This is a genomic window from Paenibacillus hexagrammi (assembly GCF_021513275.1).
Taxonomy (GTDB): domain Bacteria; phylum Bacillota; class Bacilli; order Paenibacillales; family NBRC-103111; genus Paenibacillus_E; species Paenibacillus_E hexagrammi.
In genome coordinates this window covers 3,287,274-3,344,686 of the sequence record NZ_CP090978.1, presented here as the reverse complement: position 1 = coordinate 3,344,686, position 57,413 = coordinate 3,287,274, and the positions used below count along the sequence as shown (strand labels likewise).

Annotated in this window: 55 protein-coding genes, 10 pseudogenes, 2 riboswitches and 1 other annotated feature (1 of these 68 only partly in view); of the genes and pseudogenes, 56 read left to right on the top strand and 9 right to left on the bottom strand. The window is 47.8% G+C overall.

Translation table 11 applies throughout. From position 1 onward, the window contains the following. Nucleotides 1–227 precede the first annotated feature (227 nt). Nucleotides 228–487: pseudogene (locus L0M14_RS15130) on the bottom strand (DUF2627 domain-containing protein). Between the two features lie 175 nt (nt 488–662). Between L0M14_RS15130 and lpdA the strand changes: the two are divergent. The 4 genes from lpdA to L0M14_RS15110 all read left to right on the top strand — a co-directional run bounded on the left by lpdA (nt 663) and on the right by L0M14_RS15110 (nt 5,685). Further along, complete coding sequence (gene lpdA / locus L0M14_RS15125) at nt 663–2,087, top strand: dihydrolipoyl dehydrogenase (protein WP_235117562.1); 1,425 nt, start codon at nt 663–665, stop codon at nt 2,085–2,087. Between the two features lie 133 nt (nt 2,088–2,220). Next, entirely contained in the window at nt 2,221–3,231 is a 1,011-nt protein-coding gene (locus L0M14_RS15120) for a thiamine pyrophosphate-dependent dehydrogenase E1 component subunit alpha (RefSeq protein WP_235117561.1), read from the top strand. 3 nt (nt 3,232–3,234) lie between these two features. Next, nucleotides 3,235–4,215: an alpha-ketoacid dehydrogenase subunit beta gene (locus L0M14_RS15115; protein ID WP_235117560.1), complete on the top strand. Its 981-nt coding sequence runs from the start codon at nt 3,235–3,237 to the stop codon at nt 4,213–4,215. An 18-nt stretch (nt 4,216–4,233) separates the two neighbouring features. Further along, nucleotides 4,234–5,685, top strand: coding sequence for a dihydrolipoamide acetyltransferase family protein (locus tag L0M14_RS15110; RefSeq protein ID WP_235117559.1), 1,452 nt, complete (start codon nt 4,234–4,236; stop codon nt 5,683–5,685). 14 nt (nt 5,686–5,699) lie between these two features. On the opposite strand, the gene prli42 is transcribed toward L0M14_RS15110, so the two are convergent. Further along, complete coding sequence (gene prli42, locus L0M14_RS15105) at nt 5,700–5,798, bottom strand: stressosome-associated protein Prli42 (RefSeq protein ID WP_235117558.1); 99 nt, start codon at nt 5,796–5,798, stop codon at nt 5,700–5,702. Nucleotides 5,799–5,898: 100 nt separating this feature from the next. Here prli42 and L0M14_RS15100 point away from each other — a divergent pair, with 100 nt between their 5' ends. Continuing rightward, the gene (locus tag L0M14_RS15100) at nt 5,899–7,029 is read left to right on the top strand and encodes a M20/M25/M40 family metallo-hydrolase (RefSeq protein WP_235117557.1); all 1,131 of its coding nucleotides are present in this window, start codon (nt 5,899–5,901) and stop codon (nt 7,027–7,029) included. 168 nt (nt 7,030–7,197) lie between these two features. Here L0M14_RS15100 and L0M14_RS31060 read toward each other — a convergent pair whose 3' ends face one another. After that, nucleotides 7,198–7,323: a hypothetical protein gene (locus tag L0M14_RS31060; protein WP_260115354.1), complete on the bottom strand. Its 126-nt coding sequence runs from the start codon at nt 7,321–7,323 to the stop codon at nt 7,198–7,200. 95 nt (nt 7,324–7,418) lie between these two features. Between L0M14_RS31060 and L0M14_RS15095 the strand changes: the two genes are divergently transcribed. The 10 genes and pseudogenes from L0M14_RS15095 (at nt 7,419) to L0M14_RS15050 (ending at nt 16,074) form a co-directional block, all read left to right on the top strand. After that, nucleotides 7,419–7,976, top strand: a complete 558-nt coding sequence (locus L0M14_RS15095; RefSeq protein WP_235117556.1) for an NUDIX hydrolase — start codon at nt 7,419–7,421, stop codon at nt 7,974–7,976. Further along, a complete protein-coding gene (locus L0M14_RS15090) occupies nt 7,977–9,158 on the top strand; it encodes an endonuclease Q family protein (RefSeq protein ID WP_235117555.1) in 1,182 nt (393 codons plus the stop codon). Between the two features lie 63 nt (nt 9,159–9,221). Beyond that, the gene (gene spoIIM, locus L0M14_RS15085) at nt 9,222–9,860 is read left to right on the top strand and encodes a stage II sporulation protein M (RefSeq protein ID WP_235117554.1); all 639 of its coding nucleotides are present in this window, start codon (nt 9,222–9,224) and stop codon (nt 9,858–9,860) included. 108 nt (nt 9,861–9,968) lie between these two features. Further along, nucleotides 9,969–10,435 (top strand): annotated as a pseudogene (gene fur / locus L0M14_RS15080) (ferric iron uptake transcriptional regulator). A 131-nt stretch (nt 10,436–10,566) separates the two neighbouring features. Then, nucleotides 10,567–11,698 (top strand): annotated as a pseudogene (gene ald, locus L0M14_RS15075) (alanine dehydrogenase). Nucleotides 11,699–11,759: 61 nt separating this feature from the next. Next, complete coding sequence (locus L0M14_RS15070) at nt 11,760–12,020, top strand: DUF4227 family protein (RefSeq protein ID WP_235117553.1); 261 nt, start codon at nt 11,760–11,762, stop codon at nt 12,018–12,020. Nucleotides 12,021–12,078: 58 nt separating this feature from the next. Next, nucleotides 12,079–12,972, top strand: a complete 894-nt coding sequence (gene xerD, locus L0M14_RS15065) for a site-specific tyrosine recombinase XerD (RefSeq protein WP_235122916.1) — start codon at nt 12,079–12,081, stop codon at nt 12,970–12,972. 202 nt (nt 12,973–13,174) lie between these two features. After that, nucleotides 13,175–14,349 (top strand): annotated as a pseudogene (gene deoB / locus L0M14_RS15060) (phosphopentomutase). A gap of 21 nt (nt 14,350–14,370) precedes the next feature. Further along, complete coding sequence (locus tag L0M14_RS15055; protein ID WP_235117552.1) at nt 14,371–15,198, top strand: purine-nucleoside phosphorylase; 828 nt, start codon at nt 14,371–14,373, stop codon at nt 15,196–15,198. 24 nt (nt 15,199–15,222) lie between these two features. Further along, nucleotides 15,223–16,074, top strand: coding sequence for a purine-nucleoside phosphorylase (locus L0M14_RS15050; protein ID WP_235117551.1), 852 nt, complete (start codon nt 15,223–15,225; stop codon nt 16,072–16,074). Nucleotides 16,075–16,147: 73 nt separating this feature from the next. Here L0M14_RS15050 and L0M14_RS15045 read toward each other — a convergent pair whose 3' ends face one another. Then, entirely contained in the window at nt 16,148–16,240 is a 93-nt protein-coding gene (locus L0M14_RS15045) for a YjcZ family sporulation protein (protein ID WP_235117550.1), read from the bottom strand. A 278-nt stretch (nt 16,241–16,518) separates the two neighbouring features. On the opposite strand from L0M14_RS15045, the gene L0M14_RS15040 reads away from it, so the two are divergent. The 7 genes and pseudogenes from L0M14_RS15040 to sigF all read left to right on the top strand — a co-directional run bounded on the left by L0M14_RS15040 (nt 16,519) and on the right by sigF (nt 21,927). Continuing rightward, on the top strand, nt 16,519–16,950 hold the full coding sequence (locus L0M14_RS15040) for a flagellar protein (protein WP_235117549.1): 432 nt from the start codon (nt 16,519–16,521) through the stop codon (nt 16,948–16,950). Between the two features lie 177 nt (nt 16,951–17,127). Then, the gene (locus tag L0M14_RS15035; protein WP_235117548.1) at nt 17,128–17,517 is read left to right on the top strand and encodes a cupredoxin domain-containing protein; all 390 of its coding nucleotides are present in this window, start codon (nt 17,128–17,130) and stop codon (nt 17,515–17,517) included. Between the two features lie 61 nt (nt 17,518–17,578). After that, nucleotides 17,579–18,879: pseudogene (locus tag L0M14_RS15030) on the top strand (pyrimidine-nucleoside phosphorylase). Between the two features lie 180 nt (nt 18,880–19,059). After that, nucleotides 19,060–20,253 (top strand): D-alanyl-D-alanine carboxypeptidase family protein, encoded by a 1,194-nt coding sequence (locus L0M14_RS15025; RefSeq protein WP_235117547.1) that lies wholly within the window; start codon nt 19,060–19,062, stop codon nt 20,251–20,253. A gap of 110 nt (nt 20,254–20,363) precedes the next feature. Further along, nucleotides 20,364–20,717, top strand: coding sequence for an anti-sigma F factor antagonist (gene spoIIAA, locus L0M14_RS15020; RefSeq protein ID WP_235117546.1), 354 nt, complete (start codon nt 20,364–20,366; stop codon nt 20,715–20,717). Beyond that, nucleotides 20,714–21,160, top strand: coding sequence for an anti-sigma F factor (spoIIAB, locus tag L0M14_RS15015; RefSeq protein ID WP_235117545.1), 447 nt, complete (start codon nt 20,714–20,716; stop codon nt 21,158–21,160). The genes spoIIAA and spoIIAB overlap by 4 nt, the downstream gene beginning before the upstream one ends. A gap of 11 nt (nt 21,161–21,171) precedes the next feature. After that, nucleotides 21,172–21,927: an RNA polymerase sporulation sigma factor SigF gene (gene sigF / locus L0M14_RS15010; protein WP_235117544.1), complete on the top strand. Its 756-nt coding sequence runs from the start codon at nt 21,172–21,174 to the stop codon at nt 21,925–21,927. Between the two features lie 99 nt (nt 21,928–22,026). On the opposite strand, the gene L0M14_RS15005 is transcribed toward sigF, so the two are convergent. After that, nucleotides 22,027–22,236 (bottom strand): DUF378 domain-containing protein, encoded by a 210-nt coding sequence (locus L0M14_RS15005; protein WP_235117543.1) that lies wholly within the window; start codon nt 22,234–22,236, stop codon nt 22,027–22,029. Nucleotides 22,237–22,409: 173 nt separating this feature from the next. Between L0M14_RS15005 and L0M14_RS15000 the strand changes: the two genes are divergently transcribed. From L0M14_RS15000 to L0M14_RS14980, 5 genes and pseudogenes are all read left to right on the top strand, one after another. Further along, nucleotides 22,410–23,045 (top strand): stage V sporulation protein AA, encoded by a 636-nt coding sequence (locus L0M14_RS15000; protein ID WP_235117542.1) that lies wholly within the window; start codon nt 22,410–22,412, stop codon nt 23,043–23,045. Continuing rightward, nucleotides 23,042–23,464, top strand: coding sequence for a stage V sporulation protein AB (locus L0M14_RS14995; RefSeq protein WP_405030785.1), 423 nt, complete (start codon nt 23,042–23,044; stop codon nt 23,462–23,464). Before L0M14_RS15000 ends, L0M14_RS14995 begins: the two co-directional genes overlap by 4 nt. 38 nt (nt 23,465–23,502) lie before the next feature. Further along, a pseudogene (locus tag L0M14_RS14990) lies at nt 23,503–25,103 on the top strand (spore germination protein). A 149-nt stretch (nt 25,104–25,252) separates the two neighbouring features. Beyond that, a complete protein-coding gene (gene lysA, locus L0M14_RS14985; RefSeq protein ID WP_235117541.1) occupies nt 25,253–26,590 on the top strand; it encodes a diaminopimelate decarboxylase in 1,338 nt (445 codons plus the stop codon). A 140-nt stretch (nt 26,591–26,730) separates the two neighbouring features. Continuing rightward, complete coding sequence (locus L0M14_RS14980; protein WP_235117540.1) at nt 26,731–26,913, top strand: hypothetical protein; 183 nt, start codon at nt 26,731–26,733, stop codon at nt 26,911–26,913. Between the two features lie 125 nt (nt 26,914–27,038). Here L0M14_RS14980 and L0M14_RS14975 read toward each other — a convergent pair whose 3' ends face one another. Next, nucleotides 27,039–27,200 (bottom strand): hypothetical protein, encoded by a 162-nt coding sequence (locus L0M14_RS14975; RefSeq protein WP_235117539.1) that lies wholly within the window; start codon nt 27,198–27,200, stop codon nt 27,039–27,041. Between the two features lie 41 nt (nt 27,201–27,241). After that, nucleotides 27,242–27,327, bottom strand: a riboswitch (cyclic di-GMP riboswitch). Between the two features lie 180 nt (nt 27,328–27,507). Here L0M14_RS14975 and L0M14_RS14970 point away from each other — a divergent pair. The 19 genes and pseudogenes from L0M14_RS14970 to L0M14_RS14880 all read left to right on the top strand — a co-directional run bounded on the left by L0M14_RS14970 (nt 27,508) and on the right by L0M14_RS14880 (nt 45,248). Then, a complete protein-coding gene (locus tag L0M14_RS14970; RefSeq protein WP_235117538.1) occupies nt 27,508–27,939 on the top strand; it encodes a peptidylprolyl isomerase in 432 nt (143 codons plus the stop codon). Nucleotides 27,940–27,996: 57 nt separating this feature from the next. Then, nucleotides 27,997–28,182: riboswitch (FMN riboswitch) on the top strand. A gap of 252 nt (nt 28,183–28,434) precedes the next feature. Next, nucleotides 28,435–29,524 (top strand): annotated as a pseudogene (ribD, locus tag L0M14_RS14965) (bifunctional diaminohydroxyphosphoribosylaminopyrimidine deaminase/5-amino-6-(5-phosphoribosylamino)uracil reductase RibD). A gap of 2 nt (nt 29,525–29,526) precedes the next feature. Continuing rightward, nucleotides 29,527–30,189 (top strand): riboflavin synthase, encoded by a 663-nt coding sequence (ribE, locus tag L0M14_RS14960; protein ID WP_235117537.1) that lies wholly within the window; start codon nt 29,527–29,529, stop codon nt 30,187–30,189. A 33-nt stretch (nt 30,190–30,222) separates the two neighbouring features. Next, on the top strand, nt 30,223–31,449 hold the full coding sequence (locus L0M14_RS14955) for a bifunctional 3,4-dihydroxy-2-butanone-4-phosphate synthase/GTP cyclohydrolase II (protein WP_235117536.1): 1,227 nt from the start codon (nt 30,223–30,225) through the stop codon (nt 31,447–31,449). 54 nt (nt 31,450–31,503) lie between these two features. Continuing rightward, entirely contained in the window at nt 31,504–31,974 is a 471-nt protein-coding gene (gene ribH, locus L0M14_RS14950) for a 6,7-dimethyl-8-ribityllumazine synthase (RefSeq protein ID WP_235117535.1), read from the top strand. Then, nucleotides 31,974–32,615, top strand: a complete 642-nt coding sequence (locus tag L0M14_RS14945; protein WP_235117534.1) for a site-2 protease family protein — start codon at nt 31,974–31,976, stop codon at nt 32,613–32,615. The genes ribH and L0M14_RS14945 overlap by 1 nt, the downstream gene beginning before the upstream one ends. Nucleotides 32,616–32,635: 20 nt before the next feature. Next, on the top strand, nt 32,636–33,430 hold the full coding sequence (locus tag L0M14_RS14940) for a segregation and condensation protein A (protein ID WP_235117533.1): 795 nt from the start codon (nt 32,636–32,638) through the stop codon (nt 33,428–33,430). Beyond that, complete coding sequence (gene scpB, locus L0M14_RS14935; protein ID WP_235117532.1) at nt 33,393–34,010, top strand: SMC-Scp complex subunit ScpB; 618 nt, start codon at nt 33,393–33,395, stop codon at nt 34,008–34,010. Before L0M14_RS14940 ends, scpB begins: the two co-directional genes overlap by 38 nt. A gap of 227 nt (nt 34,011–34,237) precedes the next feature. Further along, on the top strand, nt 34,238–34,933 hold the full coding sequence (locus tag L0M14_RS14930) for a DUF2953 domain-containing protein (protein ID WP_235117531.1): 696 nt from the start codon (nt 34,238–34,240) through the stop codon (nt 34,931–34,933). A 77-nt stretch (nt 34,934–35,010) separates the two neighbouring features. Continuing rightward, nucleotides 35,011–35,517, top strand: a complete 507-nt coding sequence (gene ytfJ / locus L0M14_RS14925; RefSeq protein WP_235117530.1) for a GerW family sporulation protein — start codon at nt 35,011–35,013, stop codon at nt 35,515–35,517. Nucleotides 35,518–35,824: 307 nt separating this feature from the next. Next, on the top strand, nt 35,825–37,003 hold the full coding sequence (locus tag L0M14_RS14920) for a D-alanyl-D-alanine carboxypeptidase family protein (RefSeq protein ID WP_235117529.1): 1,179 nt from the start codon (nt 35,825–35,827) through the stop codon (nt 37,001–37,003). A gap of 23 nt (nt 37,004–37,026) precedes the next feature. Then, the gene (locus L0M14_RS14915) at nt 37,027–37,617 is read left to right on the top strand and encodes a nucleoside recognition domain-containing protein (protein ID WP_235117528.1); all 591 of its coding nucleotides are present in this window, start codon (nt 37,027–37,029) and stop codon (nt 37,615–37,617) included. Between the two features lie 32 nt (nt 37,618–37,649). After that, nucleotides 37,650–38,183: a spore maturation protein gene (locus L0M14_RS14910; protein WP_311198711.1), complete on the top strand. Its 534-nt coding sequence runs from the start codon at nt 37,650–37,652 to the stop codon at nt 38,181–38,183. Nucleotides 38,184–38,247: 64 nt separating this feature from the next. Beyond that, the gene (locus L0M14_RS14905; protein ID WP_235117527.1) at nt 38,248–38,994 is read left to right on the top strand and encodes a pseudouridine synthase; all 747 of its coding nucleotides are present in this window, start codon (nt 38,248–38,250) and stop codon (nt 38,992–38,994) included. 83 nt (nt 38,995–39,077) lie between these two features. Continuing rightward, on the top strand, nt 39,078–39,611 hold the full coding sequence (locus L0M14_RS14900) for a redoxin domain-containing protein (RefSeq protein WP_235117526.1): 534 nt from the start codon (nt 39,078–39,080) through the stop codon (nt 39,609–39,611). Nucleotides 39,612–39,670: 59 nt separating this feature from the next. Beyond that, nucleotides 39,671–41,340 (top strand): annotated as a pseudogene (gene resB / locus L0M14_RS14895) (cytochrome c biogenesis protein ResB). Next, nucleotides 41,337–42,595 (top strand): annotated as a pseudogene (gene ccsA / locus L0M14_RS14890) (cytochrome c biogenesis protein CcsA). Before resB ends, ccsA begins: the two co-directional pseudogenes overlap by 4 nt. A gap of 48 nt (nt 42,596–42,643) precedes the next feature. Then, entirely contained in the window at nt 42,644–43,357 is a 714-nt protein-coding gene (locus tag L0M14_RS14885; RefSeq protein WP_235117525.1) for a response regulator transcription factor, read from the top strand. Between the two features lies 1 nt (nt 43,358). Further along, complete coding sequence (locus tag L0M14_RS14880; RefSeq protein ID WP_235117524.1) at nt 43,359–45,248, top strand: ATP-binding protein; 1,890 nt, start codon at nt 43,359–43,361, stop codon at nt 45,246–45,248. Between the two features lie 166 nt (nt 45,249–45,414). Here L0M14_RS14880 and serA read toward each other — a convergent pair whose 3' ends face one another. Next, nucleotides 45,415–46,995, bottom strand: a complete 1,581-nt coding sequence (gene serA, locus L0M14_RS14875; protein WP_235117523.1) for a phosphoglycerate dehydrogenase — start codon at nt 46,993–46,995, stop codon at nt 45,415–45,417. Nucleotides 46,996–47,083: 88 nt separating this feature from the next. After that, nucleotides 47,084–47,315 (bottom strand) — a binding site (T-box leader). A gap of 239 nt (nt 47,316–47,554) precedes the next feature. Between serA and L0M14_RS14870 the strand changes: the two genes are divergently transcribed. Continuing rightward, a complete protein-coding gene (locus L0M14_RS14870; protein ID WP_235117522.1) occupies nt 47,555–47,878 on the top strand; it encodes a rhodanese-like domain-containing protein in 324 nt (107 codons plus the stop codon). Between the two features lie 46 nt (nt 47,879–47,924). On the opposite strand, the gene L0M14_RS14865 is transcribed toward L0M14_RS14870, so the two are convergent. Then, on the bottom strand, nt 47,925–48,845 hold the full coding sequence (locus L0M14_RS14865) for a hypothetical protein (protein WP_235117521.1): 921 nt from the start codon (nt 48,843–48,845) through the stop codon (nt 47,925–47,927). A gap of 88 nt (nt 48,846–48,933) precedes the next feature. On the opposite strand from L0M14_RS14865, the gene L0M14_RS14860 reads away from it, so the two are divergent. The 3 genes from L0M14_RS14860 to L0M14_RS14850 all read left to right on the top strand — a co-directional run bounded on the left by L0M14_RS14860 (nt 48,934) and on the right by L0M14_RS14850 (nt 51,497). Further along, on the top strand, nt 48,934–49,542 hold the full coding sequence (locus L0M14_RS14860) for a CPBP family intramembrane glutamic endopeptidase (RefSeq protein WP_235117520.1): 609 nt from the start codon (nt 48,934–48,936) through the stop codon (nt 49,540–49,542). Further along, nucleotides 49,539–49,739, top strand: coding sequence for a hypothetical protein (locus L0M14_RS14855; protein WP_235117519.1), 201 nt, complete (start codon nt 49,539–49,541; stop codon nt 49,737–49,739). The genes L0M14_RS14860 and L0M14_RS14855 overlap by 4 nt, the downstream gene beginning before the upstream one ends. Before the next feature lie 108 nt (nt 49,740–49,847). Further along, nucleotides 49,848–51,497 carry a stalk domain-containing protein gene (locus tag L0M14_RS14850; protein WP_235117518.1) on the top strand — a complete coding sequence of 550 codons (1,650 nt, stop codon included), beginning with the start codon at nt 49,848–49,850 and terminating at the stop codon, nt 51,495–51,497. A 58-nt stretch (nt 51,498–51,555) separates the two neighbouring features. On the opposite strand, the gene L0M14_RS14845 is transcribed toward L0M14_RS14850, so the two are convergent. Beyond that, a complete protein-coding gene (locus tag L0M14_RS14845) occupies nt 51,556–52,386 on the bottom strand; it encodes a polysaccharide deacetylase family protein (protein WP_235117517.1) in 831 nt (276 codons plus the stop codon). A 157-nt stretch (nt 52,387–52,543) separates the two neighbouring features. Here L0M14_RS14845 and L0M14_RS14840 point away from each other — a divergent pair, with 157 nt between their 5' ends. From L0M14_RS14840 to L0M14_RS14815, 6 genes and pseudogenes are all read left to right on the top strand, one after another. Next, nucleotides 52,544–52,885: a hypothetical protein gene (locus L0M14_RS14840; protein ID WP_235117516.1), complete on the top strand. Its 342-nt coding sequence runs from the start codon at nt 52,544–52,546 to the stop codon at nt 52,883–52,885. A gap of 232 nt (nt 52,886–53,117) precedes the next feature. Next, nucleotides 53,118–53,723 (top strand): genetic competence negative regulator, encoded by a 606-nt coding sequence (locus tag L0M14_RS14835; protein WP_235117515.1) that lies wholly within the window; start codon nt 53,118–53,120, stop codon nt 53,721–53,723. A gap of 97 nt (nt 53,724–53,820) precedes the next feature. Beyond that, on the top strand, nt 53,821–55,323 hold the full coding sequence (locus L0M14_RS14830; protein WP_235117514.1) for a DnaB-like helicase C-terminal domain-containing protein: 1,503 nt from the start codon (nt 53,821–53,823) through the stop codon (nt 55,321–55,323). A 20-nt stretch (nt 55,324–55,343) separates the two neighbouring features. Continuing rightward, a pseudogene (locus L0M14_RS14825) lies at nt 55,344–56,593 on the top strand (Glu/Leu/Phe/Val family dehydrogenase). Between the two features lie 40 nt (nt 56,594–56,633). Further along, the gene (gene prsW, locus L0M14_RS14820) at nt 56,634–57,329 is read left to right on the top strand and encodes a glutamic-type intramembrane protease PrsW (protein WP_235117513.1); all 696 of its coding nucleotides are present in this window, start codon (nt 56,634–56,636) and stop codon (nt 57,327–57,329) included. Nucleotides 57,330–57,392: 63 nt separating this feature from the next. Then, a protein-coding gene (locus L0M14_RS14815) for a hypothetical protein (protein WP_235117512.1) crosses the window boundary here: on the top strand, nt 57,393–57,413 show its start. It continues 135 nt past the right edge of the window; the window shows 21 of its 156 coding nt (coding positions 1–21); it begins with the start codon at nt 57,393–57,395; the stop codon falls past the right edge of the window.

The window sequence follows — 57,413 nt, the reverse complement described above, 5'->3', positions numbered from 1 at the left end:
TCTCACTTTACCAAAGGAAGCGGTGTTTTTCTATTTTCAAGCAGGGTATCTTATCGATCACAAATCCAGTACGCACCTGGACTTACGCTGATTTATTAGGTGCGAAAGTTGAGTTAATACCTTCTAAGGTGATAACAAAACTGTCAAAGGCGCACGCACTCTTCTCCGAAAACTACTGAGATCTCCGTTTGCCTTTATCAACAGTAAGACCGGACGTGAGTCCGGTCTTATTTTTGCCTTTTTGCCTTAAATCGGGGGGCAACATAGTTGCGTTTGCGGTCTCTGAAGAACGTCCAGCCGCCAATAAAGGCGACACCGAGGGCAAAAAGAATAAATCCAAGTGAAAATTTCCCCCAAAGCATATGTCCGATCTCGCTGTTGAATTGTGCAAAAAAGCATCCTTCATGGCGAGAAAACCGTAAGTGGCTGCAATTCCTGGAATGACGAGTAAAAGAATCGCGATAAATCGATAAAATGGCGCTTTCATAGCTGCTCCTCACGTTGTTTTCTCCATCATACCCCGAATCTCATTTGCTGTCTAATTCACAAATAAGACTATGATTCTTATACCAAATAAGGGTAATATAATAGAGATAAGCGTCTCATATCATGCAATAAATCAAATTCATAAATGTATGTGCTGTTGAGGAGGAATCGTAAGAATGAGTGAATATAGATACGATATCGTCGTGCTTGGAGGCGGAATCGGGGGCTATACGGCTGCTATTCGTGCTGCGCAGCTTGGGAAGTCGGTTGCGATTGTTGAAAGGGACAAAATGGGGGGCACCTGCTTGCATCAAGGCTGCATCCCGAGCAAGGCGCTGCTGCGGAGCGCAGAAGTGTTGGCTACACTCAAGAACAGCGAGGAGTTCGGCATTGTGTCAGGACAATCGGAGTTGAATTTTGAGCAGGTTCAGCGCAGAAAGCAGGGCATTGTCGATCAGCTGCACCAAGGGCTGCAATTTCTGATGAAGAAGAACAAAATTACGATACATAACGGTAACGGTCGAATCATCGGCCCATCCATCTTTTCGCCCCGCAGCGGGGCCGTTTCTGTGGAGAAAGAAGACGGCGAAATCGATATGCTGCTTTCCCAGAACCTGATTATTGCGACGGGGTCCAGACCGCGGAGTCTGCCTGGACTTGAAATCGATGGGAAGCATATCCTCTCCAGTGAAGAAGCTCTTCAGATGGACGAGCTGCCTAAGTCGATCGTGATTATCGGCGGAGGCGTCATCGGAGTGGAATGGGCTTCCATGCTGAATGATTTTGGCGTAGAGGTGACGGTCGTCGAGCTGGACAAGCGCCTGGTGAGCCTGGAAGACGCTGATGTTTCCAAGGAACTGGAACGGCTGTTTAAAAAGCGCGGTATCCGACTTGTAACTGGAGCGAAAGTCATTGCGGATTCCATCGCCGTTACGGACGGCAAGGTGACTATGCGGGCCGACCAAGCAGGCGAGATCGTCGAGCTTTCCGCGGACAAAGTCCTTGTATCCGTAGGTCGAATTGCCAATACAGAAGGCATCGGGCTTGAAAATACCGATATCCAGATCGATAAAGGCTTCATCCGCGCTAATCGTTACATGCAAACGACAGAATCGCATATTTACGCAGTCGGGGACGCCATAGGCGGTCTCATGCTGGCGCATGTTGCCGGACACGAGGGCATCATAGCTGCGGAACATATCTGTGGCCACAATCCGGATGAACTGTCGGCTCATCTTGTGCCGAAATGCACCTATACTCGTCCCGAAATCGCGAGTGTGGGACTCACAGAAGAGCAAGCCCTGGAGAAGGGTCACAAAATTAAGACGGGCAAATTCAGCTTTAAAGCTATCGGTAAGGCGCTCGTATACGGAGCAGCAGACGGTTTTGTCAAAGTCATCGCTGATCAGGAATCCAACGATATATTAGGTGTTCATATGATCGGACCGCAAGTGACGAACAGCATTACGGAAGCCGCTCTCGCGCAGGTGCTCAACGCCACCCCATGGGAAGTGGGCCAAACCATTCATCCGCATCCGACCCTATCGGAAGCCCTTGGTGAAGCAATGCTCGCGGTTGATGGCGTGGCAATCAGCGGATAAAAACGCCAAATGGATTTGAAATTGTATTCATAAGCCAATCCGTTTATAATAAGATTATAGAGTCAAGTCTTAGGACCAGGTATTAAAAGTATTGTTAAAAAGATTCACTACCCATTTAAAGGAGGTTATCTCCATGTCAATCGGTCAGCTATTTAAGCACCGCAGCTTAGGAATATCGGATGAAGATGCCGTTCGGATGTATACCGTCATGAACATGGCTACTAAATATGATGAACGCGGCTTGATGCTGCAGCGCGCGGGTAAGGTGCCTTTTCACATCGGCGGCAGCGGCCAATATGCGGGTCAAGTTGCCATGGCCTTCGCCATGCAGCCGAAGAAGGACTATTTCTTGCCCTATTATCGGGATTTCGCCTTTGTTCTTTCGATCGGCATGACGGTCAAGGATTTGATGCTTTCGCTGTTTTGCAAAGCGGAGGATGTCAGCAGCGGAGGGCGCCAGATGCCGGGTCATTTTGGCGATAAGCGATACAATATTGTGACAGGCTCATCGCCAGTTACAACGCAGGTACCTCATGCAGTCGGTATTGCGCTAGCCGCGAAGATGAAGAAACAGGATTTCGCAACTTTTGTTTCCTTTGGCGAAGGCTCCAGCAATCAAGGTGATTTCCATGAAGGCTGTAACTTTGCGGGCGTACACAAGCTTCCGGTCATCTTTGTATGTGAAAATAATCAATATGCGATTTCTGTACCGCTGCATAAGCAGGTTTCCGGTAAAATTGCCGATCGCGCGATTGGCTACGGATTTCCGGGCTACCAAGTGGACGGTAGCGATGCTCTGGAAGTGTTCCGTATCATGAAGGAAGCGAGAGAAAGAGCGATCCAGGGTGAAGGTCCTACACTGATTGAAATGATCTCCTACCGGTTAATGCCTCATTCGACCTCGGATGACGACATGCTGTACCGGACTAAAGAAGAAGTGGAAGCGAACCGTCAGAAGGACGGCGTTGTGAAATTTAAAGAATATTTAATGGAATGCGGCTTATGGAGCGAGGAACAGGATCGGGAGCTTCAAGACAGGCAGAAGCAGGAGATTAACGAAGCGACCAAGTATGCAGATTTGGCTCCTTATCCGAAGCCGGAAGACACGCTTCTCCATGTGTATGCGGAAGGGGAGGGAGTATAGCTTATGGCAGTCATTACCTATTTGGAAGCCATTCGCTCTGCCATGCAGGAAGAAATGCAGCAGGACGATAACGTATTCGTGCTGGGTGAGGATGTCGGTAAGGGCGGTGTGCTCAACACAACAAAGGGACTTCGCGACATGTTCGGCGAAGACAGGGTGCTTGACACCCCTTTGGCGGAGTCCGCTATTGTCGGCGTGGCCATCGGTTCGGCGATGTACGGCATGAAGCCAATCGCGGAAATCCAGTTTGCCGATTTTATCTTCCCGGCAACGAATCAAATTATTAGCGAAGCGGCCAAAATCCGCTACCGCTCTAATAATGACTGGAGCTGTCCGATTGTCATCCGGGCCCCTTACGGTGCTACAGGAGCGAGCGCGCTGTATCATTCCCAATGCCCGGAATCGGTGTTCTTCGGTACACCTGGACTTAAGATTGTAGCGCCTTCGAATCCATACGACGCTAAGGGGCTGCTGAAGGCGGCAATTCGTGACGCAGACCCTGTACTTTACTTCGAGCACAAGAAGTGTTACTTGGCGCTTTCGGCTGATGTACCTGAGCAGGATTACATCGTACCGATCGGCAAGGCCGACGTGAAGCGTCAGGGCACGGACATTACGGTAATCGCATACGGGATTGCTGTGCATTACGCACTGATTGCAGCGGAAGAGCTGGCCAAGGAGGGCATTAGCGCACACGTGCTGGATTTGCGCACGCTTCAGCCTCTGGATAAAGAAGCGATCCTGGAAGCGACTGCCAAGACCGGCAAAGTCCTTATTGTCCATGAAGACAATAAGACAGGCGGTGTAGGCGCTGAGGTTTCGGCGATTATCGCCGAGGAGCTGCTGTTTGAGCTGGACGCTCCGATTGCGCGTCTGTGCGGTCCGGACGTTCCTGCGGTTGGCAACAACCCGCCGATGGAAAAGTTTTTCCTGCTAAGCCCGGATAAATTGAAAGAAGCGATGCGCAAGCTCGCTATGTTTTAGAAGACAGGAGGTCCCTTCATGAGTGGTACGAACGGCCGATTGATCGAGGTTACGGTTCCGCATCTTGCGGAAAGCCTCGTTTCTGCGACGATTGGTAAATGGTTAAAGCAGCCTGGCGATTACGTCGAGCAATATGATGTGATCTGTGAGCTGTTCACGGAAAAAGTAAATACTGAGATGCCTTCTCCCATTGAAGGCAAGCTCGTGAAAATCATAGTCGGCGAAGGGGAGACAGCTGCAGTAGGCGAAGCAATCTGCCTGCTGGAGCTTCCGGCGGAAGCTGGCCGCGAAGCTTCAGTTGGTAGCGGCGGACATCAAGAAGCCGCTGTACAAAGCGGCGCTGCCCTTGCTGTAAGCGGTGACCAGAGCATGCGTGGACGCTATTCGCCGGCGGTGCATCGTCTTGCCATGGACAACCGGGTTGATTTGTCCCGCGTAAATGGAACAGGGCTTGGCGGTCGAATCACCCGCAAGGATGTAGAGCAGTTCATTGCTTCTGGAGGAGCCTCTGCATCGGCATCCGCAGGTTTTGTTAGCAGCTCTGCGGCAGCAGCCCCTTCTTCGGCACCGGCAGCCCCTTCAGCTGCAGCTATGTCTGCACAGCAAGCAAATCAGCCCGCATCCCCGGCACAAGCCGCACCAGCGGTATCGGCACAGGAAGCAGCTGCAATGAAACAAGCGGCACATACACCTGTTAGAAGCTCGGGTCTCCATCTGTCGGCGAACCCGCCTACACCTCTTATTGAAGTGGAAGGACAGCCGTCCGATGCGCGCAACGAGTATTTCATCGATGTGACGCCGATCCGTAATGCCATCGCAACAAGGATGCGCCAAAGCGTAACGGAAATTCCTCATGCATGGACGATGATTGAAGTGGATGTCACCAATCTGGTCGTGCTTCGCAATAAGGTGAAGGATGAATTCATGCGACGTGAGGGCATTAACCTGACATATCTGGCATTCATGATGAAAGCTGTCGTCAACGCGATTAAAGACTACCCGATCATAAACTCGGTATGGGCAGTCGATAAAATCATCGTCAAGCGCGATATCAATATCTCTCTTTCGGTTGGTACGGAGGATTCGGTGTTAACGCCGGTCATCAAGAAGGCTGATCAGAAGAATATCGCTGGGCTTGCCAGAGAAATTGATGAATTAACGAAGAAGACAAGAGCGGGGAAATTGTCGCTGAACGATATGGTAGGAGGCACCTTTACGGTCAATAATACAGGCTCCTTCGGTTCGATTCTGTCGTATCCGATCATCAACTACCCGCAGGCAGCGATTGTAACGTTTGAATCGATTGTGAAGAAGCCTGTCGTGATCCATGATATGATTGCGGTTCGTTCCATGGTAAACCTGTGCCTGTCGCTTGACCATCGGATTCTCGATGGAGTTATCTGCGGAAGATTCCTGCAGAGAGTGAAGGAAAACCTTGAGGGATATAATTCGGAAACCCAAATATACTAAGCTTGAGTATTCGACTAGTAGAATAAGCTGACTGTGAACAGCACAGTGGATAGAAGCATCGTAATGAGCATGATGTAAATGACGACTTTAAACCAAAGTTTATTTCGAAACATGAAGAAACTCACTCCTTTTTTCCGCTTTCAACGTCATGAATTGAGGACGACAGCTAGTACTTACTTATTGTAACTCATTGTATGTAACGGAGGAAAGTCCATGATCGAGGAAAATCGTTTGGTTCAGGAGTTCATCTCGCTTGTTCAAGTGGACAGCGAGACCAGATTCGAACAAGAAATCAGCGCAGTGTTAAAAGAAAAGTTCAGCGCGTTGGGCCTTCATGTGATGGAAGATGACTCCATGGCCAAGAGTGGTCATGGATCGGGCAATTTGATTTGTACGTTGGAAGCAACGGATCCCAACAGCGCGATCCCAACAATTTTGTTTACATCGCATATGGATACGGTCGCTCCGGGCAAAGGCATCAAGCCGCAAATCGGGGATGACGGCTATATTCGGAGTGATGGAACAACCATTTTGGGCAGCGATGACAAGGCTGGTATTGCCGCTATGTTTGAAGGAATCCGAGTACTCAAGGAACAACATATTCCGCATGGCCGCATCCAATTCGTCATCACGGCAGGAGAAGAAAGCGGTCTTAAAGGATCCCGTGCGATGGAAGCTAGTCTGCTCGATGCCCAGTTCGGATTTGCGCTGGACTCTAACGGCAATATCGGTGAGATTGCTACAGCGGCCCCGGGCCGGGCCGAGATCGAAATCATATTTCACGGCAAGTCGGCGCACGCCGGCGTCAATCCTGAGGACGGCATCAGCGCCATTCAAGTGGCCAGCAAAGCGGTGGCACGGATGTCGTTAGGCCGCATCGACAGTGAAACGACGGCCAACATTGGAAGCTTTTCCGGTGTAGGACCGCTCAATGTTGTATGCGATCGGGTCAAAATGGAGGCTGAAGCGAGAAGTATTGTGCAGCACAAGCTGGAAGCGCAAGTCGCTTCCATGAAGGAAGCATGCGAATCCGCAGCGGCCGATGCAGGAACAAATTGTGAATTCAAGGCAGAAATTGTTTACGCATCGTATATGCATGGTGACGACGCGCCTGTTGTTCAGCTTGCATCGCGTGCACTGGCATCGATGGGGCTTGAAGCAAGCACGTTCCACTCCGGCGGCGGCAGTGACGCTAACGTATTTAACGGCTTCGGCATTCCAACCGTGAATCTGGCTGTCGGCTATCAAGAAATTCATACGACCAAAGAGCATATTGCAATCAAAGATCTGGTCAAGACAGCGGAGCTTGTCGTAGCGATTGTTAAAGAAACTGCAAAAGCATAAGCGGTCAAAAAATAAAGAGCCTGTACATGGATTCAGATCCTTGAACGGGCTCTTTGCTATTTAGAAAGAATGTGGACTTATAATGTTCATTATGATTGAACTGGAAAAGTGATAATTCGGCCATATTGTACATTATCTGTTCTTCTGTACTCCTGCGGAATCGTCCGACTATCCAGGTAATCGATCAGCTTGATATCGCCATCCGTGGCTTGCAGCATCAGCTGCAGCTGACGGCGAATTTCCCCAAACCTTGCCTACTAGGCGGATTTGACGTTCCTCGATATAGCTTTTCATTGACGATCCCTCGTTTTCTTGAAAGATTTGTTATAATGAACCTTATGCGGCAGTAGGACAAGCTATGCCAAGAATTTTGAAGGAGGAATGTTGAGATGACAGATGTACATAAAAAATTTGAGGAAAAAACGATTCGAACGGAGCCTATTTTTACAGGTAAAATCATTTCTTTGCAGGTGGATCATGTAGAGCTTCCGAATGGTGAAGTTGCGACTCGTGAGATCGTTAAACATCCTGGGGCTGTCGCTGTTCTGGCGCTTCTGGACGATAAAATGATCGTGGTGGAACAATACCGCAAGCCTTTAGAGAAGAGTCAGGTGGAAATCCCTGCGGGCAAGCTGGATGCAGGAGAGGATCCGCTGCATGCTGCACTGCGGGAGCTAGAAGAGGAGACCGGATACAAATCGGATCAAATTCGTCACATCAGCTCGTTTTACACATCGCCGGGCTTTGCGGATGAGCTGCTGCATTTGTATGTGGTTGAGAATCTGGTCAAAGGCGAAGCACGGCCGGATGAGGACGAGTTCCTCGAATGCGAAGCGATTACGCTGGAAGAAGCTCAGCAGTATATTCGCGAGCAGCGGATCAGCGATGCCAAGACGATCATGGCCGTCTACGCTTGGCAGCTGTACAAGCTTACTGGAAGCATCTAAATGAATTCCTATTACGTCGATCTTCACATTCATATTGGCCGGACAGAAAAAGGGAATGCAGTGAAGATCAGCGCTGCGAATGACCTAACCTTTTTTCATATCGCCCATGAAGCCTCCGAACGCAAGGGTATTCAGATGATCGGCATCATCGACTGTCATTCGCCGACTGTACAGGAGGAAATTGAGATCTATCTGGATCGGGGAGAGATGGCGGAGCTTCAAGGCGGAGGCATTCAATACAAGGATACGGTCATTATGCTGGGCAGCGAGATTGAAGTTCGAGATCCTGGCATGGGGCCTGCGCATTTACTTGCCTATATGCCAAACCTGCAGGTCATGCAGGATTTCACCTCATTCATGAAGCGGCATATGAAAAATGTAGAGCTTAGCTCACAGCGTATTTATGTGGACGCACGGACGCTGCAGGAGGAAGTGATAGGACGCGGTGGAATCCTTATACCCGCCCATATTTTCACTCCGCACAAGAGTGTCTACGGCAGCAGTTCCACGCGAATGGAGCACCTGCTGGACTTGAACAGGATTGCGGCGGTAGAGCTGGGTCTCAGTGCTGACTCGGAGATGGCGGGCCTGATCTCAGAACTGGACAGATATACATTTGTGACGAATTCCGATGCACATTCTTTAGGTAAAATCGGGCGTGAATACAATGAGATGAGGATGGCGGAGCCTAATTTCGAGGAGCTTGTAAAAGCGTTGGCTAGGCAGGAAGGCAGAGGCGTTGCCGCAAATTACGGCTTGAACCCGCGCCTTGGGAAATATCATCGGACCTATTGCGGCCAATGTGAGTCTATTCTTGATGAGAGTGTGACTGCGGTTGAGAGATGCTTATACTGCGGAAGCGGGAAAATTGTTCGGGGCGTTATGGACCGCATCTTGTCTTTAGCCGACCGCGAAGAACCTTCCATTCCGGATTATCGTCCGCCCTACAACTATCAGGTTCCGCTTGAATTTATACCGGGACTCGGCAAGAAGAAGATGAATCTATTGCTGTCTGAATTCGGAACAGAAATGAACGTCCTGCATAGGGCTTCCTTTCAGGAGCTTTCGGTTGTTGTCGGTGAGGAGCTGGCCGGGTATATCGTTATGGCGCGAGAAGGTCGGCTTCAGCTTGAGGTCGGCGGCGGAGGGCGTTACGGGAAAGTCGGAAAAAATCATTCATAGTTTGCCTGCTTGTCTCATAAGCTTGTTTTAGGTATAGCAAGTTGATGAGGAAGGGGCAGCATAATGAACAGAAACCTGTCGATGAAGCAATATTTGAATGAGAACTTGCCTCTATTTGTGTTTGTGTGTGTACTCTTTATCATCGGGGTTGTTTTCGGCACGGTCATGGTCAATGCGCTTTCTTTAGAGCAGAAGCAAGAAATGACGCGGCACCTCGGCAGTTTTTTTCACGAAATGACGGATGGGACTGAGTACAATGGAAAAGAATCCTTTGTACAAGCCTTTAGCTCGCATATGAAATGGATATTGCTAATTTGGTTGTTTGGACTTTCTGTAATCGGCTTGCCGCTCATCTTGATCCTGGACTTTCTCAAAGGCGTTCTGGTTGGCTTTACGGTCGGCTATTTGGTCGGGCAAATGTCTTGGAAAGGGATGCTGTTCGCCCTGGTGTCGGTAGCTCCACAGAATCTGATCGTCATTCCTGCTATCCTCTTTTGCAGTGTGGCGGCGATTTCATTCTCCATTCATGTCGTCAAAAACCGGTTTATGAGCAGGAAGGGCACGATCTATCAACCCTTTATGAGATATACGTCCATCACACTGATGATGGGAATCTGTCTGCTAGCAGCTTCATTATGGGAAGGCTATCTGTCCCAGACGGTTATGAAATGGGTTACACCGATGCTGAGCGGGCTATATTAAGCCCCTCAGCATTGTTTACGTCATGTTGACTTTGCCCGCAAGCTCCCCTATAATGAAGGAAAATGCTGACTACGGGCAAAATTGCCCGCCGGACTGAGGGGGCGGAGTATGGAAGCAAGAATCGAGAAGATCAAGCAGCAGCTGCAATCCCAAGGGTACAAGCTTACCCCCAACGGGAAGCGACCGTGCGGGTTTTGCTGGAGAATGAAGAAGATCACTTGAGCGCTGAAGAAGTGTTCATGCTGGTTAAGGATAAAGCCCCGGAGATTGGCTTGGCTACAGTCTACCGAACGTTGGAGCTGCTCAGTGACCTGCACGTTCTCGAGAAGATGAATTTCGGCGACGGGGTCGCCCGTTATGATCTCCGTAATGAAAGCAATCGTCATCATCATCATCATTTGATTTGCGTTCAATGCGGCGCTGTGGATGAAATTATGGAAGATTGGCTGGGGCCTCTCGAGGAACGGTTAGAACGCGAATTTCAGTTTCAGGTATTGGATCATCGCTTGGATTTTCAAGGAATATGCCATCGCTGCAGGGATCATACTCAATCGGAATCATCTGATCCATCTTAACGACATGCTTGTGCTTCGCTTGCTGCGGACACAGGCTTTTTTTGTCATGAAAGAACTTGAAATCACATAAACATGCCGCATGAAGGGGTACATTATGGGTATGAATTTGACTCCGGAAGAAGGTAGCGATGATGACAGGAAATCCATTCACAGTCGGTGTTCCTAAAGAGATCAAAAATAATGAAAATCGGGTTGCGCTTACTCCCGGAGGAGCAGGGATGCTTCGGGCAGCAGGACACCGCGTTCTTGTAGAGAGCGGAGCTGGCATCGGCAGCGGATTTCAGGATGAAGATTACCGGCAGGAAGGGGCAGACATCATAGCTGAAGCTTCCGAAGTATGGGCGCAAAGCGATATGGTGATGAAGGTCAAGGAGCCTCTGCCGGCGGAATACGGCTTCTTCCGCGAAGCCTTAATGCTGTTTACTTACTTGCATCTTGCGGCGGCCGGGGATTTGACAGAGCACTTGGTGCGTAAAGGCGTTACTGGGATCGCGTATGAAACCATTCAACTGCCTAGCGGCGGTCTGCCCTTGCTAACGCCTATGAGCGAGGTGGCCGGGCGGATGTCGGTTCAGATCGGAGCGCATTATCTGGAAAAAATTGTATGGAGGCCGAGGCGTTTTGCTCGGCGGCGTTCCAGGAGTACCTCCGGCGGATGTCATCATTCTGGGAGGCGGTATTGTTGGAACTAATGCCGCCAAAATGGCGCTCGGTCTGGGAGCTAATGTTGTGATCATTGAGCGCAGTGCCGACCGGATGAGAGCGCTGGATGATATCTTTAACGGACGGCTGCGCACGTTAATGTCCAATCCTTACAATATTGCGAATGCGGTACAAAAAGCGGATCTGTTGATCGGTGCCGTTCTGATTCCTGGTGCCAGAGCGCCGAGGCTGGTGACAGAAGCCATGGTCAAGCAGATGAAGCCAGGCTCGGTTATTGTCGATGTTGCGGTGGATCAAGGCGGCTCGATCGAAACGATTGACAGAGTGACGACGCACAGCGATCCGACCTACGAGAAGCACGGAGTTCTCCACTACGCGGTCGCCAATATGCCGGGAGCCGTGCCTAGAACCTCTACGCTCGCACTCACGAATGTCACGATTAGCTACGCGTTGGAGCTGGCCGCTAAAGGATTGAAACAGGCGATTACGGACAATTTGCCACTTCAGCTGGGAGTTAACACCCACAAGGGGCAAGTGACTCATCCTGCCGTTGCCCAGGCACTCCAGATGCCTTATATGAAGTTGTCCGAATTGACATAAACGAGCAGTCAAGATCATATCCTGTCCCTGCGAGGGTTAACTCTAGTAAGGAGGACCGGATATGATCGTTTCGTATCGCAAGATGATGGCGCGGCTGCGCTTCATGCTCATTTTCATGGCGCTTTCAATTGTGCTGTATCAGATAATGACCATGGTTACAGGTTGGATTGAGCCTGCTGAGAAGTACAAGCCTCCGACGGTAGAGCCGAGCGCGTGTTTAATCAAAAACACGTCTCGCTGTCCGATACAGGCTCTATGGGGGAACGCCTCCGTCTGTTCTATTGGTATGGGGAATAATCGAAAAAAGAGGAGTTTGGGATGATACCGTTGAAATCCTTCCTAGGCTACAAGGAAACTGGGCGAAGGGGCAAACCGTCATGATGATGAACGACCTAGAATCTTTCATCCGTTTTTTAGCGGCGGAACGCGGGTTATCCAAGAATACGCTTGAATCCTATACAAGGGATTTACAGCAGTTCGCCGCGTATGTTGAACAACAAGGAATAACAGCTTGGAAAGATTCGGGGAAAACCCACGTAGCCGGCTACCTGGCCAAGTTAAAGCTTATGGGAAGGGCTCCCACGACGCAATCTCGCAGCTTGGTATCAATTCGAGCATTTTTTCAGTATTTGGTACGGGAGCGTATCTTAGTTTCGGACCCTACGTTATATGTAGAAACACCTAAACTTGAGAAAAAACTGCCAAAGGTGCTTTCTATTCGTGAGGTCGAAACGATTTTGGATGCCCCCAATTTGGAATCTCAGACAGGTGCCCGCGATAAAGCTATGCTGGAGCTGCTCTATGCGACGGGTATCCGCGTGTCGGAATTGGTTGCGCTCAACCTTTCGGATGTGAACCTTCATATGGGCTTCATCCGCTGCTTAGGTAAGGGAAATAAGGAGCGCAATATTCCTATTGGCTCTATGGCAGTTCGATGCCTTCAGGCATACATAGGCGAGTCTCGTTCTAAGCTTGTCAAAGAAGAGGATGACGGCGCTCTGTTCATCGGTCACTTGGGGACGCGCATGACCCGTCAGGGCTTTTGGAAAATATTGAAGCGTTACGCGACGGAAGTGAACGTTACGAAGGACATCACCCCGCATACGCTGAGACATTCCTTTGCCGCTCATTTAATTGAGAATGGCGCGGATCTCAGATCCGTCCAGGAAATGCTCGGGCATGCCGATATATCGACAACGCAGATGTATGTGCAGGTTACGAAGCTTAAGATGAAAGAGGTTTACGATAGAGCGCATCCAAGAGCGAATATGTAAGAGAGCACAAGGAAGCTTTTTATGGAGCTCGATGGGGACCGAAGTTAACAGCGAGACAGGCAGCATCTTCCTCGGAAGATCGCTGCTTTTTTGCATTCATATTGGAGAAGTGAGATAATATAGGGTGGAAAATGTTACACATGTTCATGAATTTGAATGGTAATTGGAAACGCAAACTTTTGCTTCTTTTGGAGGTTTACTTATGCGCTTTGAACGAATAAGTGTAATTGTGCTCGATAGTGTCGGTATCGGAGAGCTGCCGGATGCGGCACAGTTTGGCGATGTAGGCTCGCATACGTTAGGGCATATCGCTGAGCGCGCCGCAGGCTTCGCGCTTCCTCACCTTCAGAAGCTGGGACTTGGCAACATCGCCGAGTTAAAAGGTGTGCCCGCCGCGGATTCGCCGCAGGGCTGCTTCGGGAAGATGGCCGAGGTTTCTGTCGGCAAAGATACGATGACCGGACATTGGGAGCTCATGGGTCTAAATGTGACGATACCGTTCAATGTGTATCCGGACGGTTTTCCTGAGGAGCTGATCCGTCAATTTGAGGAGCAGACAGGACGCAAGGTAATTGGCAATAAGCCCGCATCGGGCACAGAGATATTGGATGAGCTGGGCGAAGAGCAGATGAAGACGGGCGCATGGATCGTCTATACGTCTGCCGATAGTGTATTTCAATTGGCTGCGCACGAAGAAATTATTCCGCTTGATGAGCTATACGAAGCCTGTAAGATTGCCAGAAGGCTTACGATGCAGGATGAATTTGCTGTAGGTCGGTGATCGCTAGACCCTATGTAGGCACTCCGGGGGCTTTCAAGCGTACGCCGAATCGACATGATTATGCCGTTAAACCGCCTGCACCGACCGTGTTAAACAGACTGATGGAAGCGGGGTTCGATACAATCGCGATTGGTAAAATTAACGACATCTTTGATGGCGAGGGTATCTCGCAAACAACATCTACAAAGAGTAATCTGGACGGTATTCACAAGACGATCGAAACGATACGTAAGCCGTTTAAGGGTCTTGCCTTTACCAATTTGGTTGATTTCGACTCGTTGTACGGGCATAGACGGGATCCAGAAGGCTATGCGAAGGCGCTGGAGGAGTTCGATGCTCATCTGCCAGAACTGATGGCAGGGATTGGTCAGAACGATCTGCTGGTCCTTACAGCGGATCATGGCAATGATCCTATTCATGCAGGGACGGACCACACGCGAGAATACGTACCGATTTTGCTGTACAGTCCGAGCTTGCAGCAACCAAGCTCCATCGGTATACGAAGCACATTCGCCGATCTTGGAGCAACCATCGCCGAAAACTTTGGTGTAGACTCGACCGGTAACGGGGAAAGCTTTTTGTCATTATTACGGTAAGATACTTGGGAGGTAATCCGTATGTCAGAACAATCCATGGTACAGAAGATTCAAGAAGCTGCTTCATTTATCAGTAAAGAAACCGGCATTAAGCCGCAGATCGGGTTGATCTTGGGATCCGGCTTGGGGGTATTAGCAGATTTGATCGAACAGCCTACGGTTGTAGACTATTCCCGCATTCCCCATTTCCCTGTTTCTACAGTAGAAGGGCATGCAGGTGAGCTAGTTGTAGGTTCTATCCAAGGAAAGCAAGTGCTTATCATGAAAGGGCGCTTTCACGCATACGAAGGTTACGGAGCGGAGACCGTATCGTTCCCTGTTCGCGTGATGAAGGAGCTGGGCGTTGAAACGCTGATCGTTACCAATGCGGCAGGCGGAATTAATGAATCTTATCACGTAGGTGATCTCATGGTGATTAGCGACCACTTGAATCTGACCTACCGCAATCCGCTTATCGGACCTAATGATAACGCGCTTGGAGTGCGCTTCCCGGATATGTCCGAGGCCTATAGCAAGCGTCTGCGCAAGCTCGCTCATGAAGTGGCGGCTTCGCAGGATTTTTCCTTGCAGGAAGGTGTTTATGTGGGCTTGCTCGGGCCGAACTACGAGACCCCGGCGGAAATTCGCATGTTCCGGACCTTGGGCGGCGACGCAGTAGGAATGTCCACAGTACCTGAAGTCATTGTGGCTCGCCATGCGGGAATCGAAGTGCTTGGGTTCTCATGCATCTCTAACATGGCATCTGGAATTCTTGACCAACCTTTATCTCACGCAGAGGTCATGGAGACTACCGAAAAAGTGAAGCCGAAATTCCTCAAATTGGTTCTCGGCATTATCGAAGCTCTTTAATTTCAGCATCCGGGAGGATTATTTGTGGAAACTACATATATACAGCAAATTCAAGAAGCAGCAGCTTTTATATCAAGTAAATTAGGTCAAGTAAAGCCGGTTATTGGTCTTGTTTTGGGCTCAGGCCTGGGAGATTTGGCCCATCAGGTGGAAAATTCGATAGCGATTGATTACAGCGATGTTCCCCATTTTCCGGTATCCACGGTGGAAGGGCATGCCGGTCGCTTTGTAGCAGGAACCTTGGAAGGCAAGCAGGTAATCGTTATGCAGGGGCGCTTTCATTACTATGAGGGTTATCCAATGAAGAAGGTCGTCTTCCCCGTCTATGTCATGAAGGCATTAGGCGTTCAAACCGTCGTAATGACGAATGCAGCCGGAGGGATGAACCGCAGCTTCCAAGCCGGAGACCTGATGCTGATCAGCGATCATCTGAATATGACGGGAGATAACCCGCTTATCGGACCGAATCATGCGGAGCTTGGAGTCAGATTCCCGGACATGTCCGAAGCGTACAGTCGTGAATACCGCGCGTTAGCGCATCGTTTGGCTGAAGGTGTTGTCGGTGAGGATGGTAAGGCACTCAAGCTGCAGGAAGGGGTCTATGCCGGAATCAGCGGCCCGACGTACATGACACCATCCGAATTGACAATGCTCGCTAGAGTGGGCGGAGATGCGGTAGGGATGTCCACTGTCGGCGAAGTTATTGCTGCCCGTCATGCGGGGCTTAAGGTTCTAGGAATTTCTTGTATCACCGATATGGCAATTGGCGAGGAACTGGAGCCGCTTACACATGAGCAGGTGGTAGCCGTAGCCAATCGTACGAAGCCGAAATTCATCGCGCTTGTAAAAGCTTTCGTCAGAGAAGTCGCAATGTAAGTTATAAAGGTTAGAAGGGCTGTCTGCTAAGCAGACAGCCCTTCCTAGTAATCATTTGATTATGTCGATTTCATTACCAAGCAAACGCGCTAGTGATGATAACCAACAAAATGAAAAGCACCAGGATCGCAGCAGAAGAATTATAACCAACTGTTCCACAAGACATTCAAATCACCCTTCCATCTGATGGTTTTTGTTTGGTTGTTACACCCATAGTCTATGGGATTTCAAGGCAGATGGTTTGGGCAAAGGTGCATATCGGTGATAAATGTGCGATAGCCCTTCTGGTTCGAATTCCTTAGAGTTATGCTGTTAATTTGATGAAAAACTCTCACTTGAGACCTATGATTCTGGCGGAAAGCATGATACAATATAGTTACTTAGAACTATATGGGAGACCTTGCAGCTTCAAGGTCTGTCTCCAAAACAAGGACGTGATGGAGCATGTCAATTCCACAATTGAAGGTAGCGAACTGCCCGCGCTGCGGCAAAGTATATCAAAAAAACCTGCGTAATCAGTGTCAGGATTGCTCCAGAGAGATGGACATGGCGCTGAGCAGCAGCCTGCAATTTTTACAAAAGAACTACAAGGCAACTAGCGAGCAGGTCAGCATAGAGACGGGAGTTCAGCTTCAACAGGTTCACACATGGATGAAAGAAGGGAAATTATTGCTTTCGGATTATCCCAATCTCTCCTATCCATGTGAATTATGTACACAGCCGATACGAAAGCACAAGATGTGTGTAGATTGCTTAACCCTGCTAAACAAAGAAATTCGAGCATTGCAGGAGCAGGAGAAGCCGAGATCATTTCGAAGTGTTCCGGTTGCAGCGGCTGGTGCCTTTCAAATTCGAGATCGTATGGGCCGTGTCTAAATGACAACATATTTGGCTATCATATAGATGGACGTCCTCCGAGAGGAGGATATTTTTATGAAAACATGTTCACAAATATGTCACAAAATCTTCAATGTTTTGCCACCACATCCATATGGGATTGTAGGGAGTAGTTAGGTAAAATAGATGAAGTGAACACATTATGGGGGGATATGCATGCAAAAGTGGATTTTCTTTGTGTTATTTATACTTGCGGGCGTACTGGGGCTTGGAGTCCTCTTTCAAGATATTTCCGGACGCCAAGAGGCTCGGGAAGCTGAAGCGGCAGCTAGCAAAGGTCAACAACTGAAAATTATCGCTTCAAACTGGCAATTCGATCAAAAAGATTACACAATCAAATCAGGTGAACCAACTAAAGTTTCTTTGATGTTAAAAGAGGGTGTACACGCGGTTCACATTAAGGCCGGCGGTGTGGAAATCAAGTTGGACAAGGAAAATCCTTCCCAACAAGTAACATTTGATGCACCAGGGACTTACGATATCGAATGCGTGCTTCCTTGCGGTGAAGGTCATGCAAACATGAAGTCCAAATTAGTGGTACAATAAGATAAACAAGATGAGGGAGCTTATGATAAGCTCCCTTTTTTTAATGACAGGAGGAACCCTGATGAGAATGGTAGACTTGATACATAAAAAGAGATCAAACGAGTCGTTAAGTAAAGAAGAAATTAATTTTATCATACAAAGCTACACCAAGGGTGACATTCCAGATTACCAAATGTCCGCATTGTTAATGGCCATTTATTTTAACGGCATGTCGGGAGAAGAGACCTCCGCGCTTACGATGGCCATGGCTGGATCCGGTGATATGATTGATCTGTCAGCGATTTCAGGAATTAAAGTGGATAAACATTCGACCGGGGGGTAGGCGATAAAATTAGCCTGATTGTTGGTCCAATCGCAGCTTCCCTAGGAATACCAGTAGCCAAGATGTCAGGCCGCGGATTGGGGCATACCGGGGGGACCGTCGACAAACTCGAATCCATTCCCGGATTTCAAATTGAGCTTAAGAATGAAGATTTTATTCGAGCTGTTAATGAAAACAAGATAGCTATTGTAGGGCAGAGCGGGAATTTGGCGCCTGCTGACAAGAAAATTTATGCTCTTCGCGATGTGACAGCGACTGTCGACTCTATTCCGTTGATTGCAAGCTCTATTATGAGTAAGAAGATTGCGTCTGGCGCCGATGCGATCGTGTTGGACGTGAAAATTGGCTCCGGGGCGTTTATGAAAACGGTGGAAGATGCAAGGATACTAGCTCGTACAATGGTTGACATCGGGAAGAGTCTGAATCGCCATACTATTGCTATGATTACTGATATGGAGCAACCCCTAGGCCGTGAAATCGGTAATGCGAATGAAATCCGTGAGTCCATTGAGGTGCTTCGCGGTCAAGGTGAGAAGGACTTAACAGAAGTCGCCATTTCCGTTGCCGCTTACATGTCCTTACTCGGTAAAGTGTACAACTCGTATGAGGAAGCGCGCGAAGGTGTAAGGGAAGTTGTCATGAGCGGAAAAGCGATTGAAACGATGAAGAGGTTTATTGCCAGCCAAGGTGGTAATCCCGATGTGGTAGACCGGCCTGAATTGCTGCCTGAAGCTATGCATCACTTTGAGGTGGAGTCCCCTGTTTCGGGCTATGTTGGAAGCATTGATGCAGAGCAAATTGGCATTGCCGCGATGCTGCTTGGTGCAGGACGCGCAAAGAAAGAGGATGCGATTGACTACGCAGTCGGCCTCACTTTGAATAAGAAGATCGGAGATGCCGTTGCCGCAGGAGAATCTATCGTTACCATCCATGCGAATCGGGAAGATGTAGAAGAAGTACACCGCATGATTATGGATGCTTTCCGTATTCAAGAGCACAGCGCCGTTGCGCCGCAGCTTATTTATGATGTGATTATGTGATACTGGCCCTTTTTAGGGATCGGAGAAGCACTTCCTTAGCGGAGTGCTTTTTTTGTTTGTTCATTTAATTTGCTTCGTCTGGAATATTTTGCTCGCAAACCGTCAAAACTGATTACCAGTAATTCAAGCAGCTTTGTTGCGGTCTATGCTTCATACATTTACAGGAGGGGTAGAATTGCTATGCGAAAAAAAGGGATTCTAAGCTTTATTTGTTTGCAGCTTGTACTGATGCTGGTGCTGCCGGCGGCCTTCGCCGAAGAGAAGGCGGCTCAGTCGGTGGATTTAGCGCCTAATGCGCAGTCTGCAGTCCTGCTGGATGCAGATACCGGGACCGTGATTGTTGATAAAAATAAGGATGTCAAGCTTCCGCCTGCCAGCATTACAAAGATTATGACCATGCTTCTGATTATGGAAGCTATCGATCAAGGCAAGATCAAAATGGATGAAAAGGTCCGCGCTTCGGAATATGCAGCCTCGATGGGCGGTTCGCAGATCTTCCTAGAGCCGGGCGAGGAAATGACGGTTCAAGAAATGCTGAAAGGAATCGCTATGGCCTCAGGCAATGATGCTTCTGTGGCAATGGCCGAGAAAATTGCCGGCTCTGAAGAGAATTTTGTGCAAATGATGAATGAAAGAGCCCAGCAGCTAGGCATGAAGAATACACATTTTTCCAACTGTAACGGCCTGCCTGTCGATAATCATTACACAAGTGCGTATGATATTGCGATTATGTCCCGTGAGCTGTTAAAGCATGAGGAAATCACAAAGTTTACAGGTGTTTATCAGGATTACCTGCGCAAAGACTCTCCAAGCCCATTCTGGCTTGTCAATACGAATAAACTGGTCCGCTTCTACACCGGGGCTGACGGTTTGAAAACAGGCTACACAAGCGAAGCTAAGTTTTGCCTGTCCGCTACCGCTAAACGTGACAATCTGCGATTGATCGCAGTCGTTTTGGGTGAGCCCAATACGAAAACTCGGAATGCGGAGGTGACCAAGCTCTTTGACTTCGCTTTTGCCCAGTACACGAACCACCCAATCTTTAAGACGGGAGACAGCCTCGGGAGCTTTACAGTGAACAAAGGCGAAGTGTCGACTGTACCGCTTGTAGCGAAGCAAAATTACAGTATCTTGATGAAAAAAGGCGACGCCGCGCAAGATATTCGACATGAATTGCAAGTTGATCCGAACCTTAAGGCGCCTATTACTCTTGGACAGCCGATCGGTAAAATTGTCGTGTACAAAGGCGATACGGTGCTTAAGGAGTATCCATTAGAGTCGCCGGTTGCTGTGAATAAAGCTTCATGGTGGAAGCTGTTCAAGCGCACGACTTCGAATCTGTTTCGCACCGATGGAGTCGAATCTAACAAATAATCTCGTTTTTTACCTACTTTTAGCGCATTTCTTCTAGTTTTGTCGGGTGGCAGGAACTTCCTCTGGCTCTGTAGAATCCTTGATTCATGACAGGGAAGGAGTGAGCATGGTTGAGCCTGCAAATCGAATTTGAACAAGGCAGAAGAGCGCTGATCGTCAGATTGAAAGGCGAGCTGGATCACCATACCGCAGATATGGTGAAAGCAAGGATGGAGGAAGCAATCGCCAAGGAGGATACTCAGCACGTCATTCTGAGCTTGAAGGACCTGTCGTTCATGGACAGCTCGGGTCTGGGTGTCATCCTTGGCAGATATAAACAAATTACAGGCAAGGGCGGCAAAATGGTTGTATGTGATATGACACCTGCCGTATATCGTCTGTTTGAATTATCCGGTTTGTTTAAAATCGTATCGATACAGGATAATGAAAAATCGGCAGTCTCCAGTCTGGAGGTTGCATTATGAGCGATAAAAATTTTATGACTTTACAGTTTTCAAGCCGTTCCGAGAACGAAGCTTTTGCCCGTGTAGCTGTTGCGGCGTTCGTCTCCCAGCTGGATCCGACGCTGAATGAGCTGACGGATATTAAAACGGTCGTATCGGAAGCAGTGACCAACTCGATTATTCACGGATATAACAATCGTACCGATGGAGTTATCACCATATCTACGCAGATTGAAAACGACATGGTGCACATCACCGTCGAGGATAACGGGCTTGGCATTGAGGATCTGGAGCAGGCGAAGCAGCCGCTATATACCTCAAAGCCGGAGCTGGAGCGATCAGGGATGGGCTTTACGATTATGGAAAATTTCATGGATGAAGTTGACGTTGTGACGGCTGTCGGAGTCGGAACCAAAATTAAAATGATGAAGCGAATTGAATCTAAAAAAGCTTTATACAATTAGGGGTTTGATCTATGGATGTTGATTTGAAGCATGCCTCTCACAGTTATTTGGACGACAGTGAAGTCAAACGGTTAATCGCGCTCAGCCAATCCGGAGACAGTATTGCAAGAGAAACGCTCGTCAGCTGCAACATCCGACTCGTCTGGTCTGTAGTTCAACGCTTCTTGAATCGTGGCTACGAAGCTGAGGATTTGTTTCAAATCGGCTGTATCGGCCTTCTCAAGTCCGTTGACAAATTTGATTTGTCCTACGACGTCAAATTTTCTACCTATGCGGTCCCGATGATTATCGGTGAAATCCAACGGTTTCTTCGTGATGACGGAACGCTAAAGGTCAGCCGCTCACTAAAGGAGCTAGCCAATAAAATTCGGAAGACAAAGGATGAGCTATCCAAACGTCTAGGTAGGCTTCCAACAATTAAGGAAGTGGCTGAAGAGCTGATGATTACGGCGGAGGAGGTTGTTTTCGCACAGGAAGCGAATAAGCCTTTGACGTCCATTCATGAGACTGTCTTCGAAAACGATGGAGATCCGATTACCTTGATGGATCAAATTTCCGACGAGTCCGGCGAGAAGTGGTTTGAAAAGCTAGCTTTAAACGAAGCAATCGGCTCGCTTTCCGAGAGGGAGCGGCTTATCGTATTCCTTCGATACTTCCGCGATCAAACACAGTCGGAGGTGGCAAGCCGACTAGGCATTTCCCAAGTCCAGGTATCGCGGCTGGAGAAGAAAATATTGCAGTCCATTAAAGATCAAATTGCGCAGTAAATGATGACGTCCTCCTTTCGAAAGGAGGGCGTTTTTCGTCCAAAAAAAGTAGCCACCCCTTAGCAAATAAATAAGGCGGTGGCTTTTTCGTACCGGGATTTATCTTGCCGCGGCATTCTCTTCAAAGTAAAAACGCACACAATATAAGCCGGCAAGTCCTACAAGTGAATAAACAATTCGGCTGATTCCCGAGGATTCACGATGAGAGTCACCGCCGAGCAGTGCTGAGACCAAATCCCACTCAAAAAGCCCGACCAACAGCCAATTCAGCGCCCCGATGATAACGAGGGTTAACGCTAATTTTGCCATTTCTATCACCCTTCTCAATGAGGAATAGTTTCTTCTCTCTTACTATTGCCAAACAAATAGAATTTTTATTCATTAGAGGAAAGGTAGGAGCATTTACCAGTTATTTGAGGGATTATTGCCAATCAATATTTTGCATACTACTCCTATACATGGATGGTAAAAGGAGTGAGAAGATGAGACAGGTCGAAGTCTCTCCGTACCTTTACATCCGGCTGCGCCGGAGGGCCCAGATTCGTAAAGGCAGCTTCGTACGTCTAGGCGATATCGCTCAGATGATTGTGGAGCCCGAATATGAAGAAAGGCTGAACCAACTCAACATTTATAAGTCGCGGCATGAAGACGGGAATCGCGTATTAATTGATATGATGCTGATCGTGCGCAAAGTAAAAGAACAATTCCCGGAGCTCCAAATTGAACATTTCGGCGAACCGCATGTGCTGCTTGAAATTTACACGGATAACAAGAAGCCAAGTCCTATGTTAATCGGGGTAGTCTGGTTGCTTCTATTTATTGGTTCAGGCCTTGCCATCATGAATTTTCATGCGGACGTAAGCATGATGCAAGTGCATCAGAGAATTTATGAGCTGCTTACCGGTTCTAGAGTCGAGCATCCGCTCATACTTCAAATTCCGTATTCGATAGGCATCGGAGTAGGGATGGTCATATTTTTTAACCATCTGTTCAAAAAGAAGTTCAATGAGGAGCCCAGTCCGTTAGAAGTGGAAATGTTTATGTATCAAGAAAATGTGAATCACTACGTTATTACGGAAGAATACGGAAAGATACACGAAAGGAATGAAATGAAGTGATTACGCAGATCGGCGAAGCGGCTTTGGCAGCTTTCATCGGCCTTGCGGGAGGCATCGCGGTCGGAAGCGGCATGGTTGCTTTCCTTGTGGTCCTTGACATTATTCCGCGTCTTGTGCAAATCACACATACTCACAAACAAATTCATACGTATGAAGCTGCGGTAGTTGCGGGGTCACTAGCATTCACCTGGATTGATCTCAGTGAAGTGCATTTCCACCTATTTCCGTTAAGCGCTTCGTTATTCGGTATGTTTGCAGGTTGCTTTGTCGGCATGCTCGCCGCTGCCTTAACGGAGATTATCAATGTACTGCCTATTCTTGCTAAGAGGGTGGGCATGGGCTCCTATATGATCCTTTTGCTTATGGCCATGATTTTCGGCAAGGTGGCGGGCTCCATCTTTGAATGGCTATTCTATTAAGGGATTTTATGAAGCGAACAACGTAAGGAGGACAAGTGATGAAAGTGATCGTGAGAAAGGGAGAAATTAAAAAAGGCCAGCAAGGTGCTGAGCAGAAATATTCTGTTGATGAAAATGGAAATTTACAGCCCTATGAACCTGAAATCGATATGACTGAAGAAGAAAAAGCACTCAAGGTTCAGGAGAATATTCCGGATCGTCTTCAGGATGTTCAGAGAGTGCTGGAAGAGCGGGTTGGTTTAAACAAAAGCTTCGATCTAGTCATGAGAGAGATGGTGTTCGGCAATAAGCGCGTCGGGATGTTTTACTGCAACGGCTTTGCCAAGGATACGGTGCTAACGGATATCATTACAAGACTCTCTTACGCTCCTTCCGAAAGTATGGAGGAGAATACGGTACAAGCCTTAACCGATCTCTTGATTCCGCACATACAGGTGAAATCTTACGAAAAGATGTCCGAAATCGTCGGACAAGTGCTTATGGGCGGTACCGCCTTCTTTATTGAAGGGGAGACCCAAGCCATTGCTGTGGACGCGAAAAACTATCCGGTTCGGTCCATTGCAGAACCCGATCTGGAGCGGGTTGTAAGGGGATCGAGAGACGGCTTTGTAGAAACGCTGCTGACGAACGTGACCTTGATCCGTAGACGCTTGCGGGATGAAAGATTGAAGCTGGAAATCATGCAAGTGGGGAAAAGGACGAAGACGGATATCTGCGTCTGTTATATCAATGACATAGCCGACGCCAATCTCGTAGAATCTGTGAAAGATAAAATCAAGAAGGTCGAGATCGATGGTCTGCCCCTTGCTGAAAAGCAACTGGAAGAAGCATTTATCAACAAGGGCTGGAATCCTTATCCGATGGTTAGGTATTCAGAGAGACCTGATGTCGTGTCAGCGCATTTGCTGGAGGGGCACCTTGTCGTGCTAGTGGATACGTCGCCGAGTGCGATGATCATGCCGACGACCTTTTTCCATCATGTGCAGCATGCTGAAGAATATAGGCAAACCCCGTTTATCGGCACCTATCTCCGTTGGGTTCGCTTCACTGGAATTATGGCATCGTTATTCCTGCTTCCGCTTTGGTTTCTGATGGTGCAGGATCCATCACTCAAACCGGCAGGATTGGAATTTATCGGGCCGCAAAAGAAAGCCATTTGCCAGTGTTTTTACAATTCCTCCTGGCTGACATCGGGATAGACTTGATGAGGATGGCGGCGGTTCATACACCGACTCCACTGGCGACTGCAATGGGCCTCGTTGCTGCTATTCTCATTGGAGATATTGCGGTCAAGACAGGTTTGTTTATCAATGAAGTCATTTTGTATCTGGCCGTAGCATCCATCGGAATGTTCGCGACACCAAGCTATGAGCTTAGCTTGGCGAATCGGATATCAAGATTGATTCTGCTTATTGCTGTAGCGATCTTTAAAGTCCCAGGCTTGGTTGTAGGCTCTACGATATGGCTGCTGCTGCTGGCCACTAGAAGATCCTACAACACTCCTTATATGTGGCCGCTTATTCCTTTCAATGCAAAAGGCTTCTTTGCAATTTTGGTGCGGCGTCCTGTGCTGTCAGGAAAGACGCGCCTGAGCATCACAAAGCCGATCGACGGTACGCGCCAACCGAAAAAGAAGTAGGAAATATGAAATCAAGGATACGAACGAGTAGAAGAGATGGGGGCATAGCCGCCCATTTCTTTTTATTGCCTGCGCCTGTATTGTCAAAAGCATTTGCATTATGATACTTTTAATTGTAATGCACATAAGGAAGAGGGGAAACAGGAGCTATGTATTTACACGGTACTAGCAAAATAAACAATAAAGGCCACCTCGAAATCGGCGGTGTCGACGCAACAGCTCTTGTCAGCGAATACGGCACGCCGTTATATGTTTTTGACGAAGCGTTGGTCAGACAGCGCTGCCGTGAATTTGTGAGCGCTTTTCAAGCGTCGGGGCTTAAATACCAGGTTGCATACGCAAGTAAAGCATTCATGGTGATGGCGATGTGCCGCATTGTTGAGGAAGAGGGCATGTCACTGGATGTCGTATCCGATGGTGAATTATATACGGCACTGCAAGCAGGTTTTCCAGCCGAACGTATTCATTTCCACGGAAACAACAAAACACCGGAAGAGATTGAAATGGCAATCGACGCCAGAATCGGCTGCTTTGTTGTAGACAACTTCGACGAGCTGCAGCTGCTCAATGCCATTGCAGGTGAAAAACGCCAAAAAGTAAACATTCTGCTGCGCATCACGCCCGGTGTGGAGGCGCACACTCACGAATATATTTCAACGGGACAAACTGACTCTAAATTCGGCTTCGATTTGGGGAACGGATCGGCGTTTCGTGCCATTAAAGAAGCTTCTGAGCAAGCACATCTGCAGCTTCTGGGAGTTCATTCCCACATTGGCTCCCAGATCTTTGAGGTGGAAGGATTCCGTATGGCGGCTGAGAAAGTAGCTGCATTTGCCGTTGAGGTGCGCAAGGAGCTAAGTGTGATCTTCCCTGTAATCAATCTGGGCGGAGGCTTCGGCATCCGTTATATGGAAGGAGATACACCACTTCCGGTTGCTGTATATGTAAAGGCAATAACTGACGCGATTAAAGAAAACTTCGGAGCGAACGATTATCCGCTTCCAGAGATTTGGGTCGAGCCGGGCCGCAGCATTGTAGGCGATGCCGGCACAACGCTTTACACGATCGGTACTACAAAGGACATTCCAGGTGTTCGTAAATATATAGCGGTGAACGGAGGCATGACCGATAACCCGCGGCCTGCCCTCTACGAATCGGAGTATGAGGCGATGCTGGCGAACCGGGCAACCGAACAACCGGAGGAGGTTGTCTCCATTGCAGGCAAATGCTGCGAAAGCGGAGATATGCTGATTTGGGACATCCAATTACCAAAAGTTCACGTTGGCGATGTGCTCGCGGTATCCTGCACAGGAGCTTATAACTATGCTATGGCAAGTAATTATAACCGCATACGTCGACCGGCTGTCGTCTTTGTTAAAGACGGTCAGAGTGATTTGGTTGTCAAACGTGAAACGTACAATGATATCGTTGGAAATGATGTCATTCCAGAACGAATGAAGCAAGTAAGCAAATCGGTTAGCTCATAAGGAATGAGGCTTTATCTACAAATTGGAGACTGCGCCAAAAGCAGTCTCTTTGCCTTTTTATGTGATGATTCAGCAGGCATAAACCCCTCTATGATCGAGCATAGTAACAATCGATTCGATAGATCAAAGGAGGAATGGACATGACATCGAGCAGAAATCATCAAGGCGCCCATGGGATTGGTCAAATCGAAAAACAGCTGAATCAACAGGCACAAGCGGCAGAGCTTATTCAGGGAGCTTGTGAAGCAGACCAGCATATACTTGCAGCTGCCAATCAGCAGGGATCATCGTTAGATGACATTATCGAGGTGCAAAACACGTAGCGAATAAATTATGGCATGCTGCCGGCTTAGCTCTATAGGACCGGCAGCTTTCATACATAAAGAAAAGGCGAGACATCTTCAGTGGGGAAGATGTACTCGCACAAATGAGGAGTTACATGGAGGAATTATGAAATCGTAGATAAGACAAGACGGGAGTGGAAGACTTTGGACGGAGGCTGTTGCTCATTAGTGTCCAATTGCTCCTGAAGCTGTTTTTTCCAAGCTTCAAGCGTGTCTGAGGAAATGCCTAATTGAAAGGCAATACGTTCACATTCGAGAATCTGCATGAAAGTTTCCTCCAGAAAAATCAAAAAGACCATCTTAGAAACAGAAGATGGCCGGTTGCACTACTAAGCTCCAACGTTTCCAAAGTGCCCAGATAAAAGAAACGTTTTCATCGCTTTCCATATATTAGCATCAGTTACATCATCAGTATAACAAAACGATCCATTCATTTCTGTGTGATATTTCACAAAAATTAGGGTAAGTGGCAGAAATGCTAACATCGTAGAGTGAACGGCAAACCGGTAAATTTGTGAAACGGATGCTTTCATAGTACAATAGGTTATTATTGTCTAAAGGAGTGGACCTTACATGGCCAAACAAGCAAAAATTACACTCGCCGGTGGCGAACAAGTCGTGATCGATCTATTTGAAAAGGATGCTCCGAACACAGTTGCGAACTTCGAGAAGCTTGCAAATGACGGTTTCTATAACGGTCTTGTGTTTCATCGCGTAATTCCTGGCTTCGTTGCACAAGGCGGTTGCCCGACTGGAACAGGAACAGGCGGTCCTGGCTACCAAATCAATTGCGAAATTAACCCTAACAAGCATGAGCGCGGCACATTGGCTATGGCTCACGCCGGCCGTAACACAGGCGGAAGCCAGTTCTACATTTGCTACCAACCCCAGCCACACCTCGACGGCCAACATACCGTATTTGGTAAAGTGGTCAAAGGTATGGAATATGTCGATGCATTTAAGGGCAGAGACAAAATGGAAAAAGTAGAAATCGTAGAAGTGTAAAAATAAAAATTACAGTATAGACAGGAAACACCTTCCTTTGTATACTGAACATATTGTGTATACCTTCGGGGCGGGGTGAAATTCCCCACCGGCGGTGATATGTCCTATACGGCGCAAGCAGTTAGGGCATTCAGTCCGTGACCCGTATTGAAGCGTTTAGCGTTATTTTTGCGACAGCTTCTCTGCGGCTGACCCGGTGTAATTCCGGGACCGACAGTATAGTCTGGATGGGAGAAGGGTGAACCACGATTATAGGTTCGATACACGTGTATGTTTTTTCCGTATGTAATCATCCGGGCAGTTCGTCTTTAGTGACGAAGTGGTTCCCGTTTTTTTAGCTTACCGGAAAAACGCTTGCACGTTTCATCGCAGCTTATTTCGTGCTGATCTGATCTTATAATGGCCCCTATCCAACTCTGGACGGGGCTTTTTGTTTTGTTTTGAAAGCGAAGGGGTGAGAAATGTTCCGTGAAGCTGTTAGATGATGAATCTTACATGCGTTTGGCACTTCAAATGGCAGAAAGCGCCTTAGGTCAGACCGGCATTAATCCGGTGGTTGGCTGCATCCTGGTTAAGGATGGACGCATTATCGGCATGGGCGCGCACTTGAAGCGCGGCCAAGGGCATGCCGAAGTCCTCGCTCTGCAGATGGCCGGCGAGGAGGCCAAGGGCTGCACGGCTTACGTCACACTGGAGCCGTGCAGCCACTACGGACGGACGCCGCCCTGCAGCGATCGGCTCATTGAAGCCGGCGTCGCCCGCGTCGTCGTCGCCGGGATGGACCCGAACCCGCAGGTAGCCGAGTTCGGGAATCGAGAAGCTGCGCGCTCACGGTATTGAGGTGAGCGTTGGGCTTCTCGAGCAGGAAGCCGCCTCGATCAACGAGGCGTTCCGTAAGTATATCGTCACGAAGCAGCCCTTCGTGACGCTCAAGACGGCGAGCACGCTGGACGGCAAGGTCGCCTCGCGCATCGGCGACAGCAAGTGGATCACGGGCGAAGCGTCCCGCGCTGTCGTGCATGCCCTGCGCCACCGGCATCAGGGCATCATGGTCGGCGTGCAGACCGTCATCGCCGACGACCCGCTGCTCAGCGCGCGCGGCGACGTACCGGCTGTGCAGCCGGTACGGATCGTCGCAGACTCGCTGCTGCGCACCCCTCTCGGCGCCCGTGTGCTGCAGGAGCAGGATCGTCAGCCGACGATCCTGCTCGCCAGCGCACAGGCGCCGGCGGAACGCCGCGCCGCGCTGGAAGCGCGCGGCGTGACGGTGCTCACCTGCGGCAGCGGCCCGCAGGTGGATTTGACACTCGCCATGCGGCTGCTGGGCGAGCGGGAGATCGGCTCCATCCTCCTCGAGGGTGGAGGTGTCCTGAACGGCGCCATGATTGAACGGCGCCTGGTCGATAAGCTGGTGCTGTTCTTTGCACCGAAGATTATCGGAGGCGGCGCAGCCGCACCGGACAATATCAGCTTCGAAGGCTTCGAGCTGATGAGAGACGCATTGACGCTTGACCGCGTGAAGGTCGAGCAGTTCGGTCAAGATGTATGCTTGACCGGATATCCGGTCTATGAAAGTGGGGAGTAATCGTGTTTACCGGAATCATTGAGGAAATCGGCAGCATGCGCCGTATCCATAGTCAAGGTCAAGCTATGGTACTAACGATTGGGGCTAATAAAGTGCTCAAGGATGTGAAATTGGGTGACAGCATAGCCGTGAATGGCGTATGCTTAACGGTGGTTTCATTTGACTCTGACTCCTTCTCTGTCGATGTCATGCCCGAAACGTACCGCAAGACAAATTTGCGCACGCTGCAATCCGGAGCACGGGTTAATCTGGAACGCGCCATGGCGGCAAATGGCCGATTCGGAGGTCATATCGTGCAAGGACATGTCGATACGACTGCAGTAATCGTGTCCCGTAAGCCGGAAGAGAATGCGGTGGTGTACCGGTTCGAGCCGGAGGATAAGGACTTCTTTAAATACATGCTGCCAAGTGGTTCAATCACCATTGACGGTATTAGCTTGACAATTGTGGAGGTAACGGATGCCTATGCTTCCGTGTCGATTATACCCCATACGTTGTCACAAACGGTGCTGGAGGATAAACATCCCGGTGATACCGTCAACATCGAGTGTGATGTGCTTGGTAAATATATGGAACGGCTGTTGTTCTTCGGTCAGTCCGATAAAACGGGAAAGAAAAAATCCGCATTAACCGCTGATTTTTTAGCTGAACACGGCTTTATGTGATTGATGAAAACCAAACAAGGAGGAGGGGGACCTATGACAGATATTCAGTTCGATAAAATTGAAGAAGCGATCTACGACCTCATGATGGGCAAAGTTATTATCGTTGTCGATGACGAAGACCGTGAGAATGAAGGAGACTTCATTGCACTAGCTGATAAAGCCACACCTGAAGTCATTAATTTCATGATCAAGGAAGGACGGGGGCTCGTATGTGTGCCGATCACCGAAGAACGTGCACAAGAGCTGGATTTGCCTCCCATGGTGTCACGCAATACGGATTATCATGGGACGGCTTTTACCGTCTCGGTAGATCATGTTGAAACCAGTACGGGGATTTCCGCTCACGAGCGTTCTAGAACCGTTCAGGCTTTGATTGATCCAAAAACAAAGCCGCATGAGTTTCGTCGCCCCGGACACATTTTTCCGCTGATCGCCAAAAAAGGCGGTGTTCTGCGCAGAGCAGGCCACACGGAAGCGGCTGTGGATCTCGCCAGAATGTGCGGGTCTTATCCGGCTGCTGTGATTTGCGAGGTGATTAAGGAAGACGGTTCGATGGCGCGTGTTCCTGATCTGATGGAAGTAGCCGCTCAGCACCAGATGCGGATCATTACAATCCAGGATTTGATTCATTACCGCAATCAGAAAGAGAAGCTGGTAGAGAGAGAGGTTGAGATTAAGCTCCCTACCGACTTTGGAACTTTTAAAGCGATCGCATACACCAATCAGCTGGATAACAAGGAGCATATCGCTCTTGTCAAAGGAACGATCGATTCATCGCGTCCCACATTAGTAAGGGTTCACTCAGAATGCTTGACGGGCGATATTTTCCATTCTCACCGCTGCGATTGCGGTCCCCAGCTCGAAGCAGCATTAAAACAGATTGATGAAGAGGGCTGTGGTGTATTATTATATATGCGACAGGAAGGCCGTGGAATCGGACTCATCAACAAATTGAAGGCTTATGCGCTTCAAGAGCAGGGATTGGATACGGTAGAAGCGAATATAAAGCTTGGATTTGCCCCTGACTTGAGGGATTATGGCATCGGCGCGCAAATTTTGAAGGATCTTGGCGTACGCCAGCTGCGGCTTTTGACGAACAATCCGCGCAAAATCCGCGGTTTGGAAGGCTACGGGCTTGAGGTGGTTGAGCGCGTACCGATTCAAATGGAAAGCAAGGAGCATAATCTCAATTATTTGCACACGAAGCAGCAAAAATTAGGCCACATGCTGAAGTTTCACGAATCCGGCAGCGGCATTTAATACGAAACAGTAGAGCAACAGGACATTAGAAAATAAAGAAAGGGAGTATCTCTCATGGCTAAAATTTACGAAGGACATTTAGTTTCCCAAAATTTAAAATACGGAATTGTTGTAGGACGATTCAACGAATTCATTACCTCTAAGCTTCTTGGAGGCGCTCAAGATGCTCTGAAGAGACATGGCGTGCAAGACGATGAGGTCGAAATTGCTTGGGTTCCTGGTGCATTCGAAATTCCGCTAATTGCGCAAAAAATGGCCGAAAGCGGAAAGTACGACGCGGTTATTACGTTGGGAACGGTAATTCGCGGCTCCACGCCTCACTTTGATTATGTATGTAATGAAGTGGCCAAAGGGGTATCCGCGATCTCGCTAAAAACCGGAATTCCTACTATCTTCGGAGTGCTGACGACGGATTCCATTGAACAAGCGGTGGAGCGCGCAGGTACGAAAGCAGGGAATAAAGGCTGGGAAGCTGCGGTAACAGCAATTGAAATGGCGAATTTAACCAAACAGTTCAGTTCCTAATGACATCTTATTTCCATTTGGAAACCTTGCTTCCCAGGCTGGTTGCCTTCCTGATTGCCATGACGGTCCATGATGCTTCGCATTTGTTTACTGCATGGCTTCTAGGAGACCGCAGCGCCCGGGAGCATTATAAATTATCGCTGAACCCCTTGGCGCGTCTAGACGCCCTGGGGCTTGCGATGGTTTTATTCGGACCTTACGGCTGGTCAAAATCTTTGACGATCCGTAAAGAACACTTCCAAAAGTACCCCCGTCTGTATCATACACTCGTTTATGCCGCAGGTCCGCTATCCAATTTGCTGCTCGTATTCTTTTTTTGGTGGCTTTATTTCTACCTTCCCGCTTGGGATACAGGCAAGATCGAAAACTTTTCTATTGAAATGTGGAAGGTTTACATTCAGTACGGTATCATTGTGAATGTCATGCTTGTTCTTATACATATTTTACCTTTATACCCGCTTGACGGGTGGCATATTGTGCGTGGCTTATTACCTGCACAGAAACAAGGCTGGTTTCAACGAAATGAACGTTACGGGCTGCTGCTCGTTTTGATATTATTAATAACGCCGATCGGCCAATGGGCCCTGGAACATGTGTATCCGGTTGCAGCGCAGGCAGTGATGAATGTATTTTCATTGTAAATGAAGGGGGAACAACATGGATGAAAGTGACATATAAGCTCGCCGCCTTTGAAGGCCCCCTTGATGTGCTGCTGCATCTGATTGATAAGAATGAACTAGATATATATAATATTCCGATTAAAGAGATCACCGATCAATACTTGGAATTTGTACAAGCTATGCAGGAGCTGGAGCTGGAGGTTACGAGTGAATTTCTGGTCATGGCTGCAACGCTGCTTTCCATTAAGAGCCGAATGCTGCTGCCGAAGCCTCCTGTCATTGAATTTGAGGATGAATACTACGATGAATTCGACGATGAGCTTGATCCGCGCGCAGAGCTCGTACAGAAGCTGATTGAGTATCGTAAATATAAATCGATAGCGGACATGTTACGCGATAAAGAAGTAGAACGCAGTAGAGTATTTACAAGAGAGCCTGAGGACCTGACACCATTTTTGCCTGAAATTCAGGAAAACCCGGTTGAGGGACTGGATGTTGCCGATTTGCTAATCGCCTTCCAGCGCACTTTGCGGAAGCTGACCAATCGTAATACGGTCGCCAAAATACGCAGAGATGAAATTTCAGTCAAGGAGCGTATGGGAGAGGTGGTCAGCCTGCTCAAATCTAAGGGTGGGAAATTGTTATTCTCCAAGCTGTTTGATTTCGAAATGACGCGTGAGGAAATCGTAGTTACATTTCTGGCAATTCTCGAACTGATGAAGGTGAAGAAAATCGTATGCTTTCAGCACAAGCTGTTTGAAGACATCGTGATCCATGCTAAAGAGGAGGGACCTGACATTGACACTCAATATTCAGCAGACGAAATCCGTTATTGAAGGGCTGCTCTTTGCTTCCGGAGACGAAGGACTAGATATCAAGCAGCTGGCAGAAGTGCTGGAATTGGATGCTTACTTGGTGAAAGATATGATTCAGGATATGCGGAAAGACTTCAAGCGAAAAGGACGGGGCATCCAAATCGTTGAAGTGGCAGGTTCTTATCAGTTAACTACCCTTGCGGAGCACGCTCCCTATTTTGAGAGGTTGGCTTATACACCTTCCAGGTCATCGCTTTCACAGGCTGCGTTGGAAACGTTATCTATTATTGCGTATAAGCAGCCGATTACCCGAGTAGAGATTGAAGAAATCCGCGGCGTGAAGTGCGACAGGGCGCTGCAGACACTCATGGCCAAAGACTTGATTGAGGAGGTAGGCCGGGCTGAAGCCGTGGGCAGACCTATTTTATATGGAACATCCAAACAGTTTCTGGAGTATTTCGGTCTGAACTCGTTGCAGGAGCTCCCTGACTCTACGAGCTTTCAAGCTGGAATTGACTTGGAAGAGGAGACAAGGATGCTTTTTGATCGGTTGGACGGCCAACAAATGACTTTTGAAGATATGAAAAAAGAAGACATGTAGACACCTATGACATAACTCTCTAATAAGACCATCGCGATTGGGCACGAAGCTCTGCAGCAGATGGTTTTTTTGCATGTTGCAGTAAGCTTGGATGCATTCCCCTTCAAATTGCAGGCTATACTAACCATGCGAGAAATCCTTTGTTAAGGCAGATATTACTCTTGCAGTTAGAGTTCGTGGTCAAGCAACTAGTCAAGCAACTAGCTATGTGAGGAGGGACTGATGTCTTGTTCTGGATCGGAGCAGCCTGTATTTTGTTGATCATCGTCTTGATTGCTGTCCTATCGAGCCAAATATACGGTGATTTTTATTTTTCCCGAGTGAAGGACAACGATCAGCTCTTCGTTGAAATTCGGGCTTTGTTTGGAATCGTTCGATTCCGCTATGTGATTCCGGTTATTCAGTTCAAGGGACTTCATAAGGGGGTTCTGGTGAAAACGGAGGCTGTGAATCAAACACAGGCTTCATTAGAAGGGCAGGCCAAGGAACACATCACGAAAGAAAAAGTTTTAGAATTTTTCAAGAATGCCAAAGTCATCTTGGAGCACACAGCTCAATTGTACGACTGGATGAAAAAGACGATTGCTAAGGCGCAAGTTACACACTTATCTTGGATAACGCGTGTCGGTGTGGGCGATGCGCCGGAAACTGCGATAACTACAGGTGCCATCTGGGCTATTAAATCTTCGCTTCTTGGCTTCGGCATCCGTTTTATTCAAATGCTGTCAAAGCCGAAGGTAGCAGTTACCCCTCAATATAATGCAACCTATTTTTCAACCGAATTCGTATGTAAGGGCCGCATTCGCACATGGCATGTCATGTGGGCGGGTATCGCGCTAGTCATTCGCATCTCCAAAGTGAAGGGAGGACTTCGGGTTTGGTACGAAATGCTTAGAAAGCCTCGAATGAAGCCTGCTTCGTAAGCTTACATAATTCCACTTAGGGATGGTTAACCTAATCTTGCTTATCACTACATGTTTTCGACAGGAGGAATATGAAAATGTCTGAACATCCAATCCAAGGTCTTATGAAAGTAGCAATGGAAAATATTAAAGAAATGGTAGACGTAAATACGATAGTAGGCGATCCGGTAGAAACCCCTGACGGCAGTGTGATTATGCCAATCTCCAAAGTTGGCTTCGGTTTCGCCGCAGGCGGCAGTGAGTTTACTACTGACTCTGAAATTGAAATTGAGGGCAACTCGGTAAACCGCAATGACGCGCTTAATGCCAAAGTCGCACTTCCTTTTGGCGGCGGTAGCGGCGGTGGTGTTTCCATTACTCCAATTGCTTTCTTGGTTGTAGGGAAAAGCGGTGTAAAAGTCGTTCCTCTCGATAATCAAACTCATATTCTGGAACGCTTGATTGATTCGGCACCCCAGGTTGTTGACAAGATTCAAAGTATGATGAAGGGGACTGCAAGCAAGTCCACCGGCACATTGTCCACCGCAGGTGCATCCGGCTCCACGAATGTTACGAACATCGAAAATCAGAACTTTATTGTATAATCAGGCTTATGGCGGCTGTCCTCAGGGACAGCTTTTTTTTATGGAAGTATAAGTTACATACGTTTGCTTCACATGAACCTTGACAATAACGATCGTCCTGTTTGGACGAAGAAATCGTTTCCTCGATGAATTTCTTCCGAGCAGGACCATCGGGAATATGAAAATAAGAGCCTGGACATATCCTGAAGTGCATCGCATATACTTGTACAAAGTTTTGTCAGTCCTACTCATAACCAGAGGGATGGCCGGCCATGCAGCTGTCCACTAGGAAAACAGGTCTAAGTTTCATAACTGTAGGAGGAAAAACATGAAGAGAAATTGGTTGGTAACATTGTTGTGTTCCGTGCTCATGATGATAGGCCTTATTCCCATGCAAATCGTGGAGGCTGCACCGCCTAAGATTGGTACAAATGCAGTTGGCGCTGCGCTGATTGATGTAGAATCCGGGCGTATTTTGTACAGCCAGCAAGGGGACGTTCCGATGCGGATTGCAAGCTTAACAAAAATTATGACGGCAATTGTGGCAATTGAGAACGGAAACTTGGACGATAAGGTAAAGGTAAGTAAAACAGCCTTTGGCAAAGAGGGCTCCTCGATTTATTTGAAGCTGGGGGAAGAGATGACACTTCACAATATGCTGTACGGCTTGATGCTTCGTTCGGGTAACGATGCGGCCACTGCGATTGCCGAGCATGTAGGAGGCAGTGTAGACGGATTTATATACATGATGAATGAGAAAGCAAAAATGCTCGGGATGGAGCATTCGAATTTCAACAATCCGTCCGGTTTGGACGAAAATGGAGGGAATCAGTCCAGTTCGAACGATATGGCGAAGCTGACCGCATATGCGCTTAAAAATCCGACGTTTCAGGAGATTGTCAGCACCAAAATCAAAAAAGTACCAAATCCCAATGAAAGTTGGGATTACACATGGCTGAATAAGAACAAGATGCTCGGGATGTTTGATGGAGCCGACGGCGTGAAAACCGGATATACGAAGCTTGCCAAACGATGCCTTGTCTCCTCAGCAACCCGAAACGGTCAGCAGCTTGCGGTTGTTACATTGAATGACCCTAATGACTGGGCTGATCACGCGAGATTGTTGGAGTATGGCTTTGAGTACTATCCGCTGCAGAAGCTGGTTTTAAAAGGGGATGCGGTACCAGGCCAAACATGGGTAGTGGGAAGAACGGTTTCGTATCCCTTGGCAGAGGGAGAGAGCACGAAAATCACGAAGAAAGTTGCCGTTGTAAACCCGGATAGTACAGCGTACCGTTTGGGAGATCGAGGTGTTCTCCAACTCTACATGAATGACAGGCTCATTAGCACGACGCCTTTGTTTGAACCTGGAAGCACGCGATTAAATCAGCAGGATCAATCGGTGTTCCAATTCTCAGAGCCTTATCAAGGGACCTGGGTATCCCGATACGGGTTGCTGCTCAGGATGCTGCTCCAGGAGCTGTTCTCCGTCTCCGGTGCAGGATGAACGATTAAAGGGAGGCCTGGCGCATGGTTAACTGGATTTGGTTGTTTTTTATCGTAGCGGGATTTGTGGTTGCGGCAGCAACCGGAAATGTGGAGGCAGTCACGCAGGCTGCCTTCGACGGTGCGAAAAGCGGCGTTACAGTTTGCTTTGGTTTGATCAGCATTCTTGTTTTTTGGCTCGGTATGATGAGAATTGCAGAGGATGCAGGATTATTATCGAAGCTGGCTGTCTTGTTGAGACCGCTTGTCCGCTTCCTGTTTCCTGGTGTTCCGAAGAACCACCCAGCGATTGGCTACATCATGTCCAATATGAGCGCGAATATTCTCGGGCTTGGGAATGCGGCGACACCGATGGGAATTAAAGCGATGCAGGAGCTGCAAAAGCTGAATGCCAATAAAGAAACGGCAAGTCCCGCCATGTGTACGCTTCTGGCGCTCAACACATCGAGCATTACGCTGATTCCAACCACCCTGATTGCCATCCGGATGAATTATAATTCCGTAAACCCGGCGGAGATCGTAGGCACAACGTTAATCGCGACTGCCATCTCCACCGCGGCGGCTATACTGGTTGACCGATGGTACCGAAAACGATCAAGCTTGTCCGGCTCATAAGTCCCACTTTCCTGTTGAAAGGATGATACTCCGTGTATTCGATCGTCTCAATCATTTCTGCATGGGCCATTCCGGTCATGATCGTCTTCATTCCTTTATTCGCCGCCTATCGAAAAGTGCCGGTATATGAATCCTTTGTGGACGGAGCTAAGGAAGGCTTTGACACAGCGATCAAGATTATTCCGCATCTCGTAGGAATGATGGTCGCAATTTCGGTCTTCCGTGCTTCAGGTGCGATGGATATGCTAATTGGGTGGATGCGTCCTTTCTTCGAAAGCATGGGCATTCCTACAGAGGTCCTTCCTCTTGCGATCCTGCGCCCCATTACCGGAGCGGGATCACTAGCGTTCACGACAGATTTGATCCAGCAATTTGGACCGGATTCTATGATTGGCAGAATCGCCTCTACTGTACAAGGCAGTACGGATACCACGCTGTATGTTATCACCGTTTATTTTGGCGCGATTGGCATCCGCAAAGCGGGTTATGCACTAAAAGTCGGTCTGATCTCGGATCTGGTCGGCTTCATAGCTTCGATCTTCATTTGCTACTTGGTCTTCGCCTAGAACTCCTTGCTCTTGTGATTTTCGACATAAATCGTTATCATTAGCTTTGAGGTGAAAGCGGAGCATGGAAAGACTGCAAAAAGTGTTAGCGGAAGCGGGGATCGCTTCACGCCGTAAGAGTGAAGAAATCATCCTAGCGGGCCGTGTTCAGGTAAATGGGGAAGTGGTAACGCAGCTTGGCGTGAAGGTAAACCCGGAACAGGATGAAATTAAAGTGGACGGACGTACCATCAATCAGCAGAAGAAGCTGTATTTGATGTTGAATAAACCGAAAGGCGTCATCACGAGTGCGACCGACCCCGGCGGTCGTAAGGTCGTCACAGATTTCTTGCCGGGGATTAGGGAACGCGTATATCCGGTCGGCCGATTGGACTACGATACCGAAGGACTGCTGCTTCTGACCAATGACGGGGAATTTGCACATCTCTTGACACATCCGAAGCATCATGTACCTAAAACTTATCAGGCTACCGTTAAAGGTGTACCGCACGGAACCCTGCTGGACAAGCTTAGAAACGGCATTGAGCTGGAGGATGGCATGACGTCGCCTGCAGAAGTGGAGTACGCGGATGTCAATCCTGAAAAGAATGAATCGGTTGTCGAAATCACCATCTACGAGGGCAGAAATCGACAAGTGCGGCGGATGTTTGAGGCGATTTCATTCCCCGTGATCAAGCTTAAACGTATTAAATTCGGTCCTATCTTTTTGACCGGTTTGCCGCGGGGCAAGTACCGCCATCTGACGGCTGGTGAAGTCAAAGAGCTCGTGGAAGCGGCTAACCAGACACATAATATTCAAAAAGGCCAATAGTGTTTGGCCTTCTTTTCGTTATAATGAATTTAGAAACGTTTGTGAAATGGATTACAATGTGAATAATGAAGGTGATGACAATCATGGGTGCAAATAAGAAATGGGTACAAATCGGTATCTTTGCCATTGTACTCGTTATTGGCGTGTTTACCATTATCACAAATTTGTCTGCATCGGACAGCAAAAAATACCCGCAAGAAGGGGATAAAGCTGTCGATTTTTCGTTGGTCGGGCTGGATGGCAAGACGCACCAATTGTCGGATTATAAGGGCAAGCCCGTGCTGGTGAATTTTTGGGGGACGTTCTGTCCTCCTTGCAAAGAGGAAATGCCTTCGCTACAGAAAATGTATGAGAAGTGGAGCCAAAAAGGAGTTGTGTTCCTGGAGGTTAACGTGGACAAGAACAAAGTCACGGTTCAGGGCTTCATGGATCAATACAGCTTGAACCTGCCGGTGCTGCTGGATGCCAAGGAAGAAGTGCGTAAGAAGTATGGCGTCATGGACTACCCCACAACTTTCTTTGTTGATTCAGAGGGGAGAGTCGCGGTGAAGCGAATCGGTCAGATGGATGAAGCTTATATAGATCAGACACTGTCCTCGCTTACTGGAGCCAAATAATCAAAAGAACCAATTGAACAAGCAAGTTTTCCTCGCAGAAAACTTCGAGGAGGTACATCATGTTTACCAATACGAAATGTGAGTGCGGGCACCAGAATCATATTGGCACCACGCTTTGTGAAGCCTGCGGGAAGCCCTTGGAGGATGCGGATGGCAGTGAGATTCTCGAAATGCGTTATGACGGTATGGCCAGGCGTTCGCAAAAAGCAAACCCGTCTATCCTGGATAGGGTCTGGAATTTCTTCTCTTCGGTAAAAATAGCCGTATATATCATTGCTGCAACTGTATTGGCTTCCGCTGTAGGGACCATATACCCGCAAGAGAATACGTTTCTCGACATGGATCCGGCCGCGTATTATGAACAAAACTATGGAACGTTAGGAACGATTTATTATAAGCTTGGACTGTCCCATACCTTCAATTCCTGGTGGTTCATTACTCTGCTTTTCATGATCGGCACCTCGCTGGTCATATGCAGCTTAGATCGCGTGCTGCCGCTATACAAGGCATTATCGAAGCAGCAAATACGTAAACACATCAGCTTTTTAACTAGGCAAAAGGTAACTTACTCCGGTCAAATGCCGGAAGGTCAAGAAGAGGTTCAGTGGACTAGCCAAATGGCTGAAGCACTTCGCAAGAAGCATTATCGAGTACATACGGATGAAAGCGGTACGGCTCTTCTAGCGGAAAAATACCGGTTCAGCCGCTGGGGACCGTATATTAATCACATCGGATTGATTATTTTTTTGCTCGGTGTGCTAATGAGAAGCATTCCCGGTTGGCACATGGATCAATACATGGGGATTCTTGAAGGGGAGACTAAACAGATTCCTCACACCTCTTATTATTTGAAAAATGAGAAGTTTACGCTTGAATTGTATGACGATAACGCGCTTCCGCAAAGCATCAAGGATAAAGGACAGATTGTTCCTAAGACTTACGAAACACAAGCTGTACTCTACCATTGTACGGCAAACTGCGACGACCCTACGAAAGAGCCGGTGCTGGAAGAGGTACATCGCTCCAACATTCTCGTCAACGAACCGCTGGACTATAAGGGGCTAAAAGCCTATCAATTCGATTATAGGCAATCACTTCAGCTTATCTCTGTGAAACCGACGCTCAGTAATCCTCAGACGGGTGAAGTATACGGATCGTTCGAACTTCCCATGAACAATCCGAAGGATGAATACCAAGCTGGACCTTATAAACTCAAGCTGAAAGGGTACTTCCCAGAATTTGGCATTGACGAAAAGGGACAGCCGATCAGTAAGTCCAATGAACCGAAGGCGCCAGCCTTTATCTTTAGTATATCCGGTCCAGGACTTGCCGAGGGGGAGAGCCTTATATGTATTTCCCTCGTCAGATTGATAAAGAAGCATTCAGTCAAGATTCCATCAACGGAGCGATCAGTGAAAAGCTGAATTTGGCTGTAGGATCGATGGAAGGCGTAAAATTCTCGGAATACACGTCCTTTTTAAATATCCGCGTCGATAAAGCGATGCCGTATATTTGGGTAGGTGCGGCCATCTTTATGATCGGTGTCATTATGGGCTTTTATTGGCAGCACCGCCGGATTTGGCTGCGTATCGATGACGGTAAGCTGACTATGGGGGCGCACACCAATAAAAACTGGTTTGGCCTTCGAAATGAAGTTGCCGCAGTTTTTAATAAAAATCATATTCCTATAGAACCGAAAACTTTGGATCGAGGAGGGAAGCAGGAGTGAATCTCAGTTCCGTCAGCAGCACGTTTTTGCTTATCGCATTTTTTGTTTATATAGCGGCATTCCTGCTCTTTGTCATTTCCATTACAGGGAAGACATGGAGCAATAGAAAGCCTGAAGAGCATACGAAACGTTGGGGATTTGTCGCTTTTGCCGTTTCCGTGCTCGGATTTGTCTGCCAAGCCACTTTCTTTTTTACGAGATGGTATGAGGCTGGTCATATCCCGACTTCTAATATGTATGAATTTATGACCTTTCTAGGCATGATGATTATGCTGGCCTTTCTCATTATTTATTTAATTTATCGTACGCCGGTGTTGGGCGTGTTTGCATTACCGATCGGCTTCATTATGATTGCATATGCTTCCGTGTTTCCGAGCGAAGTTCAGCCATTGATTCCTGCCCTGCAGAGCTACTGGTTGAAAATTCACGTTACGACGGCTGCGGCTGGGGAAGCGTTCTTCGGAGTTGGCTTCGCAGGAGGGCTCATGTACCTGCTTCGCACCGTTAATTACTCAGGTACTTCCAAGAGCGAAAAAAAGAACAGCGTTGGGTAGAGTTCACGCTTTTCTTTATCCTGATGCTGGTTGCTTTCATCGGCTCGATTTTTTCCTTTCATGCCTCGGGCTACAAAGCGGTGTTTACTAAAGATGTTACCGCTACCGATGCGACAGGCGCTTCAGTTACGAATAAACAGAGTGATCTCTATGTGCTGCCTCCTATCGTGAAGCCTCATGGAGCGGAGGTGACGGAGATGACACCGTTCCTTGGAATGACCAAGCCTTTGTTTGAAGCTCCTTCATGGATGGAAGGCGCTAGCGCTGGACGTAAGCTGAACACGGTTATCTGGTCCATCCTGTTGGGGCTCATTCTATATGGGCTTGCTCGGCTGGTGGCGCGTAAACCGTTAGGAGCTACGATTAGTCCCATTTTGAAGGGGATGGATCCGGAAGACCTGGATGAAATCAGCTATCGGGCTATTGCGATCGGTTACCCGGTCTTTACGCTCGGAGCGTTGATCTTCGCTATGATCTGGGCACAGGAAGCATGGGGCAGATTCTGGGGATGGGATCCTAAAGAGGTCTGGGCTCTGATCACCTGGTTGTTCTATGCGGTTGTCCTGCATCTTCGTCTGTCTCGAGGCTGGCAGGGTAAGCGTTCCGCGTGGCTCTGCGTCATCGGGTTTCTAGTTGTTATGTTTACACTTGTCGGGGTGAACCTGGTCATCGCAGGTTTACATTCCTACGCAGGCGTTTAATGTTCTCGTTATGAATGAAAATGAAGTCGGGAATAGGATGTGAAGGATATGGAATTGAATGCAAGTATTTTAGTAGTAGATGACGAAGAACGGATCCGCAGACTGCTGCGCATGTACCTGGAAAAGGAGGGCTACATCATCGAAGAGGCTGAAGACGGTGAAACAGCGCTTCGTATGGCCGTGGATTCGGATTACGATTTGATTTTGCTCGATGTCATGCTGCCCGGTATTGATGGTATCGAAGTATGCGCAAGACTCCGTCAAGTCAAGTCTACACCGGTTATTATGCTTACAGCTAAGGGCGAAGAGACGAACCGGGTCAGCGGGTTTGAGGTCGGTGCGGATGACTATGTAGTTAAGCCGTTCAGTCCGCGTGAAGTGATATATCGGGTGAAAGCTATTCTTCGACGCTCTTCGGCGACCGCGTATCTATCTAAGGATGCTAGCTCGAGCAACAACATTGTATTTCCAAATCTCGTAATCGAGCATGACGCTCACCGCGTAACCGCTGGGGGGCAAGAGGTGGCGCTAACACCTAAGGAATATGAGCTCCTGCATTACCTGGCGGTTTCGCCGGACAAGGTCTTCTCCCGCGAAGAGCTGCTGAAGGACGTATGGAATTACGAGTTTTTTGGTGATCTTCGTACGGTAGATACCCATGTCAAGCGTTTGCGTGAAAAATTAAACAAAGTATCCCCGGATGCTGCAGCTATGATCACAACGGTGTGGGGAGTAGGCTATAAGCTAGAGGTGCCCAAATAAAGTGTTTATCTTTCGATCGGTTGTAGGAAAGCTGTGGATTACGATTATTGGCCTAGTTGCGGTAGTACTGCTCATACTGGGCTTTTTTCTTGTTAATTATATGGAAAATTATTTTTCTCAAGCGAAGGACCAGAAGAACGATATTCAGAAGCTGGCCAACCAATTTTCGCTTGAGGCGACGAGGCATTTGGATGATTTAAAGTTCTATCAGCTGAGTAACGAGCTTCTGAGCTTGCAGGATGCCAGAATGCTGCTGGTTAAAAGCAACTATGAAGAGATGTCCATCCCGGTTAGTGCAGACAGTAGTGTAGCGTCATATCATGCATCGGATTTTTTTAGCGAAGATGAACTCAAACAGGTTATGGAATCACAAACGATCATCAAACAAATCGGCAGAGATGAAAGCGGCAAGTTCCTGACCGGTACGGAGTATCTGGCGGCAGCGGTACCGCTGCGTGACCAGCAAGGCGGTATTCAAGGAGCCGTAGTGCTCTACCAATCGCTGCAATCTCTAGAAGCAACACAATGGTATATGCTCAAGTTGTTTGTGTATGTGTCTATTGTAGGGTTTCTCATGACTACGTTCTTTGCTTTCTTTTTATTTTCAAGAATTACAAGGCCCCTTCAGCAGCTTAAGAAGGCTGCCGATTTAATCACAATGGGTGAGTACGGTACACGTGTTCCGATCATGTCCAAGGATGAAATTGGAGAGCTGGCCAAGACGTTCAATCATATGGGAGAAAAGCTGAGGGAAAGCATCAAGGAGCTAAGTGAGGAGAAAGAGCATCTATCCAGCGTGCTTCGAAGTATGACGGACGCCGTTATTACACTAGATGCGGAGGGGACGGTCATTTTGACCAATCCGCAGGGGAACAAGATCGTTCAGGAATGGAGCGAAATCGAGTGGGAGGATGACATCGTTACGCGGCCCATCAAGCAGGACACGGCGCTTGGAGATTGGGGGCTGACAAGTCTCAGCCTGCCATCGGGGGAGCCGATTCCGGTTCCATTGATTCCTTTATTCGAAGCTGTTGTAGCTGAGCCCTCCGAAACCGCATCGAAGCTTCATGTACAGAATGGCGTCTGGTCCGTGGCGATGACCCCGCTGTACTCGCGGGATCAAGTGCGAGGCGCGGTAGCGGTGCTTCGCGACATTACCGAGGAGGAGCGGCTCGACAAGCTTCGCAAAGACTTCGTCGCGAACGTCTCCCATGAGCTGCGGACGCCGCTTTCCATGCTGCAGGGCTACAGTGAAGCCCTGCTGGATGATATTGCCGCGACGCCTGAGGAGCGCAAGGAGCTGGCGCAGGTCATTCACGACGAGTCGCTCCGCATGGGGCGGCTTGTGCGCGACCTGCTGGATCTGGCGAGGATGGAGGCCGGCCATCTCGAGCTGTACTTCAGGGAGGTCGAAGTCGACTCCCTGCTGCGCCGCATGCACCGCAAATTCTCGGTGCTGGCCAAAGAGCGCGGCATCTCGCTGAGCGCCGAGCTGCCGGAGACGCCCCTCATCCTGCGCAAGGCGGATGAGGACAGGCTCGAGCAGGTGCTGACGAACCTGCTCGACAACGCCTTCCGGCATACGGCCAGCGGGGCGCGTATCGCCGTTAAGGCAGGGCAGGCCGTCCTGCGGGAGCAGCCGGCCATCCGCATCGAGGTTAGCGATGCGGGGCAGGGAATACCGGCTGACGACCTGCCGTACATCTTTGAGCGCTTTTACAAGGCTGACAAAGCGCGTACGCGCGGCTCCTCCGGAGGGACGGGACTTGGTCTCGCTATCGTCAAAAACATCGTAGACGCCCACCAAGGAAGCGTTAGTGTGCAAAGTGCGCTGGGACAAGGCACGACCTTTACGATTTTGATTCCGTGTAACCCTAAAGCTGTATCATAATCAGTAAAGGAAATGTAATTGTTTTGAATTTCGGGAAGATAGCGAATTGCGCGACAATTCGACATGAAAAGAGGCGGCAGCGGGATTATTCCCCGCAGCCGCCTCTCTTTTTGTAGAATCTTCAAACAAAATCTTGTTGCTCGTGAAACATTCTGAAAATTTTGTATTATATCGTAAGCGCGCGAACGTTCACGATTTCGGCTTGTTTCGTCAATTCAGCAAGCACTTCGGCAGGAGCCGGCTTGTCGATCGTCAAGACCATGATCGCCGATCCGCCGATCACTTTACGACCTACTTGCATGGTTGCAATGTTAACATCGTTGCTGCCCAGCAGGGTACCTACGCGACCGATGATGCCTGGTTTGTCATTGTGGGAGATCAGCAGCAGATTACCTTCTGCAGCAAAGTCTACCGGATATTGATCGATACGGACGATACGCTCTCCGAAGCCTGCAAGCAGTGTGCCCGCCAACGTCTTTTCTTCCTGCTTCGTTTTCACAGTAACGGTCACCAGGTTGGTGAAGCTGCTTGAAGCATTCGACTGCTGAACGATGATGTTCACGCCGCGTGTTTTAGCTTGGTGCATGGCATTAACAATATTGATCGACTCCAGCTGCTTTTCGAACAGACCTTTCACAATGTAACGAGTGAGTGGGCTTGTATCTACATCGATCAATTCTCCGGCGTAGCTGATGACGATTTCGTTTACGGCGCCATGAGCGATTTGCCCCAAGATGCTGCCGATTTTTTCACCAAGACCGAAGTAAGGCTGCAGCTTATTCAGCACGTTAGCTGGAACAGGAGGCATGTTCACGGCGTTCTTGAACGGCTCGTTGCGCAGAATGTGCAGAACTTCTTCCGATACGTCAATCGCAACGTTCTCTTGTGCTTCGACGGTGGAAGCGCCAAGGTGAGGCGTTACAATAATTTTTGGATTGTTCAGGAACGGATGATCTTTTTGAGGCGGCTCGACTTCAAATACGTCAAATGCGGCGCCGGCTACGATTCCTTGGTCGATGGCTTCCACCAATGCCATTTCGTCAATAATGCCACCGCGTGCGCAGTTAATGATGCGAGCGCCTTTTTTCATGATTTCAAATTGCGGTTTGCCGATCAGGTGACGCGTCTCCGGAGTCAATGGAGTATGGACTGTAATAAAGTCAGCCTGGGCTGCAATTTCATTAACAGTTCCTAATTTTACACCCAGTTTTTCAGCGCGCTCTTCCGTTAAGAACGGATCGTAGCCGATGACATTCATGCCGAATACTTTCGCACGTTTCGCAACTTCACTTCCGATACGGCCCATTCCGAGGATACCGAGTGTTTTGTTGCGAAGCTCTACGCCGATAAATTTACGGTCCCACTCGCCGCCAACCGTTTTCTTGTAAGCTTGAGGAATAGAACGGGCTACGGACATCATCATAGCAAAAGTCAATTCACATGTAGCGATTGTGTTTCCATCCGGAGCATTAATAACAACGATACCGCGCTTGGTTGCAGCTTCCAGATCAATGTTATCGACGCCAACACCAGCACGTCCGATTACTTTCAGTTTGCCTGCTGCGTTCATGATTTTTTCTGTAACCTTTGTTTGGCTTCGCACTAGCAGCGCGTCGTATTCACCGATGATCGCAACGAGCTCGTCTTCGGAAAGACCAGGCTGCTTGACTACCTCAACATCGCTTGCATCGTAAAGCATTTGAATTCCCATGTCGCTGATTGGATCTGATACTAATACTTTGTACATGATTTCTCTTCCTCCTCAAGGTTTACGCTATCTAGTCTTGATATAAAAAAACTCCCAGCCCTTCGGTACAGACAATGAATCTGTATCCAAAAGGGACGAGAGCTTGCTATCGTGGTACCACCCTAATTCGCTGGCCGTTCGCACGGACAGCCTCATTGGTCTTGCGACCTGGAACTGTAACGGGTTCCTTAACCGAATGCATCTACTTATTTCAATGCAATAACTCTGGAGTGCTCCGCATTCATTTCACTACCGATTCTCACCTGCCACCGGCTCTCTGAAAGCTACTTCGATATGCTTGGCTCCGTCAACGCTTTAGTGTGATATAGAATTTTCATTAGATTACCATGGGGCTCCTGCGAGTGTCAATAGGTGTCGAATCATTTTCACATGAAATTCAAAAATGTTCGTGAACAGCCCATTGATTGATGGTTTCGTTCCTTATTTTATAGTAAATATGAACCTTTTTGCAAGGTTTTTTGCTTGAATTGCATGTTAATTTTCGTTATTCTTTCTTTAAGCATGTGTAGGGAACGAATTGCTGGAAGGAGCAGTCGATATGGAAATAAAAAGTATTCATCCGGCTACATTGGTTAACATGCTGGACGAAAATAAGCTGGATGGCAGCATCATCATTGACGTAAGGGAACGGCACGAATGGGAATATTATCATCTGGATGAAGCCTTGCTGATTCCTATGAGAGAAGTTCCGCACCGGCTGGGAGAAATAGATGGAGACCAGAACGTATATATCGTATGCGCTCATGGGGTAAGGAGTTATATGGTATGTGAATTTCTTGCCGAGCAAGGATATGAGCATGTGGTGAATGTAGAAGGCGGCATGGCGGCTATCGGATCGATTCGAGGCTTTCAGTATGATTAAAGAAGAGCCGGGCAGGTGCCCGGCTCTTCTTGATCTCTTCCATTGATCAGTTCGCATCAAAGAAGAAGGGGAGCTGAGGAAGAGGTTCATTGCTGTAGTATTTGGTTTTACCTTTGACGAAATCTCCAGAACGTACGGCATCTGTGCTGAGAAGAAGATTAATGGTTTGGTTGACATCCGTCACGCCGAGCTTCTGGGTTTGTCCTGAAGTAATGAAGTCATCAATTCGTATGGTCAAATCCTGCGGATAAAATGGTGTAAAGGTTTTGCCGCCTAGCAGCTTTGCCGTAATATAAAGGTTTTTCACATTCACATTCATCTGGCGCCATTGGTCAAGGGTAGCGTCGTTATTGGGATCAAAGGGCTCCAGCTCAGGATCGACCGTATCGTTCCAAGCTACGATAGCTGCAAAGTAGTCCTTTTGGGCGGTTAGCGCCTGGGTGGCGGCTTCCATGTAAAAAGCATCCTTCTTTAAGGCCGCTATGAGCTCGCTGCCGCGCATGCCATTGGCTTTGGATTGGTAAGATTTCAAAACATCTGTGAACAGTTTCAAGCTTTTTAAATATCCTGACTGCGATTGCTGTAGCAGAGGTGAGTTTGCCGGGACTGTCTTACTTTGCAGCAGATTATATTTTTCATCAGCAAGCTTGGAAAGCTCTTTGAGTACAGCGGAAGCATCTACAGATGCGCCGCCTACTTCAATCTGATTCAATTGATCGAACCATTTGTTCTGAAATTCCCTAAACGGAAGAAAAATGGTATGGTAATAGGAGACAAGTACTTGCTGGTCATATGCTCCTGGTTCCTGGACCGCTGCGCTGTCGGCATGCAAAATCTTTTCATATTTCTCGTCGGACTTTTGCTGACCGATTTTCAGACCGTAAAAGAAGGCTCCCAAAATACAAACAAGCATAAAGATAAACATCAGGGCGAATAAATAATCCGTGCGGGTCAGGCGCTTATTCATAATCGAGCTCCTTATTCTCTCTTTTTTCTTACATTAGTATAGGTGAAATAGCTAGAAAAGGGAATATCCGAGGGGGACGGCATGCAGCATGAAAAAATTTGATTTTAAGAAAATCCGCTTCGGTAAGGTCGATTTAACTGAACTTAATGACCAGTCATTATTACTCAACCTATATATCACCCAACTCCTTACGGTTATTATCGGTTTGATCATTGTGTTTTTTCAGAGCAATCATCAATTCTTTCCGATGTTTAGGTGGCAGGGCGGCTTTAGTATACCGCTTTGGGGGGTATTGTTTGCCGCAGCAGTATTGGTGGGAGACCTGATTATTTCGAGATGGGTACCAAAGGAAGTGACGGATGACGGGGGCATCAACCAGATGCTTTTTGGCAGCAGGCCGCTCTGGCATATCGCACTCATTTCACTTATTGTTGCAATTTGTGAAGAGATCTTGTTCCGCGGCGCCATTCAATATTCTTGGGGAGCTTATTGGACCAGCATTTTATTCGCAGCGATTCACATTAGGTACTTGCAGCATTGGCTGATGACGGGAATGGTGTTCAGCATCAGCTACGGCTTAGGATGGATTTACATGCAGACCGGAAGCTTGTGGACACCGATTATAGCCCATTTTGTTATCGATTTTGTAATGGGCTGTGTATTACGTTATGGCAAGGAGGAAGACGAAGGCTCATGAATGATCCGGAACGATCATTAGTACGGACAGCTCCTGTACTGCCTATTCAGGAGGACGAGGACACCTATCTGCCGCCGAGAAAAGCGGTTCATCCCTCTGAAGAAGGGAAATGGACTCGAATTTTTTATGCAACACTGCTTTGGCTGTTTGTTGCTTTGGTCATTGGCTTGACGGTATGGGGCATCCGCTATTATTGATTTTTTTGACATCTACTACCATATCTGCAAAAGTTGTCTGATCGTCTGTGAGAAGCTATGATAGATTCATAGTTTCTTTTTTTATTTGCAATAGAGGGGAGAAGAACGATGAAAGTACACCTTAGAATCAAGTGGCTGTACCGCATGCTGCTGATTGTTTGCCTTGTTGTTTCGGGTCTGCTTCCAGCCGGCCACCCGACCTATGCTTTATCGTTTGGCGCTTTGCCGTTTCCGAACGGGAATGTAGGGATCACGCAGCCCGATATCGGCGCTGAAATTGATTTAAGCGAAGGGAAAACACCAGAAAGCTATCATTTTTATTTGAATAATGAGGAAAAGCCTGTGATTTACGACCCTGTCTCCGTGAAATATACGTACCGTCCCGAGGCACCTCTTCCTCCTGGCGAATACACGGCAAGACTAGTATTCTCTTTTGCCGGTTATCAGCCTGCTTCGTATGATTGGAAGTTTACGATTACTGCAGGTGCTTCTACACTTTCCACAACGGTAACTAAAGAGCAGGACCAGGGACTCAAGGCAATTAATGATTACCGCGCGAAGTTGGGACTGGCTGCAGTCAAATTCAGCGATGCGCTCAATACGGCTGCTCTTAAGCATGCGGAGTATCTAGATATGAATCAAGTGGATCCGATCCATACCTCCGTTTCTCTGCATGATGAGAATGCTTCGCTGAACGGGTACATTGGCAATTCAGTGACGGAACGCTATGAGTATGTTGGTTACTCGCGGGCTGGGTCCGAAGACGTAGCTTACAATGAAGCGACTCTTGTTGAAGCCATTGATTCCTTGTTTGACGCTCCTTATCATAGATCGCCATTCATGGTGCCTAGCTTGACGGAAATTGGTGTCTATAAAAAAGGCAATTATCATGTCATCGAGTTTGGATACGCGGACGGCATTGCACCAGAAATGACGGTTTCTCCTGGGGCAAACGACGTGTATGTACCAACTTCTTTTGACGGCCATGAATCACCGGATCCACTGCGCAATTACAAGTCTGCAGATTATCCCGTAGGCTATCCGATTATGGCCGCGGTGAACGGACCCAAAGTCAAGGGAGTTCGACTACTCGAATCTGGGCTGAAGGATGAGAAAGGTTCAAAGGTGAACATACTCGTCAATTCCCCCGAGAACGATGATCATTTGGAAAATGAGGTCATGCTGCTGCCTGCGAAGCCTCTCGCGTTAGACTCCACTTATATTGCACAAATAAAGCTGGAGGTTACCATGGTGGATGGCAGCACGAAACAGCTTGAGAAAGAATGGAGCTTTCGAACGGAGCCGGTGAGTGGCATCGGTGTAAAAAAGCTGCATCAGGATGCTAAAGCATACACCCTCCAGATGGCCAACTACGGTCTGAACCGTAATCATACGGTGACCTTTGGTTTGGATGATGACAGCTACAGACTTGATCTCGTTTCTTATCCCATGATGCAGAAGCCACTTATATTGGATGGAACTTCGTATTTATATATAAGGGATCTTGCAGCAGCCTTGGGAGCAGAAGTGGAATGGGATGATAGTAACAAAGCGGCGATATATAGGAAGAAGGATAAAACGATTATTTTCTACACAAATAGGAATGCCTACTCAATCAACGGACAAGAATTTGAAACTTCTTCTCCTGCTCAGCTCTATCATGAAACGACCATGATTCCTGTCCGCTTGCTGTCTGAAACGTTAGGAGCCAAGGTATCGTATTACGAGCCTACAAGAACTGTCTCCATTACGTATTAATGCTGAATAAAACAAAAATGGTTGCGCAGATTACCTGCCAACCATTTTTTATTTGCTATTATCTCATTTCAAGCTCGATGGAGCCCGGGTCTACAAAGGAATAACCTTTTTCTTCCAACTTCGTCAGTAACGGATCTAATGCCTCGACTGTCCAAGGCAATTCATGCATGAGGATATTGCTGCCGAAGTGGAGCTGCTTCATGACATTGTCGATCACTTTATTCGGATCGTTTTTCTTGGTTGTCATTTCCCAGTCCAACGAGCCATTGGACCAGGTCATATAGAGCATGCCTTCGTTTTTTATTTTATTTTTCAAGTAATCGTTACCTAATCCGTTCGGTGGACGAAAGTATTGTGGAGTCTGACCAATAATACCTTTAACAATCCTTTGTACGTCGTCAATTTGTTGATCGATTTTCTCGTTTGTTTGCTCATTCAGATGAATATGGTCCCAGGAGTGATTGCCGATGTAATTGCCGCTGTTATGAATAAAGGTAACGAGCTCGGGTTTCTGTTTAATCCGGTATCCGTTCATGAAGAAGATCGCTTTGGCTTTATGTTTATCGAGAGTTTTTACGAGTGCCTCATTCATTTCCTTTTCTTTCGGACCGTCGTCGAAGGTGAGGAGCACCACTTTTTTATTCCCGGCAGGGTCGTTAGGGACGATATCGTAGTTTTTATTCATATGATATTCTTTTTTTACTTCAATAGGTGTAGGAGCTGGTGTTGCTGTTGGTATTGGAGTAGGCGTGGCCGTTGGTACAGCGGCTGGTGCAGGACTCGGGGTTGCTGCGGCTGTTTCCGACACAGATGGAATGGAGTTACCTTGGCTGCACCCGGCGATCAGGATGCAGATTCCTGCGCTCCAAATTGTTAATGTTCGTTTCATTTCATAATCTCCTTCGTCTTTGGTTCAGGTCTGTATGTATTTTACCACAACTGGGCCCAATCATATCTCCTATCTTTTCCTACTCAAAGAACGAATGATGAAAGCATCCCTCGAGCAAAATAGAAGTGATTCATACTACTTTCATGGAGGGATTCTCATGCGCATAGGAACTTTTCTACTTGGTGGTTTGGCAGGTGCAGCAGCTGTTATCTATCTGAATCGTAAGAGCAAATCGATGATGCTGTCCGCATTCAGCTCTTCCAGTGAATCGATGGGAAAAGTAATGGACAAGGCCAAGGATACATTCACTAACAAATCGTTTAAGGATAATCATTATAAAGATACGGTATCCAAAAGCTACACAAGCACATCGACGAACACCACAAGTTCGCATGGCTTGAATGATGTGGAAAAAATCGTGAAAGAAGATCCTTCATTGAAAGCTACAGTGAATGAAATATTAAGAGATAATAAGGAAACGACGACGACAATCCAGTAAGAACGCGGTTTTCGCACAGTCTGGCATACCCACGGGGCCGGCTGTGCTTTTTTTATTTATACATAACTTGCACGTGCATTTCTCAGTAAATAGTGTTAACATGAAAGGTGAAAATGTGAAGAGGCTGCATGTCCATTCAAAATATATGAATCACGTTTATGCAGACTCATTCATATTATGTTCTAATAAGATGATAGCTTTTCTTTTGAAGAGCTCTAAGGAGGATCCTATCATGAAAATTGAACGATTAAGTCAGGATAAGATACGGATTTTCCTAACATTCGATGACTTAACTGAGCGTGGGATTCAAAAGGACGATATGTGGAGAGAAATCCCCAAAGTTCATGAGCTGTTCAGCGAAATGATGGATCAAGCATACTCTGAGCTCGGGTTCGATCCTTCCGGTCCTCTTGCTGTTGAAGTGTTTGCGCTTCCCGCACAAGGTATGGTTGTGATCGTTACCAGAGGTAAGCTGGATCTCTATGCAAGCGCAGATGCTTACGATGATCATGAACCCGACGAAGTGTATGAGATGGAGGTAACGCTTGAACAGAGTGACTTGATCTCCTACGCATTCCGTGATTTCGAGGACCTGCTTCGTGTGGCCAAAATCATTAACCCTTTCCTTATGGAAGGCGGAATGCTTTACTCCTACAAAGGCCGATACATCCTGCAGCTCGAGCCAATTGAACTGGAAGATACCAAGTATCAGGCGCTGATCGCAGTACTTTCTGAGTATGGCGAAGCATCATCTGTCACTGAAGCGGTGTTGGAGGAATATGGTAAGACGATCATAGCGGATGATGCCGTGAAGGTACTATGCCACTATTTCAAATAAAATCGTTTTTTTCTTTGTAGGATATTTTGAAACAAGCATCTTTTCAAAAACGATTGTTTTTGTGAGGTGCTTTTTATGTTGAAATGGGGGATGGTACATGACTAGCTCAGAGAGAAAGCAGCTCGCCCCGACGCCTGCGGCTGTTGATTTGGACGGATTACTATCCTATTACCAGAAGCAATTACGGGAAGAAGCATACTTTTATTTGCAAAAAAGAGGGATTAACGAGGAAACGGTTGAGCAATTTCAGATTGGCTTCGAAATTGGAAAGATTGGCTTTTATGTAGACCGCAACCAATTGGGCGATTATTTTGAGAATCGTGTTATCGTTCCTATTCATAATTACGATGGGGAAATCGTCGATTTGATCGGCCGATCCATTGATCATAGAGAACCTAAATACAAACCGCTATACGGTATAGATCATTATTTGTTCAACTATCCGGCTCTTGAGGAGTCTGATGAGGTTGTCCTCTGCAACGGGATTTTTGATGTCATGACATTGACACAGGCGAGAATGCCTGCTGTCTGCGTGCCTGATTTTGCCATATTTAAAGACCAGCATATTGCAATGTTTACCGGTAAAAGGGTTTACATTTGCATGGGGAATGATGAAACCGGCCGAAGGGAATCTTCCCGCATAGAATCAATGCTCAGAGAACATGCTAAAGAAACATATATTGTTAATTTACCTGAGACGATAAGGGATATTAATGATTTATTTGTCCGCGCGCAGAACCCTACTGATGCGTTTATTCAACTAGTGAATCTGACGGTTGAAGAGACTATGCTGGCACCAGTCGCTCCTGATATTAAGAACAGCACGGTATACCTGGAAGAATACATGAAGCGCTACCGCGGACAGGTTGCCGGCACAAGCACTGGGTTTGCAAAATTGGATTCAATCTTGTTTGGCGGATTTGGAAGCGGTTTGTATTTGCTGGCTGGTACAGGTGCGATAGGGAAAAGCATGCTTCTTAAGCAAATGGCGGATCATATTGCCATGGCACAGACGCCTGTCGTATTCGTCTCCTGGGATATGACCAATTTTGAGATGTGGTCCAGAAGCATTGCGAGAATCATTGGAATAGCTCCGCAGAAGATTATCGGAGGGAAGGTTGATCCTGAGCATGTAGTGGAAGCTAACAAGCAGTACAGCAGGATCAGCCGGACATTATGGACGCTCGAATGCACAATGGATACGAGCTTGGAGCAAGTGGCCTCCTCTATTGAGCGCATTGCGGTTATTGCAGGCAGAGAGCCGGTCGTATTCATTGATCATCTGCAGCGCATTCCAGTAGGCAAGGAGCTGGCATCACTGACATGGCAGCAGCAGCAAGCAGCTATCGCCTACACGCTTAAACAATGGTCGAGAGAATGGAACAGTCCAGTCATCGTAGCTGCGGCTCTTGAATACGGGCAAGATCATGTGCATGAAGGCGTTCAAGCTGCCGCCGATGTGGTCATGGTTTTGAAGCAAAAAGGGATCAAAGAGCATTATGTACAGCCATTGTCACTTGAACTTACCAAAAACAGAAACGGCACTCTTGGTTTCCTGCCGTTATTCTTTCATAACGATCGTGCGCTATTTACTGAATAATTCGTACCTGAGGTGGTCCTATGTCGAATACGGAAAATCTGAACGTGCTGCAATCAACGCAAACTGTCATTCAGGAAGCATTGAAAAGACTTGGTTATCCTGACGAGATGTATGAGTTGCTCAAAGAGCCTCTGCGAGTTCTTACTGTCCGAATTCCGGTGCGAATGGATGACGGCAAGGTGAAAATCTTTACAGGCTACCGGGCTCAACATAATGATTCCGTTGGTCCAACCAAAGGCGGAGTGAGGTTTCATCCCGATGTCAACGAAGATGAAGTGAAGGCGCTCTCGATTTGGATGAGTCTGAAGTGCGGTATCACGGATCTTCCTTACGGCGGAGGTAAGGGGGGATCATCTGCGATCCTCGGGAAATGTCGTTCCGTGAGCTGGAACGGCTCAGCCGCGGTTATGTTAGGGCAATTAGCCAACTTGTAGGACCGTCGAAGGATATTCCGGCTCCCGATGTGATGACCAATTCACAAATTATGGCCTGGATGATGGATGAATACAGCCGCATTAGGGAGTTTGATGCACCTGGCTTCATTACCGGCAAGCCAATCGTGCTTGGTGGCTCTCATGGCAGGGAAACGGCGACGGCTAAAGGTGTAACCATTATGATTGACAAAGCGCTGCAAAAGAAGAATATTGCTCTAAAGAACGCTCGAGTCATCATTCAAGGCTTCGGCAACGCCGGAAGCTATTTAGCTAAGTTCATGCATGAGGCTGGAGCTAAGGTGATCGGCATCTCGGATGTTCATGGCGCTCTCTATGATCCCAATGGGCTTGATATTGAATATTTGCTTGACCGACGCGATTCATTTGGAACTGTGACCAAGCTGTTTAAAAATACTTTGACCAACAAAGAAATTTTGGAGCAGGAATGCGATATTCTGGTCCCGGCAGCTATTGAAAATCAGATTACCTCTGAGAATGCGGACCGGATTAAGGCTAGTATTGTTGTGGAAGCAGCTAACGGGCCGACGACACTAGAGGCCACCAAGATTTTAACGGATAAAGGGATTTTGATCGTTCCTGACGTTCTTGCTAGCAGTGGAGGCGTCATTGTCTCTTATTTTGAATGGGTTCAGAACAATCAAGGCTATTATTGGACGGAAGATGAAGTTCATGCCAAACTGCAAATTGTCATGGAAAAGTCCTTTGAAAATGTCTATAATGTTCATAGCACACGAGGTGTCGATATGCGTCTAGCCGCCTATATGGTAGGTGTACGCAAGATGGCGGAAGCGTCCCGATTCAGAGGGTGGGTCTAGCATGGGCCTCGTTAATTGAAGCAAAGGGAGGGAACTTAATTTGCATATCCTGTCTATTATCATGGCAGCCATTGCACCTGGGCTCTCCCTGCTTACTTACTTTTACTTAAAGGACCGATACGAAACCGAACCGATACATTTGGTCATCCGAATGTTTATTTTCGGTGTGCTGCTCGTGTATCCCACAATGGTATTGCAGCATTCTTTGATCCAAGAGTTCGGCGAGGGAACTTTTACTTCTGCCTTCTTTTTGTCAGGGGGTATTGAAGAGTTTCTAAAATGGTTCGTAATTTATCATCTGATTTACAGACATGCATCCTTCGATGAGCCCTATGACGGGATTGTGTATGCGGTAGCCGTTAGTCTCGGGTACGCAACGCTTGAGAATATCATTTACGCCTTCCTGAATGCTTCCTCGTTTAGTGAATTGCTAGTACGGGCGCTGCTCCCGGTATCCGCTCACGCTTTGTTCGGCGTCATGATGGGATATTACATGGGAAAAGCGAAATTCACTCCAAGCCAGAAGAAAAAGTATTTGTGGTTTTCCATTTTCCTTCCAATTCTTTGGCATGGAGTGTTTGATTATATTCTCTTAATAGCCAAAAATTATTGGGTATGGATCATGATTCCCATTATGACGTTCCTATGGATTCGGACGATATGGCGTGTTGATCGAGCCAACGAGCACTCTCCGCTTCGAATCTCTCCAAGCGATGAAAAGATTAAAGTGGGTTAAAATTGGTCATAATGGACAGTACAACAGCCGAATTATGGCTTGGAAACAACCGGGAGGGTGCGTATGTCCGTGACGAGAGTGAAG

Coding starts and splice junctions, on each gene's coding strand:
- lpdA (WP_235117562.1), top strand. CDS start 663: ATGAGTGAATATAGATACGATATCGTCGTGCTTGGAGGCGGAATCGGG.
- L0M14_RS14945 (WP_235117534.1), top strand. CDS start 31,974: ATGACATCTTATTTCCATTTGGAAACCTTGCTTCCCAGGCTGGTTGCC.
- L0M14_RS15055 (WP_235117552.1), top strand. CDS start 14,371: ATGTCAGAACAATCCATGGTACAGAAGATTCAAGAAGCTGCTTCATTT.
- L0M14_RS15000 (WP_235117542.1), top strand. CDS start 22,410: ATGAGACAGGTCGAAGTCTCTCCGTACCTTTACATCCGGCTGCGCCGG.
- L0M14_RS14840 (WP_235117516.1), top strand. CDS start 52,544: ATGCGCATAGGAACTTTTCTACTTGGTGGTTTGGCAGGTGCAGCAGCT.
- L0M14_RS15070 (WP_235117553.1), top strand. CDS start 11,760: ATGATCGTTTCGTATCGCAAGATGATGGCGCGGCTGCGCTTCATGCTC.
- L0M14_RS14970 (WP_235117538.1), top strand. CDS start 27,508: ATGGCCAAACAAGCAAAAATTACACTCGCCGGTGGCGAACAAGTCGTG.
- L0M14_RS15100 (WP_235117557.1), top strand. CDS start 5,899: ATGATCGAGGAAAATCGTTTGGTTCAGGAGTTCATCTCGCTTGTTCAA.
- L0M14_RS14900 (WP_235117526.1), top strand. CDS start 39,078: ATGGGTGCAAATAAGAAATGGGTACAAATCGGTATCTTTGCCATTGTA.
- L0M14_RS14920 (WP_235117529.1), top strand. CDS start 35,825: ATGAAGAGAAATTGGTTGGTAACATTGTTGTGTTCCGTGCTCATGATG.
- L0M14_RS14885 (WP_235117525.1), top strand. CDS start 42,644: ATGGAATTGAATGCAAGTATTTTAGTAGTAGATGACGAAGAACGGATC.
- spoIIM (WP_235117554.1), top strand. CDS start 9,222: ATGAACAGAAACCTGTCGATGAAGCAATATTTGAATGAGAACTTGCCT.
- L0M14_RS15120 (WP_235117561.1), top strand. CDS start 2,221: ATGTCAATCGGTCAGCTATTTAAGCACCGCAGCTTAGGAATATCGGAT.
- serA (WP_235117523.1), bottom strand. CDS start 46,995: ATGTACAAAGTATTAGTATCAGATCCAATCAGCGACATGGGAATTCAA.
- L0M14_RS14975 (WP_235117539.1), bottom strand. CDS start 27,200: ATGCAGATTCTCGAATGTGAACGTATTGCCTTTCAATTAGGCATTTCC.
- L0M14_RS14865 (WP_235117521.1), bottom strand. CDS start 48,845: ATGAATAAGCGCCTGACCCGCACGGATTATTTATTCGCCCTGATGTTT.
- L0M14_RS14860 (WP_235117520.1), top strand. CDS start 48,934: ATGAAAAAATTTGATTTTAAGAAAATCCGCTTCGGTAAGGTCGATTTA.
- L0M14_RS14870 (WP_235117522.1), top strand. CDS start 47,555: ATGGAAATAAAAAGTATTCATCCGGCTACATTGGTTAACATGCTGGAC.
- L0M14_RS15090 (WP_235117555.1), top strand. CDS start 7,977: ATGAATTCCTATTACGTCGATCTTCACATTCATATTGGCCGGACAGAA.
- L0M14_RS15035 (WP_235117548.1), top strand. CDS start 17,128: ATGCAAAAGTGGATTTTCTTTGTGTTATTTATACTTGCGGGCGTACTG.
- L0M14_RS15040 (WP_235117549.1), top strand. CDS start 16,519: ATGTCAATTCCACAATTGAAGGTAGCGAACTGCCCGCGCTGCGGCAAA.
- L0M14_RS15110 (WP_235117559.1), top strand. CDS start 4,234: ATGAGTGGTACGAACGGCCGATTGATCGAGGTTACGGTTCCGCATCTT.
- L0M14_RS15045 (WP_235117550.1), bottom strand. CDS start 16,240: ATGTCTTGTGGAACAGTTGGTTATAATTCTTCTGCTGCGATCCTGGTG.
- sigF (WP_235117544.1), top strand. CDS start 21,172: ATGGATGTTGATTTGAAGCATGCCTCTCACAGTTATTTGGACGACAGT.
- L0M14_RS14850 (WP_235117518.1), top strand. CDS start 49,848: ATGAAAGTACACCTTAGAATCAAGTGGCTGTACCGCATGCTGCTGATT.
- L0M14_RS15005 (WP_235117543.1), bottom strand. CDS start 22,236: ATGGCAAAATTAGCGTTAACCCTCGTTATCATCGGGGCGCTGAATTGG.
- L0M14_RS14980 (WP_235117540.1), top strand. CDS start 26,731: ATGACATCGAGCAGAAATCATCAAGGCGCCCATGGGATTGGTCAAATC.
- prli42 (WP_235117558.1), bottom strand. CDS start 5,798: ATGTTTCGAAATAAACTTTGGTTTAAAGTCGTCATTTACATCATGCTC.
- L0M14_RS14835 (WP_235117515.1), top strand. CDS start 53,118: ATGAAAATTGAACGATTAAGTCAGGATAAGATACGGATTTTCCTAACA.
- L0M14_RS31060 (WP_260115354.1), bottom strand. CDS start 7,323: ATGAAAAGCTATATCGAGGAACGTCAAATCCGCCTAGTAGGCAAGGTT.
- ytfJ (WP_235117530.1), top strand. CDS start 35,011: ATGTCTGAACATCCAATCCAAGGTCTTATGAAAGTAGCAATGGAAAAT.
- ribH (WP_235117535.1), top strand. CDS start 31,504: ATGGCTAAAATTTACGAAGGACATTTAGTTTCCCAAAATTTAAAATAC.
- L0M14_RS15025 (WP_235117547.1), top strand. CDS start 19,060: ATGCGAAAAAAAGGGATTCTAAGCTTTATTTGTTTGCAGCTTGTACTG.
- L0M14_RS14940 (WP_235117533.1), top strand. CDS start 32,636: ATGAAAGTGACATATAAGCTCGCCGCCTTTGAAGGCCCCCTTGATGTG.
- L0M14_RS14855 (WP_235117519.1), top strand. CDS start 49,539: ATGAATGATCCGGAACGATCATTAGTACGGACAGCTCCTGTACTGCCT.
- spoIIAB (WP_235117545.1), top strand. CDS start 20,714: ATGAGCGATAAAAATTTTATGACTTTACAGTTTTCAAGCCGTTCCGAG.
- L0M14_RS14955 (WP_235117536.1), top strand. CDS start 30,223: ATGACAGATATTCAGTTCGATAAAATTGAAGAAGCGATCTACGACCTC.
- L0M14_RS14845 (WP_235117517.1), bottom strand. CDS start 52,386: ATGAAACGAACATTAACAATTTGGAGCGCAGGAATCTGCATCCTGATC.
- xerD (WP_235122916.1), top strand. CDS start 12,079: ATGATGAACGACCTAGAATCTTTCATCCGTTTTTTAGCGGCGGAACGC.
- L0M14_RS14830 (WP_235117514.1), top strand. CDS start 53,821: ATGACTAGCTCAGAGAGAAAGCAGCTCGCCCCGACGCCTGCGGCTGTT.
- lysA (WP_235117541.1), top strand. CDS start 25,253: ATGTATTTACACGGTACTAGCAAAATAAACAATAAAGGCCACCTCGAA.
- L0M14_RS14905 (WP_235117527.1), top strand. CDS start 38,248: ATGGAAAGACTGCAAAAAGTGTTAGCGGAAGCGGGGATCGCTTCACGC.
- L0M14_RS14915 (WP_235117528.1), top strand. CDS start 37,027: ATGGTTAACTGGATTTGGTTGTTTTTTATCGTAGCGGGATTTGTGGTT.
- L0M14_RS15095 (WP_235117556.1), top strand. CDS start 7,419: ATGACAGATGTACATAAAAAATTTGAGGAAAAAACGATTCGAACGGAG.
- L0M14_RS15115 (WP_235117560.1), top strand. CDS start 3,235: ATGGCAGTCATTACCTATTTGGAAGCCATTCGCTCTGCCATGCAGGAA.